Source organism: Pseudomonas sp. BN505 (assembly GCF_029873175.1).
In the GTDB taxonomy this organism is placed as follows: domain Bacteria; phylum Pseudomonadota; class Gammaproteobacteria; order Pseudomonadales; family Pseudomonadaceae; genus Aquipseudomonas; species Aquipseudomonas putida.
The window spans coordinates 57,672-114,100 of the sequence record NZ_SSOI01000065.1 but is presented as its reverse complement, the minus strand read 5'-3'; the positions used below and the strand labels follow the sequence as shown (position 1 = coordinate 114,100).

General features: G+C 63.7%; 50 protein-coding genes (1 of these 50 only partly in view). 25 read left to right on the top strand and 25 right to left on the bottom strand.

What is annotated here, in order from left to right:
• From E8E78_RS21075 to E8E78_RS21055, 5 genes are all read right to left on the bottom strand, one after another.
• Positions 1–787: the 5' portion of an ABC transporter ATP-binding protein gene (locus E8E78_RS21075; RefSeq protein WP_059395325.1), read on the bottom strand. 203 nt of this gene lie to the left of the window's left edge; the window shows 787 of its 990 coding nt (coding positions 1–787); the start codon lies at positions 785–787; its stop codon lies off the left edge, out of view.
• Position 788: 1 nt separating this feature from the next.
• The gene (locus E8E78_RS21070; protein ID WP_061203663.1) at positions 789–1,583 is read right to left on the bottom strand and encodes an ABC transporter permease; all 795 of its coding nucleotides are present in this window, start codon (positions 1,581–1,583) and stop codon (positions 789–791) included.
• The gene (locus tag E8E78_RS21065) at positions 1,573–2,424 is read right to left on the bottom strand and encodes an ABC transporter permease subunit (RefSeq protein ID WP_061203664.1); all 852 of its coding nucleotides are present in this window, start codon (positions 2,422–2,424) and stop codon (positions 1,573–1,575) included. The genes E8E78_RS21070 and E8E78_RS21065 overlap by 11 nt, the downstream gene beginning before the upstream one ends.
• Positions 2,421–3,227, bottom strand: coding sequence for an alkaline phosphatase family protein (locus E8E78_RS21060; RefSeq protein WP_016501056.1), 807 nt, complete (start codon positions 3,225–3,227; stop codon positions 2,421–2,423). Before E8E78_RS21060 ends, E8E78_RS21065 begins: the two co-directional genes overlap by 4 nt.
• Positions 3,228–3,356: 129 nt before the next feature.
• Positions 3,357–4,415 carry an extracellular solute-binding protein gene (locus tag E8E78_RS21055; protein ID WP_016501055.1) on the bottom strand — a complete coding sequence of 353 codons (1,059 nt, stop codon included), beginning with the start codon at positions 4,413–4,415 and terminating at the stop codon, positions 3,357–3,359.
• A gap of 328 nt (positions 4,416–4,743) precedes the next feature.
• On the opposite strand from E8E78_RS21055, the gene E8E78_RS21050 reads away from it, so the two are divergent.
• Positions 4,744–5,457 (top strand): UTRA domain-containing protein, encoded by a 714-nt coding sequence (locus E8E78_RS21050; RefSeq protein WP_232893659.1) that lies wholly within the window; start codon positions 4,744–4,746, stop codon positions 5,455–5,457.
• Between the two features lie 117 nt (positions 5,458–5,574).
• Here the strand turns inward: E8E78_RS21050 and E8E78_RS21045 are convergent, their stop codons facing one another.
• The 7 genes from E8E78_RS21045 to minC all read right to left on the bottom strand — a co-directional run bounded on the left by E8E78_RS21045 (position 5,575) and on the right by minC (position 12,246).
• A complete protein-coding gene (locus E8E78_RS21045) occupies positions 5,575–7,728 on the bottom strand; it encodes a mechanosensitive ion channel family protein (RefSeq protein ID WP_280314998.1) in 2,154 nt (717 codons plus the stop codon).
• Positions 7,729–7,772: 44 nt separating this feature from the next.
• The gene (locus tag E8E78_RS21040) at positions 7,773–7,940 is read right to left on the bottom strand and encodes a hypothetical protein (protein WP_016501052.1); all 168 of its coding nucleotides are present in this window, start codon (positions 7,938–7,940) and stop codon (positions 7,773–7,775) included.
• Positions 7,941–8,066: 126 nt separating this feature from the next.
• Complete coding sequence (locus E8E78_RS21035) at positions 8,067–9,356, bottom strand: M18 family aminopeptidase (RefSeq protein ID WP_084967327.1); 1,290 nt, start codon at positions 9,354–9,356, stop codon at positions 8,067–8,069.
• A gap of 169 nt (positions 9,357–9,525) precedes the next feature.
• Complete coding sequence (locus E8E78_RS21030) at positions 9,526–10,161, bottom strand: RluA family pseudouridine synthase (RefSeq protein ID WP_016501050.1); 636 nt, start codon at positions 10,159–10,161, stop codon at positions 9,526–9,528.
• A gap of 151 nt (positions 10,162–10,312) precedes the next feature.
• Positions 10,313–10,567, bottom strand: coding sequence for a cell division topological specificity factor MinE (gene minE, locus E8E78_RS21025; protein WP_003252572.1), 255 nt, complete (start codon positions 10,565–10,567; stop codon positions 10,313–10,315).
• Positions 10,568–10,570: 3 nt separating this feature from the next.
• Positions 10,571–11,383 (bottom strand): septum site-determining protein MinD, encoded by an 813-nt coding sequence (gene minD, locus E8E78_RS21020; RefSeq protein WP_016501049.1) that lies wholly within the window; start codon positions 11,381–11,383, stop codon positions 10,571–10,573.
• A gap of 101 nt (positions 11,384–11,484) precedes the next feature.
• Complete coding sequence (minC, locus tag E8E78_RS21015; protein ID WP_016501048.1) at positions 11,485–12,246, bottom strand: septum site-determining protein MinC; 762 nt, start codon at positions 12,244–12,246, stop codon at positions 11,485–11,487.
• Positions 12,247–12,357: 111 nt separating this feature from the next.
• Here minC and E8E78_RS21010 point away from each other — a divergent pair, with 111 nt between their 5' ends.
• Together E8E78_RS21010 and E8E78_RS21005 are read left to right on the top strand one after the other, a co-directional pair.
• The gene (locus tag E8E78_RS21010) at positions 12,358–13,293 is read left to right on the top strand and encodes a lipid A biosynthesis lauroyl acyltransferase (protein ID WP_016501047.1); all 936 of its coding nucleotides are present in this window, start codon (positions 12,358–12,360) and stop codon (positions 13,291–13,293) included.
• Between the two features lie 143 nt (positions 13,294–13,436).
• Positions 13,437–14,585: a patatin-like phospholipase family protein gene (locus E8E78_RS21005; protein ID WP_059395319.1), complete on the top strand. Its 1,149-nt coding sequence runs from the start codon at positions 13,437–13,439 to the stop codon at positions 14,583–14,585.
• 114 nt (positions 14,586–14,699) lie between these two features.
• Here E8E78_RS21005 and E8E78_RS21000 read toward each other — a convergent pair whose 3' ends face one another.
• Positions 14,700–15,527: a VacJ family lipoprotein gene (locus E8E78_RS21000; RefSeq protein WP_016501045.1), complete on the bottom strand. Its 828-nt coding sequence runs from the start codon at positions 15,525–15,527 to the stop codon at positions 14,700–14,702.
• Entirely contained in the window at positions 15,520–16,818 is a 1,299-nt protein-coding gene (locus tag E8E78_RS20995) for a serine/threonine protein kinase (protein ID WP_059395318.1), read from the bottom strand. Before E8E78_RS20995 ends, E8E78_RS21000 begins: the two co-directional genes overlap by 8 nt.
• Before the next feature lie 190 nt (positions 16,819–17,008).
• Here E8E78_RS20995 and E8E78_RS20990 point away from each other — a divergent pair, with 190 nt between their 5' ends.
• Positions 17,009–17,377, top strand: a complete 369-nt coding sequence (locus E8E78_RS20990; protein WP_059395317.1) for a hypothetical protein — start codon at positions 17,009–17,011, stop codon at positions 17,375–17,377.
• Positions 17,378–17,403: 26 nt separating this feature from the next.
• Here E8E78_RS20990 and E8E78_RS20985 read toward each other — a convergent pair whose 3' ends face one another.
• Positions 17,404–18,969, bottom strand: a complete 1,566-nt coding sequence (locus E8E78_RS20985) for a hypothetical protein (RefSeq protein ID WP_059395316.1) — start codon at positions 18,967–18,969, stop codon at positions 17,404–17,406.
• Between the two features lie 197 nt (positions 18,970–19,166).
• Between E8E78_RS20985 and E8E78_RS20980 the strand changes: the two genes are divergently transcribed.
• From E8E78_RS20980 to E8E78_RS20935, 10 genes are all read left to right on the top strand, one after another.
• Entirely contained in the window at positions 19,167–20,027 is an 861-nt protein-coding gene (locus E8E78_RS20980; protein ID WP_016501041.1) for a glycine betaine ABC transporter substrate-binding protein, read from the top strand.
• Positions 20,028–20,268: 241 nt separating this feature from the next.
• Positions 20,269–20,580, top strand: a complete 312-nt coding sequence (locus E8E78_RS20975; protein ID WP_016501040.1) for a DUF485 domain-containing protein — start codon at positions 20,269–20,271, stop codon at positions 20,578–20,580.
• Positions 20,577–22,241, top strand: a complete 1,665-nt coding sequence (locus E8E78_RS20970; RefSeq protein ID WP_016485333.1) for a cation acetate symporter — start codon at positions 20,577–20,579, stop codon at positions 22,239–22,241. The genes E8E78_RS20975 and E8E78_RS20970 overlap by 4 nt, the downstream gene beginning before the upstream one ends.
• 221 nt (positions 22,242–22,462) lie before the next feature.
• Positions 22,463–22,942 carry a CS1 type fimbrial major subunit gene (locus E8E78_RS20965; RefSeq protein ID WP_016501039.1) on the top strand — a complete coding sequence of 160 codons (480 nt, stop codon included), beginning with the start codon at positions 22,463–22,465 and terminating at the stop codon, positions 22,940–22,942.
• 90 nt (positions 22,943–23,032) lie between these two features.
• Positions 23,033–25,543, top strand: coding sequence for a CS1-pili formation C-terminal domain-containing protein (locus E8E78_RS20960; RefSeq protein WP_059395315.1), 2,511 nt, complete (start codon positions 23,033–23,035; stop codon positions 25,541–25,543).
• A 116-nt stretch (positions 25,544–25,659) separates the two neighbouring features.
• The gene (locus tag E8E78_RS20955; protein ID WP_059395314.1) at positions 25,660–26,394 is read left to right on the top strand and encodes a molecular chaperone; all 735 of its coding nucleotides are present in this window, start codon (positions 25,660–25,662) and stop codon (positions 26,392–26,394) included.
• On the top strand, positions 26,391–27,587 hold the full coding sequence (locus E8E78_RS20950; protein WP_059395313.1) for a hypothetical protein: 1,197 nt from the start codon (positions 26,391–26,393) through the stop codon (positions 27,585–27,587). Before E8E78_RS20955 ends, E8E78_RS20950 begins: the two co-directional genes overlap by 4 nt.
• Positions 27,588–27,616: 29 nt before the next feature.
• Positions 27,617–28,243: a response regulator transcription factor gene (locus E8E78_RS20945; protein WP_059395312.1), complete on the top strand. Its 627-nt coding sequence runs from the start codon at positions 27,617–27,619 to the stop codon at positions 28,241–28,243.
• Positions 28,244–28,252: 9 nt separating this feature from the next.
• Entirely contained in the window at positions 28,253–31,495 is a 3,243-nt protein-coding gene (locus tag E8E78_RS20940) for a transporter substrate-binding domain-containing protein (protein WP_280314985.1), read from the top strand.
• Positions 31,496–31,564: 69 nt separating this feature from the next.
• Entirely contained in the window at positions 31,565–32,374 is an 810-nt protein-coding gene (locus E8E78_RS20935; protein WP_016501033.1) for an SDR family oxidoreductase, read from the top strand.
• A 155-nt stretch (positions 32,375–32,529) separates the two neighbouring features.
• On the opposite strand, the gene E8E78_RS20930 is transcribed toward E8E78_RS20935, so the two are convergent.
• Complete coding sequence (locus tag E8E78_RS20930) at positions 32,530–32,682, bottom strand: DUF3309 family protein (RefSeq protein WP_003252624.1); 153 nt, start codon at positions 32,680–32,682, stop codon at positions 32,530–32,532.
• A 291-nt stretch (positions 32,683–32,973) separates the two neighbouring features.
• On the opposite strand from E8E78_RS20930, the gene csrA reads away from it, so the two are divergent.
• Positions 32,974–33,153, top strand: coding sequence for a carbon storage regulator CsrA (gene csrA, locus E8E78_RS20925; RefSeq protein WP_059395310.1), 180 nt, complete (start codon positions 32,974–32,976; stop codon positions 33,151–33,153).
• 52 nt (positions 33,154–33,205) lie between these two features.
• Here the strand turns inward: csrA and E8E78_RS20920 are convergent, their stop codons facing one another.
• The 5 genes from E8E78_RS20920 to mnmC form a co-directional block, all read right to left on the bottom strand.
• Positions 33,206–33,433 carry a YheU family protein gene (locus E8E78_RS20920; protein ID WP_059395309.1) on the bottom strand — a complete coding sequence of 76 codons (228 nt, stop codon included), beginning with the start codon at positions 33,431–33,433 and terminating at the stop codon, positions 33,206–33,208.
• A gap of 83 nt (positions 33,434–33,516) precedes the next feature.
• A complete protein-coding gene (locus E8E78_RS20915) occupies positions 33,517–34,701 on the bottom strand; it encodes an osmoprotectant NAGGN system M42 family peptidase (RefSeq protein ID WP_003252630.1) in 1,185 nt (394 codons plus the stop codon).
• Between the two features lie 124 nt (positions 34,702–34,825).
• A complete protein-coding gene (gene ngg / locus E8E78_RS20910; protein ID WP_059395308.1) occupies positions 34,826–36,571 on the bottom strand; it encodes an N-acetylglutaminylglutamine synthetase in 1,746 nt (581 codons plus the stop codon).
• A 3-nt stretch (positions 36,572–36,574) separates the two neighbouring features.
• A complete protein-coding gene (locus tag E8E78_RS20905) occupies positions 36,575–38,362 on the bottom strand; it encodes an N-acetylglutaminylglutamine amidotransferase (protein WP_016501029.1) in 1,788 nt (595 codons plus the stop codon).
• Between the two features lie 200 nt (positions 38,363–38,562).
• The gene (mnmC, locus tag E8E78_RS20900; RefSeq protein ID WP_280314980.1) at positions 38,563–40,527 is read right to left on the bottom strand and encodes a bifunctional tRNA (5-methylaminomethyl-2-thiouridine)(34)-methyltransferase MnmD/FAD-dependent 5-carboxymethylaminomethyl-2-thiouridine(34) oxidoreductase MnmC; all 1,965 of its coding nucleotides are present in this window, start codon (positions 40,525–40,527) and stop codon (positions 38,563–38,565) included.
• Between the two features lie 136 nt (positions 40,528–40,663).
• Here mnmC and pap point away from each other — a divergent pair, with 136 nt between their 5' ends.
• Both pap and E8E78_RS20890 read left to right on the top strand, forming a co-directional pair.
• A complete protein-coding gene (gene pap / locus E8E78_RS20895; RefSeq protein WP_059395306.1) occupies positions 40,664–42,157 on the top strand; it encodes a polyphosphate:AMP phosphotransferase in 1,494 nt (497 codons plus the stop codon).
• Between the two features lie 254 nt (positions 42,158–42,411).
• Positions 42,412–43,374, top strand: coding sequence for a DMT family transporter (locus E8E78_RS20890; protein ID WP_061203671.1), 963 nt, complete (start codon positions 42,412–42,414; stop codon positions 43,372–43,374).
• A gap of 122 nt (positions 43,375–43,496) precedes the next feature.
• Here the strand turns inward: E8E78_RS20890 and E8E78_RS20885 are convergent, their stop codons facing one another.
• The gene (locus tag E8E78_RS20885) at positions 43,497–44,891 is read right to left on the bottom strand and encodes a class II fumarate hydratase (RefSeq protein WP_016501025.1); all 1,395 of its coding nucleotides are present in this window, start codon (positions 44,889–44,891) and stop codon (positions 43,497–43,499) included.
• 154 nt (positions 44,892–45,045) lie between these two features.
• Here E8E78_RS20885 and E8E78_RS20880 point away from each other — a divergent pair, with 154 nt between their 5' ends.
• The 7 genes from E8E78_RS20880 to E8E78_RS20850 all read left to right on the top strand — a co-directional run bounded on the left by E8E78_RS20880 (position 45,046) and on the right by E8E78_RS20850 (position 52,918).
• Positions 45,046–45,570: a DUF2059 domain-containing protein gene (locus tag E8E78_RS20880; protein ID WP_019473006.1), complete on the top strand. Its 525-nt coding sequence runs from the start codon at positions 45,046–45,048 to the stop codon at positions 45,568–45,570.
• A gap of 10 nt (positions 45,571–45,580) precedes the next feature.
• Entirely contained in the window at positions 45,581–45,877 is a 297-nt protein-coding gene (locus E8E78_RS20875) for a BolA family protein (RefSeq protein ID WP_016501024.1), read from the top strand.
• Between the two features lie 220 nt (positions 45,878–46,097).
• Complete coding sequence (locus E8E78_RS20870) at positions 46,098–47,030, top strand: rhodanese-related sulfurtransferase (RefSeq protein ID WP_016501023.1); 933 nt, start codon at positions 46,098–46,100, stop codon at positions 47,028–47,030.
• A 3-nt stretch (positions 47,031–47,033) separates the two neighbouring features.
• Positions 47,034–47,666 (top strand): DsbA family protein, encoded by a 633-nt coding sequence (locus E8E78_RS20865; protein WP_016501022.1) that lies wholly within the window; start codon positions 47,034–47,036, stop codon positions 47,664–47,666.
• On the top strand, positions 47,659–49,491 hold the full coding sequence (locus E8E78_RS20860; protein WP_016501021.1) for an ABC transporter ATP-binding protein: 1,833 nt from the start codon (positions 47,659–47,661) through the stop codon (positions 49,489–49,491). The genes E8E78_RS20865 and E8E78_RS20860 overlap by 8 nt, the downstream gene beginning before the upstream one ends.
• A 154-nt stretch (positions 49,492–49,645) precedes the next feature.
• Positions 49,646–52,102: an EAL domain-containing protein gene (locus E8E78_RS20855; RefSeq protein WP_059395301.1), complete on the top strand. Its 2,457-nt coding sequence runs from the start codon at positions 49,646–49,648 to the stop codon at positions 52,100–52,102.
• 30 nt (positions 52,103–52,132) lie between these two features.
• Positions 52,133–52,918: an iron-containing redox enzyme family protein gene (locus tag E8E78_RS20850; protein WP_059395300.1), complete on the top strand. Its 786-nt coding sequence runs from the start codon at positions 52,133–52,135 to the stop codon at positions 52,916–52,918.
• Between the two features lie 137 nt (positions 52,919–53,055).
• On the opposite strand, the gene E8E78_RS20845 is transcribed toward E8E78_RS20850, so the two are convergent.
• The 3 genes from E8E78_RS20845 to ubiG are packed head-to-tail and all read right to left on the bottom strand — an operon-like array spanning position 53,056 to position 55,190.
• Positions 53,056–53,796, bottom strand: coding sequence for a YciK family oxidoreductase (locus tag E8E78_RS20845; protein WP_059395299.1), 741 nt, complete (start codon positions 53,794–53,796; stop codon positions 53,056–53,058).
• Between the two features lie 21 nt (positions 53,797–53,817).
• Complete coding sequence (gene mupP, locus E8E78_RS20840) at positions 53,818–54,489, bottom strand: N-acetylmuramic acid 6-phosphate phosphatase MupP (RefSeq protein ID WP_084966318.1); 672 nt, start codon at positions 54,487–54,489, stop codon at positions 53,818–53,820.
• Between the two features lie 2 nt (positions 54,490–54,491).
• A complete protein-coding gene (gene ubiG / locus E8E78_RS20835; RefSeq protein WP_016501016.1) occupies positions 54,492–55,190 on the bottom strand; it encodes a bifunctional 2-polyprenyl-6-hydroxyphenol methylase/3-demethylubiquinol 3-O-methyltransferase UbiG in 699 nt (232 codons plus the stop codon).
• A 110-nt stretch (positions 55,191–55,300) separates the two neighbouring features.
• On the opposite strand from ubiG, the gene mtnA reads away from it, so the two are divergent.
• Positions 55,301–56,377 (top strand): S-methyl-5-thioribose-1-phosphate isomerase, encoded by a 1,077-nt coding sequence (gene mtnA, locus E8E78_RS20830; RefSeq protein ID WP_016501015.1) that lies wholly within the window; start codon positions 55,301–55,303, stop codon positions 56,375–56,377.
• The last annotated feature ends 52 nt before the right edge of the window (positions 56,378–56,429 follow it).

Here is a 56,429-nt window from a genome sequence, read left to right as displayed (position 1 = left end):
ACTCCGGGCGGATCGCCAGGCGGCTGGCCACCGGGCGTTGCAGCAGGCGGCTGGCGCTGTCGGCGTCGAGCAGGTTGTAGTTGCCGATAAAGCCGGCGGCAAACAGGTCCGCAGGCGCTGTGTAGAGGGTTTCGGCATCGCCGCTCTGCACGATACGCCCCTGGTTCATCAGGAAGATGCGGTCGGACAGGGTCAGCGCTTCTTCCTGGTCGTGGGTGACGAAGATGGTGGTCAGCCCAAGTTCACGCTGGATGGCACGAATCTGCTCGCGCAGGTGTTTGCGAATACGCGCATCCAGTGCCGACAATGGCTCGTCGAGCAGCAGCAGGCGAGGGCGGGTAACCAGCGAGCGGGCCAGGGCCACGCGCTGGCACTGGCCGCCAGACAGCTGGTGCGGGTAGCGCCCGGCAAAGTTGCCCAGCTCCACCAGCGCCAGCACCTCGCGCACCCGGGCCTGGCTTTCGTCGGCCTTGACCTTCTGCATGCGCAGGCCAAAAGCTACGTTCTGTTCCACAGTCATGTTGGGGAACAGCGCGTAGCTCTGGAACACCATGCCTATGCCACGCTTTTGCGGGCTGAGCGGCACGATGTCGTGGCCGTCGAGGAGTATCTGCCCGCTGTCTACCGGAGTAAGCCCGGCGATGCAGCGCAGCAGGGTGGACTTGCCGCAGCCGGACGGGCCTAGCAGGGTAACGAACTCGCCGCGTTCGATGTGGCAGTCGATGTTCTCGAATACCGGGCTGCCGGCGTAGCTTTTCTGCAGTTTCTGTACGCTGACGAAGCTCATGTCAGGTCTTGTCCTTGTTCAGGCGGTTGGCGACCCAGGTCAGTACCAGCACAAAGGCGAAGTACGAGATCACCAGTGCGCTGTTGAAGTGGCCGCTGCTGTTGCGCATGTTGTTCAGGTACACCTGCAGGGTCTCGTAGCGGGTGCCGACCAGCAGGTTGGCGAACACGAACTCGCCGAACAGGAACGAGAACGACAGCAGCAGCGCCACCATCAGGCCCTTGCGCAGGTTTGGCAGCACCACCAGCAGCGCGGCCTGCCAGGTGCTGGCGCCGAGCAACTGGGCGGCGTCCATCAGGTCGCGCAGGTTGATCGCCTGCAGGTTGTTGGTAATGGCCCGGTACATGAACGGCAGGGCGATGGTGAAGTAGCAGCCGATCAGGATCCAGGGCGTGCCGACCATGGCCATAGGCCCGCTGCCATACAGCTGCAGCAGCCCCACCGACGACACCACCGGCGGTACCGCGAACGGCAGCAGGATGAGGATGTTCATTAGCGCGTCGAGCTGCGGGAAGTGGTAGTGCACCACGAACAGTAGCGGCAGGATCAGCACCACCGACAGCAGCAGCGCGCCCAGGCACACCAGCAGCGACTGGCCGAAGGCGGCCAGGAAGCGCGGCTCGCTCCAGAGCGCCACGTACCATTTCAGGGTCAGGCCGCTGGGCAGCAGGCTGGCCGACCAGCTGGTGGCCAGCGAGTAGAGCAGGGTGCCGGCCAGTGGCAACAGCAGGATCAGGAACAGCAGGTAGACCACGATGCGGTGGTACCAGCCGCCGGAACGGGTGTCAGCGCGCATGGTAGCTCCGTTTCAGTAGCCATTGATGCACCACCGTGACCAGCGTCATCAGCCCCACCAGCACCATCGCCAGGGCGCTGGCCAGGTTGGGGTCGAGGCTGATGTCGCCGGCCACCAGGCCAGCGATGCGGATCGGCAGTACGTTGAAATTGCCGGTGGTCAACGCATACACGGTGGCGTAGGCGCCCAGGGCATTGGCCAGCAGGATGACGAACGTGCCCAGCAGTGCCGGGGTCAGCACCGGCAAGCCGATATGCCGCCAGTATTGCCAGTGATTGGCACCGAGCAGCGCGGCCGACTCGCGCCAGTCTTCACGCAGGGCGTCGAAGGCGGGGTAGAGCAGCAACACGCCCAGCGGGATCTGGAAGTAGGTATACACCAGGATCAGCCCGCTTTTGGAGTAGATGCTGAAGTCTTCCAGCAGGCCGATCTGCTTCAGCAGCAGCGTCAGCGCGCCGTTGAAACCGAGCAGGATGATGAAGGCGAAGGCCAGCGGCACTCCGGCAAAGTTGCTGGTCATGTTGGCGAAGGCGCTGACGAAGTCGCGCAGTTTCGAGTCCACCTGGCGCAGCGAATAAGCGCCAAGGGTGGCGATGACGATGCCGAACAGGCTCGACCAGAAGCTGATTTCCAGGCTGCGTTGCAGGGCCTGCAGGTAGAACTTCGAGCTGAATACCTTGCTGAAATTTTCGACGCCCCAGCCCGCTTCCGATTGCACGCTGTTGATCGCTACCCAAGCCAGCGGGGCAATCTGGAAGACGACAAAGAACACGGCAAACGGCAGCAGGCAGAGCAGGGCCAGGTAGCGGCCACGGGCGCCGCTGCGCTTGGGTGCAGTCACTTCAGCAGCTCCCGGCACACGGTCTTGTCGTGGGCAGCGCCAAGCAGCTCGCACATGGTGCCGCACAGCTCGGTCTGCAACGGCTTGGCCGCGGGGTCCAGGCTGAACGCGTCGCCGAAGACGAATAATGGCACTTCGCGCTCCTCGGCCAGCAAACCGTTGTGCGAGCGGTCGTTGTTCATGCCGTGGTCGGCGGTGACCAGCACCTGATAGCCCTCTTCGAGCCAACCGGGCAGGTAGTCGGCCAGCAGGATGTCGACGCTGCGGGCGGCGTTGCGGTACTGGCTGCTATCCAGGCCGTGGCGGTGGCCGATATCGTCGATGCTCATCGGGTGAACCAGCAGGAAGTTGGGGGCATGGCGGCGGCGCAGGTATTCGCCATCGGCCAGCAGGTGCGAATCGGGGTAACGGTCGTCCCAGTAGAACAGCCCGTGCTGGATCGGCAACTTTGGCGCGTGGGTGTGGCGGTCGCGCTGCGGGTCGAAAGGCGAGCGGTTGTACAGCTCACTCATCCAGTGATAGGCCGCCGCTGCGGTGCCCAGGTTGGCTTCGCGGGCGTAGTGAAACACGCTGCGCTGGTTGGACAGGCGGTTGACGTTGTTGTGCACGATGCCGCTGTCGATCGGCGGCACGCCGGTGAGGATGCATTCGTACAGCGGCCGTGACAGCGACGGCAGCTCGCATTCCACGCGGTACAGCGCGGCGCGGTCGGCCTCGACATAGGCATGCAGGTGGCCCATGGCGTGGTGGGCGACCTGATAGTTCAGGCCGTCTAGCAGGACCAGGATGACGTTGTGTTGCATGGTGGCTCCAGTCATAAACCGCGTTGGCTTCTTCGCGGGCATGCCCGCTCCCACAGGGTTTTGCACGGTGGTTGTGGGAGCGGGCGTGCCCGCGAAGGGGCCGGGTCAGGCACTAGGCAAGCTAGCCCTTTACTCCATCTCGATGATCACTTGCTCCTGCCACATCTGCGGCAGTTTCTTCGAGGTGGCTTCCCAGGCTTCGGCATTCTTGATCGGCTGGGCGGCACCGTACTGCTCGTTAGGCAGCAACTTGGCCTGCACATCTGCCGGCAGCTTCAGGTGCTCGGCACGGATCGGCCGGGCATGCCCCTTGGCCAGGTTGATCTGCCCGGCATCGCTGAAGATGTATTCACGGGTCAGTTTGGCCGCGTTGGGGTGCTTGGCGTACTTGTTGATGACCGTGGTATAGCCGGAGATCACCGAGCCATCCGACGGGATCAGCACTTCAAAGCGCTTGGGGTCGATCTGTTCACGGTAGCTCAGGCCGTTGAAATCCCACACCACGCCGACTTCCACCTCGCCTTTCTCCAGGGTCTGGATGGTCGGGTTGGCCAGCGACAGGCGCTTATCCTTGGCCAGTTTGGTGAACAGTTGCAGGCCCGGCGCCACGTTGCTTTCGTCGCCTTTGTAGGCGATGGCGGCGGCGAGCACCCCGTTGGCGGCCTGGGCGGCAGTGCCGACGTCGCCGATGGCGACCTTGTACTTGCCTTTTTCCAGGTCATGCCAGGTTTTCGGCCGTTCCTCTTCCTTGACCAGGTCCTTGTTGATGATGAAGGCGATGGTACCGGTATAGGCCAGCGCCCAGTGGCCGTCCTTGTCCTTGGCCCACTCCGGCACCTGGTCCCAGGTGCTTGGTTTGTACGGCTGGCTCACGCCCTTGGTCACGGCGATGGGGCCGAAGGCGGCACCCACGTCACCGATGTCGGCGCTGGCGTTGTCCTTCTCGGCTTCGAACTTGGCGATTTCCTGGGCCGAGCTCATGTCGGTGTCGCTGTGCTTGAGGCCGTACTTGCTGGCCAGGTCTTCCCAGGTGCCTTTCCAGTTGGCCCAGGCATCGGGCATGCCCACGCTGTTGACGGTGCCTTCCTTGCGGGCGGCATCTTCCAGGGCCTTGAGGTCCTCGGCCATGGCCGAGGTACAGAACGCGATGGCCGAACCGAGCAGTGACGCCATGAACAACTTTTTCATCCGTAGCTCCTTGGGTGGGTGCCTTTAACCGATCGTTGTTATGAGTGAAGCCGTTGCCTGGAACCTTTGGTCTAGGTCAGCAAACCTTGAGCCAAGGTAGGCCGCTTGCGTGACAATTTGATGTAGGGAGGGGGCCGTGCAGGTGGCTATGGGCCCCTGGCAATACAGCGTAGACCATGGTTAACCCCCGGTTTTGCGGGGCTGGCCCGATTCTGGCAGTGCCTTCTCGGCAGCCTTGTCACAGGATGTTCATCAGCCCTGCCTAGGCTTGCACTAATCTCCAAGTGCCCTGTTCTGGGGCTGGACTAGTCCAGATAGGTAACCTTTGATGCAGCCGATGCCACCGCGTGCGGTAACAGCCATCTGCCATGCCTTGCAGGAGCAGATAGAGCACGGCCTGCTGGCGCCGGGCGGCAAGCTGCCGGCCGAGCGCAAGCTTAGCGAGGTGTTCGACACCACGCGCATCACCCTGCGCGAGGCGCTGGCGCAGCTGGAGGCCCGAGGCCTGATCTACCGCGAAGAGCGCCGCGGCTGGTTCGTCGCGCCCCAGCGGCTGACCTACGACCTGATCGAGCGCAGTCACTTCCATGCCATGGTGCGTGACCAGGGGCGTGTGGCCACTACCGAACTGCTCTCGGCACGGCTGCAACCGGCCTCGGCGGCCATCTGTGCGCGCTTGCAGTTACCGGCGTTGTCCAGTGTGGTGCGTATCTGCCGGTTACGGCGGATTGACGGGCGGGCGGTGCTGTATGCCGAGCATTACCTCAACCCCCGGTACTTTCCGGACATACTCGAACACGACCTGGCGGAGTCGCTGACCGAGATTTATGGACGGGTGTATGGCATCCGGTATGGGCAGGTGTGCTTCGAAATCCTGCCGACGGCGTTGCCGGTGGAGGCCGCGGCGGCATTGAAGGTGTCGGTGGGCAGCCCGGGGTTGCACATCACCCGGGTCAACAGCGACCAGCATGGGCACCTGATCGACTGCGACCTGGAGTATTGGCGGCACGATGCCATCCGCATCCGTGCACAGGCCGGTTGATCCTCGATTCTGGGGCTGCTTTGCAGCCCATCGCCGGCAAGCCAGTTACCACCTTGATTGCATTGGCTTCAGGCCCTGTGCAGTACCTGCGGGAGCTGGCTTGCTGTCGACAGGGACCTAACTGGAGGAACCGGATTCCGCTATACCACCTCCACCAGCAGTCACCACCTGTACCGACAACCGCGGCGTTGCCAGGTCCAGGCCTGCTTCATCAAGTTGCCGCTTCAATGCCAGGTTGAACGCCCGCGACACTTCCCACTGCTTGATCGGCGCGGTCTTGAACCGGGCCCGCAAGATCGCCGACCCCGACTCGAAACTCTCCACCCCCTGCAGCTCCAGCGGTGACCAGATGTTGCGGCGCATCAATGGGTCATTACGCAGCTTCTGCCCCACCTCGCGAACCAGCGTGATCGCCTGGTCGATGTTCATGTTGTGCGGGACGGCCACACGGAAGATGGCGTAGCCGAACTCCCGCGAGTAGTTCTTGATGCTCTTGATCTCGCTGAACGGGATGGTGTGCACGATGCCGTCGATGTCCCGCAGGCGTACGGTACGGATGGTCAGCCCCTCCACCGTGCCCAGGTGCCCGCCCACATCCACGTAGTCGTCGATGGCCAGCGAGTCTTCGATGATGATGAACAACCCGGTGATCAGGTCGGCCACCAGCGATTGCGCGCCAAAGCCGATGGCCAGGCCGATCACACCGGCACCGGCCAGCAGCGGGGTGACGTTCATGCCCATGTTGGCCAGGGCGACGATCACCGCAATGATGAAGATCACCACGAACAGCACGTTGCGGATCAACGGCATCATGGTTTGTGCGCGGGCGTTGGCCAGGCCCCGGCGCGAGCGCACCAGGGCGTGGTGCACGGCGGTGTCGGCAAGGATCCACACCAGCCAGGCGACGATCAGCGTGCCGGCCAGGCCCATCAGGCGCAGGCTGACTTCGTGGCCGTCGCCCTCGGCGAAGCTGATCATCGACAGGCCCCACACCCGCAGGCCCAGTTCGATGAACACCAGCCAGATGAACAGGTGCACCAGCAGGTAGCCGAAGTTGCGCAGGCGTTCGGCGTACACGGCCTGCCGCTTGTTGGCGCGTTTGGGGTTGGCGGCGTGGCGGCGTACCAGCCCGTTGAGCACCATGCACACCACCACCAGCACGGTACACATCAGCGACTGACGCAGGGCGGTGCTGGTGTCGCCGGCCGAGACGAAGGTGGCGAACAGCGAAATGGCCACCAGGATCAACGCCGGGATGAACCAGAAGCTGCCGAGGATCTCGATGGTGTCGCTGAGGGTGCGGCGGGTCAGGCGTCGCGCCAGCGGCTGGTTGCGGATCAGGTGGGCGATCGGGCGGCGGAAGCGCAGAATGAACAGCCCGGTGCACAGCGCGGCGATGACGTTGGCCAGGGTCGCCAAGGCATGGGCCAGGTGGGTCCCCAGTGCGACCAGCATGCGCGGGTCGCTCATGGCCTCGCCAAACGCTGCGAAGCTGCCGATCAGCCACAGCGGGCGGAATGCCTGGTGCCGCAAAATGTGCAGGGCGCGGTGGCGGTGCGGGCCGTCGAGCAGCGAGAAGGCGATTACGCAGATGGCCGAGAAGCAGGTGCCGACGACCAGCGCGTAGGCCAGCACCATGGCCAGCGACTTACCCAGCGACGGCGGCAGCACAAAGCTCAGGTACACGGTGAACACCAGCGCCACCAACCACGGGCCAAGCTTGCGCAGGGCAAAGCGCACCAGGTCCCAGGTACGCGGGTGTTGGGGCAGTTCTTCGCTCAGGCCAAAGCGCATGCGTATCCGGTGGCCGACCCAGTTGAAGGCGTACGCCAGCACGCTCCACACGGCAATGACGGCGGCAAAGCCGAACAGGATCGCCGGCCACTGGTGCACCGGCACCACCAGTTCGGTCAGTTCGGCCTGGGCTTGTTCGATTTCCGTAGACCAGCGGTGGAAAGGGCTGGCCTCGCCGCTGAACTGTTTTTCGAAGTCGTGCAGGGCGCCGCCGATCAGGCCGAGCACACCCTGTTCCACGCTGGGTTGTGATTGCTTGGTGGCGTCGCGCAGCTTTTTCAGGTCGGCCAGCAGCTTGGCCCGCTGCTGGTCGTTTTCCAGGTTCTTGATCACTTCGTCCAGCGACTTGCCCAGTGGCTCGGTGGCCTCCGGTTGCGCGGGCGCACTGCCGCCCAGCAGGCCGGGCAGGCCCGCTGCCTGTACCGGAGTGATGAACAGCAGCAAGAGAAGGAACAGGTAACGCAGGAGGGCAGGCACGGGTAAATCTACCTCAGGTCAAACGATTGACCGAGTGTAGAGGTTTATGTCGGCAGTTTCTCGAGGATCTTCCAGCAGGTGAGGCCGAAGATGCCCAAGGTGCCGATCCACATCATCAGCACACCGATATTGCGCTCGCGCATGCTGAAGCCGATGGTCAGCAGCATCAGGAACAGGAACACCGGCACGAACAGTGACAGAAACGGGGACATGGACAGCAATCCTTTTGCAGTGGGGCCATGTAACAAGCATAGCGCTTGGCAAGCGAAGCGGGATTGACCTTGAGCAGGCCCGGCCTCTTCGCGGGCAAGCCCGCGAAGAGGCCGGGCCTGCTTACATCAAGGCAGCTCGCGGCTACGGTAGAAGGCAGTCAGCACCTTCACCAGGTGCGCAAGGTCGTGGCTGCCGCACAGCTCGCGAATGGAGTGCATGGCAAAGGTCGGCAAGCCGATATCCACCGTGCGCACCCCCAGGTGGCTGGCGGTAATCGGGCCGATGGTCGAGCCACAGCCCATGTCGCTGCGTACCACAAAGCTTTGCACCGGCACTTCCTCGGCCATGCACAGGTGGCGGAAGAAACCGGCGGTTTCGCTGTTGGTGGCGTAGCGCTGGTTGTTGTTCACCTTGATCACCGGCCCGGCGTTAAGCTTGGGCCCGTGGTTGCCGTCGTGCTTGTCGGCGTAGTTGGGGTGCACACCGTGGGCATTGTCGGCCGACACCATCAGCGAGCGCTGGATGGTGCGCACGTAAGCGTCGCCATTGGGCAGCAGGCGCTGCAGGGTTTGCTCCAGCATTGGGCCGTCGGCGCCGCAGGCGGAGCTGCTGCCGACTTCCTCGTGGTCGTTGCACACCAGCACGCTGGTTTCGTCGCTGTCGGCGGCCAGCAGGGCTTGCAGGCCGGCGTAGCACGACAGCAGGTTGTCCAGGCGGGCCCCGGCGATAAAGTCGCCGTTCAGGCCGACCAGCGCGGCGCCTTGGGTATCGTAGAAGCTCAGTTCGTAATCCAGCACCACGTCGGCGATCAGCTCATGCTCGCGGGCCAGCTGCTCGGTAAGCAGGGCGCGGAAGTCGATGCGATCGTCACCCGCGACTTGGGCCAGGATGGGCGGCAGCTCGTTCTGCGGGTTGATCGCCCAGCCTTCATTGGCGGTGCGGTTCAGGTGGATGGCCAGGTTGGGAATGATCGCGATCGGCAGTTTGAAGTCGATCAGCTGGCTTTCTACCTTGCCGTCACGGCGATAGGTAACGCGGCCGGCCAGGGACAGGTCGCGGTCGAACCAGGGCGCCAGCAGGGCGCCGCCATACACTTCCACACCTAGTTGCAGGAAGCCGTGGCGCTGCAGCTCGGGCTGCGGCTTGACCCGCAGGCACGGGCTGTCGGTATGGGCACCGACCATGCGGATACCGTTCAGCAACGGTTCCTGCTTGCCCAGTTTGATGGCGATGATCGACGAGTCGTTGCGGGTGACGTAGTAGCGGCCGCCCAGCGCAGTGGTCCAGCTGTCACGCTCGTCCAGGCGCTGGTAGCCGGCAGCTTCCAGGCGCTGGGCCAGGCTGGCGGTGGCATGGAAGGGCGTGGGGGAGGCCTTGAGGAAATCGATAAGGCCGGAATTCAGTTCGTCGCGCATAGCTCACTCCAGACAGCAGTGGCGCGAGTTTAACGCACAATGTCGACAATTTGTGTCTGCCTCTTCGCGGGCTTGCCCGCTCCCACAGGTACCGCACACATTTCCAGTGCAGTGTCATCCCTGTGGGAGCGGGCGAGCCCGCGAAGAGGCCGGGGCAGCCAGCCGAAAATCAGAAGGGCGCAGGGCACTCGAACTTCAACCGCTCCCCGGACACCGGGTGGGTAAAGCTCAGCATGGATGCATGCAGGCAAAGCCGCTCGTGCGCCGCCAGCGCTTCGGGGTTGGCATACAGCCGGTCACCCAGCAGCGGGTGGCCGATCGACAGCATGTGCACGCGCAACTGGTGCGAGCGCCCGGTGATGGGCGTCAGTTCTACCCGGCAGTGGTCGCCGCAGCGCTCGACGATGCGCCAGAACGTCAGCGCATGCTTGCCCTGCTCGTGGTCCACCACATGGCGTGGCTTGGTTGGCGGGTCGTAGCGCAGCGGCAGGTCGATGCTGCCGCTGTCCAGTGCCGGTTGGCCCCAGCACAGTGCTGTGTAGGCCTTTTCGGTTTCGCGGTCGTGGAACTGGCGCGACAGCTCGCGGTGGCTGTCGGCATCGCGGGCCAGCAGGATGATGCCGGAGGTTTCCCAGTCCAGACGGTGCACGATCAGCGCGTCAGGGTAGCCGTTTTCCTGCAGGCGGGTGATCAGGCAGTCCTTGTTGTCCTCGGCGCGTCCAGGCACCGACAGCAGCAGGGTCGGTTTGTTGATCACCAGGATGGCGGCGTCTTCGTGCAGGATCTGGATTTTGGACAGCGGCATTGCGTGTTCTCTGTTAAATCGGGAGAAAAAAGCGGGGCCGCTCTGCGGCCCATTCGCGGCACAAGGCCGCTCCTACAGGGGAACGCGATCCCTTGCAGGAGCGGCCTTGTGCCGCGAATGGGCTGCAAAGCAGCCCCGGCTTTCAGCCAGATCAGCGATCCGGCAGGGTAATGTTCAGCTCCAGAATCGAGCAGCTGCCCTGGTTTTCCAGCTCGATATGCACGTCATCGTTGCCGATGTTCACATACTTGCGGATCACTTCCAGCAGTTCTTTCTGCAGCGCCGGCAGGTAGTCCGGCTCGCTGCGTTGGCCGCGCTCGTGCGCCACGATGATCTGTAGACGCTCTTTCGCTACCGACGCGCTGGTCTGTTTTTGTCTGCCACGAAAGAAGTCAAAAAGGTTCATGGTTTACTTGCCTCCAAACAGGCGCGCGAAGAATCCTTGCTTCGGCACTTCAACAAAACGCAGGGGTTTGTCTTTCCCCAGCAGGCGGTCGACGGTGTCGCTGTACGCCTGGCCAGCATCGCTCTGGTCGTCGAGGATGACCGGGATACCTTGGTTGGAGGCCTTGAGCACAGCCTGGGACTCAGGGATTACACCCTTGAGCTTGATCGCCAGGATGTCGGTGACGTCGTCGATGCTCAGCATCTCGCCGTTGACGACGCGCTCTGGGTTGTAGCGAGTGATCAGCAGGTGTTCCTTGATCGGCTCCTCGCCGTTTTCGGAGCGGCGCGATTTGCTCGACAGAATGCCCAGCATGCGGTCCGAGTCACGTACCGACGAAACCTCAGGGTTGGTTACCACGATGGCTTCGTCGGCGAAGTACATCGCCAGGTGCGCACCTTTTTCGATACCGGCCGGGGAGTCGCAGATGACGTATTCGAAATCTTCTTTCAACGCCATCAGCACCTTCTCGACGCCTTCCAGGGTCAGCGCGTCTTTATCGCGGGTCTGGCTGGCGGCAAGTACATACAGGTTCTCAAGGCGCTTGTCCTTGATCAGGGCCTGCTGCAGGTTGGCTTCTTCGTTGACCACGTTGACGAAGTCGTACACCACGCGGCGCTCGCAGCCCATGATCAGGTCGAGGTTACGCAGGCCCACGTCGAAGTCGACGATGACGGTCTTGTGGCCACGCAGTGCGAGGCCGGTACCAATGGCGGCGCTGGTGGTGGTCTTGCCCACACCCCCCTTGCCGGAAGTAACCACGAGAATCTTGGCCAAGGTGTTTCACCCCTAAAATAAGTCGGAACACGTGTCCCGGCAAAAAGCAAATAAACGGCAACAGTTAAAAAAGTTGCTCTGAAAATGACGGCAAGTATCCGTTAAAGACGGGTGATGTTCAACACATCACCGGACAGGCTGACTTGCACACCTGTGCCCCACAGGGGGTCGCGGCGCAGGTCTTCGCAAACCTTGTACTGGCCGGCGATGGAGACCATTTCGGCGGTCATCTGCTGGCAGAAGATCCGCGCCTTGGTATTGCCTTTGATGCCGGCCAGGGCCCGGCCGCGCATGGCGCCGTACACATGGATGTTGCCATCGGCCAGAAGTTCCGCGCCCGGGCTGACCGAGGCGGTAACGATCAGATCGCCACCCTGAGCATAGATCTGCTGGCCGCCGCGCACCGGCGCAGTAATGATCCGGGTCGGCCGCACCTCGGGCTCGGGGGCCGGTGGTGGGGCGGGCGCCGGCTCGGGCTTTCTGACTACCTCGGGCTCGGGCTCCAGCGGCCGCTCGCGGGCGCCGGACGGCGGTAGCACCGGCAGGTCGATGGCGATGGCGGCGGCGATGTCCTCGATGCGGTTGGCGCGGATGGCCAGGGTACGCAGGCCATGGTGGCGGCAGATGCGCATCAAGCCTGGCAGGTCGATTGCCCCTTCGCCGGCCGGTAGTTTGTCCAGCGCCAGCACCAGTGGCGTATTGCTGAAGAAGTTCGGTGCCTGGGCAACTTTGGCCGCCAGCTGGCGGTCGAGGGCTTCAAGGTCATTGCGCGCCAGCTCCAGCACTGTGATGGCGAGCATGCTGCCCTTGAGCTGGAACACGGAGGCGGTGTCGGATGTGTGGTTTGGGCTCATGGTCTGCATAGACGGCTTGTTGCGAAAAAAGTGCCCTGATTTATAACGAGAACACCGGTTGCCCGCAACATACGCTGATCCGTTGTAGAATGCGCAGCCTTTGTCTTTCCGGAAGCTTCAATGGAACGCCCGCGTTTTCGTCCCTATTTCCTTCACCCAAAGTTCTGGGGCCTGTGGCTGGGCCTGGGCCTGCTGTGGCTGGTGGTCCAGTTGCCGTACCGGGCCCTGTTGAAAACCGGTGCCGCGCTGGGAGCCGTGATGTATTGCTTTGCCGGCGAACGTCGGCGCATCGCCGCGCGCAACCTTGAGCTGTGCTTCCCGGAGCTGTCGGTCGACGAACGGCGGCGTTTGCTCAAGGCCAACTTCGCCTCCACCGGTATCGCCTTCTTCGAAATGGCCATGAGCTGGTGGTGGCCCAAGGCCAGGTTGGCGCGCCTGGCCCATATCGAGGGGCTGGAGCATCTGCAGGCCGCCCAGCAGGCGGGGCAGGGCGCCATCCTCATGGCTGTGCACTTTACCACCCTGGAAATCGGCGCCGCCCTGCTGGGCCAGCAGCACACCATCGACGGCATGTACCGCGAGCACGGCAACGCGCTGTTCGACTTCATCCAGCGCAGCGGCCGCGAGCGGCATAACCTCGACTCGCTGGCGGTGGAGCGCGAGGATGTGCGTGGCATGCTCAAGCTGCTGCGTTCGGGCCGGGCGATCTGGTATGCACCGGACCAGGACTACGGCGCCAAGCAGAGCATTTTCGTGCCGCTGTTCGGCATACCGGCCGCGACGGTAACCGCCACCACCAAGTTCGCCCGGCTGGGCAAGGCACAGGTGATTCCGTTCACCCAGAAGCGCCTGGAGGATGGCAGCGGCTATCGTCTGGTCATCCACCCGCCGTTGGCGGACTTCCCCGGCGAAAGCGAAGAGGCCGACTGCCTGCGCATCAACCAGTGGGTCGAGAGTGTGTTGCGCGAGTGCCCCGAGCAGTACCTGTGGGCGCACCGCCGGTTCAAGTCGCGGCCCGAGGGTGCGCCGCGGCTGTACGACAAGAAAAAGCGCTGAACTGACTTTACCTGTGCCGGCCCTTTCGCGGGCTTGCCCGCGCCCACAGGCTCGCTACAGGCCTTGGCAGAGTGCGGACCTGTGGGAGCGGGCAAGCCCGCGAAGAGGCCGGGCCTGAAAACAGCTGATCCAGGAAGGAAGCGATGGCCCCACTCCCGGTAACCGGTCTTATCCTTTCTGGCGGCGGCGCCCGCGCCGCCTATCAGGTCGGCGTATTGGCCGGCATCGCCGAGCTGCTGCCCGCCGGCGCACACAATCCGTTCCCGGTCATCGTCGGCACCTCTGCCGGTGCCATCAACGCCGTCACCCTCGCCAGCGGCGCCACCCACTTCAACGATGCGGTTCAGCGGCTTACCGCCTTCTGGCAGAACTTTCGCAGCCACCTGGTCATCCGCAGTGACTGGCCCGGCGTCGTCCGCCAGGCCAGCCGTTTCGTCGGCCACAGCCTGTTGGGATTAGGTGGCCAGGCACCGGTGGCGCTGCTGGACAGCAGCCCGTTGCGCAGCCTGCTGGAGGCACACCTGAACCTGGATGGCATCGGCCATTCCCTGGCAGCCGAGCAGTTGCGCGCGGTGGCAGTCACCGCCTTTGGCTACGAGTCCGGCCAGGCGGTCACCTTTTACCAAGGGCGCGGCACCATCGAAGCCTGGCTGCGCCACCGCCGCATCGGCGTGCCCACGCCATTGACCATCGACCATCTGCTGGCCAGTGCGGCCATCCCGCTGCTGTTTGCCCCGGTGCAGCTGGGTGACGAATTTTACGGCGATGGCGCGGTGCGCCAGTCGGCGCCGATCAGTCCGGCGTTGCACCTGGGTGCCAGCCGGGTGCTGGTGGTCGGGGTCAGCGGCAACCCGCAGCGGCCAGCGCCGCCGTTGCCCACTCAGCGTGTGTTCAGCGGGCAGCAGCCGAGCCTGGCGCAGATCGGTGGGCACATGCTCAACAGCACGTTCATCGATAGCCTGGAAGACGACATCGAACTGCTGCAGCGGCTCAACCACTTGAGCCGGCTGTTGCCGGCGCACCTGGATGCCCGCCGCCTGGGGTTGGCGCCGATCGAGGTACTGGTGGTAGCGCCCAGCCAGCCGTTGGACGAGATCGCCGCCCGGCACCGGCGCGAGCTGCCGGCGGCGTTGCGCCTGTTCCTGCGCGGGCCGGGGGCGACGCGCACCAGCGGGGCGGGGGTATTGAGCTATCTGCTGTTCGAGGCCAGTTATTGCAGTGAACTGATCGAACTGGGGCGCAAGGATGCCCTGGCCAAGAAGCGGGAGCTGTGCCAGTTCCTGGGAATTTGATGTTGCCTGTACCAGCCTCATCGCCGGCAAGCCAGCTCCCACAGGATTACCACAACCTTGGGCATTGTGCGGACCTGTGGGAGCCGGCTTGCCGGCGATTGGGCCGAAGCAGGTTTACTCAGCTATCTGCAACTTGCGCGCCTGGGTATACACGTACCGCACCTTCTCGTACTCGAACGGTGAGTTCAGCTGGCCATAGCGGAAGTTGGTGGTATAGCGCTTGTCCACCACGCGCAGGGCGAAGATTTCCGGGTGGTCGGTGCTGGTTTCGGCCACGTTCAGGTAATTGATTGCCTGCTCGCCCGCATAGTCCACCACCAGCCCGGTGGTGTCGCGCAGGTTCGAAGGCCCCAACACCGGCAGCATCAGGTACGGCCCCTCCGGTACGCCATAGAAGCCCAGGGTCTGGCCAAAGTCTTCGCTCTGGCGCGGCAGGCCCATGCTGGTCGCCGGGTCCCATAGCCCACCCACCCCGATCAGGGTGTTGAACATCAGACGCGCCGTGATCTCGGCTGAACGCTTGGCCTTGAGCTGCAGCACGCTGTTGAACAGGTTTGGCACATCGCCCAGGTTGTTGAAGAAGTTGCTTACCCCCGTGCGCACGAAGCGCGGGGTTACATACTGGTAACCACTCACCAGCGGCAGCAGCACCCATTGGTCCAGCCGGTAGTTGAAGTGATAGACGCGCCGGTTTATCGACTCCAGCGGGTCGTACACGTTCAGCGCTTCCAGGGTTGAGCGCTCGAACTCGCGCTGGTCCAGCCCCGGGTTGAATTTCAGCTCGCGCAGCGGGTCGATGAAGCCATCGGATTCAGGCACCAGCGGCGCGGTACCGATCACTTGCGGGTCGGCCTCGATCACGCTGGCCCGGGGGGCGGTTTCGGCGGCCATGGTGTGGCCGGCGGCAAGCAGGGCAGTGGCGAAGAGGAGTTTGTTAACCACGGAAGAACTCCAGCATGGCGTCACTGTTGACGCGGTAGTTGAGGTTGCCGCAATGGCCGCCATGGGGGTAGAGGGTCAGCCGGTCACCAAATACCTTGCGCAGGAAGCCGATGTCGCCCGGGCCGAGAATGACGTCGTCGGCGTTGTGCATCACCGCGATCTTGTCACTGCCGCGCAGGTAGTCTTCCAGGGCGTACAGGCTCACCTGATTGACCAGCTGCAGAATGCTGTTGCCGTCGGTGCGGGCGCGCCACATCGGGATCACCTGTTCGGTCATGTAGCAGTCGAAATCACACTGCAGGGCACGCTTGAAGAACGGCGTGAGGCTGCTGCCCTCGGTAATCGGAAACTTCGGCGGGATGATCAGGCCGCGGCGGTTGATCAGGTCGGAAGTGAAGGCAATGTCGGCTGCCGAGAAACGGAACGAGGTGCCGATCAGCATGGCCATCTGTTCGTTGGACAGGTGCTGTTTAGACTGCTGGAAGTCATACAGAAGGGCGTCGTTGAGGTCGATGTACCCCTTGTCCTGGAAGTAGCGGGTCAGCTTGGTCAGCATCAGCTCGTAGAACGTAGTGCTGCGGTCGATGCCCTTGACCTGGGTTTGCACCAGTTTGTCCAGGTTGTTGATCGACGTGTACAGGTTGACCGGTGGGTTCAGCAGCAGCACACGCTTGAAGTTGAAGCTGCGGCGGGTTTCGTCCAGGTGGCTGACGAAAGCAGCGTCCAGCGCACCCAGGCTGTAGCCGGTGAGGTAGAACTCACTGACTGGCAGGCGCGGGTGCTGGGCACGCACGGCCTGCATCACCCGGTACATGTCTTCGGCGTCTTCCTGGCTGACGCCGGGGGTGGCAAAGCGCGAGGCGGCACTGATGAAGTCGTAGCTGGTGGGCGATGACAGTTGCACCACGTGGAAGCCGCCCTGGTAGAACAGTTTCTTCAGGTATTCATTGATGCTGCTGCTGTACGGTGCACCGGTGCCGGCGATGATGAAGATCAGCGGCGCTTCGTGATCCTGGCGGGCCAGGCGGTACTTGAGCTTTTTCACCGCCCAGAAATTGTCGGGCAAGGTGAACTCACGCTCCGGGCGCAGGTTGAGGCTGTAGTCCGATTGGTCGATGTCATCGTCGCTGGGCAGGGTCGGGCGCTGGTCCGGCGGCGTGGTGGCGATGGTCGCCTCGAACGGGTTGGTCAAGGGGTAGCCGTAGCTGGCAGCGTCGATATCCCGCGCTGAAGCGGCCACCGCCATGAGCAGGCTACCGAGCACGGCAGCGAGGCGCAAAGATCGAAGCATGTAATCCCCCAAAAGAACGCAAGGTCGAGCAGTGTGCAGGCTAGGACCACAGCCAACCGGGCAAAGTTGCCAGTCGCGGTGGCCTTTGGTGTGCTTGTTATCTGCAACATAGCTGCAGGGTTGGGATTTTGCCTTACAACCGGGCATAAGCGATCATGGATGCTTTCGATTACCGCTATTGGAGAACAGGATGTCTCGTTCGCTGCCGGCTGCGCTGCTGGTGCTGTTTCTGGGGCTGTGGCTCGCTGCCAGCTATGGCGTGCGCTATGGGCTGATGGAGGATGGCCAGTGGGTTGGGCTGTGCACGGTGCCTGCGGCGTATTGGCAGTGTGAGGTGCGGTCATTGCTGGGGCTGGGCATTCACCACCAGGTGCTGGCCTGGAGCGGGCTGGGCCTGGCGCTGCTGGCGCAGTTCGTGCCCGCGCGCGCGGGCTGGTGGCTGGCGGTGTTGGCATTGGTGTTCGCTCTGCCGGCGCTGGTGTTGTATACCGCCAGCATTGCCGTGTTTGCGCTGGTGCTGGCGGGGGTGCGCCTGGTCAGGAGACGGCGGCAAGGCTGACAGGGGCGCGAAGCGGCCCTCGGGCATCAAGCCTGGCGGACCCGCAAGCTGCGCCACAATGCGGCTGTCATCAGCACACTCACCACCGCCCAACCCCAGGCCTGCTGGTTTTCCAGCCCTTCAACGAACAACTGCGGCGCCACCCCGGCTCCGACAATGAACGCCAGCAACGCCACCTCCGCCCGCCGTGCCCGCACCGGCCACAGCACATACACCAGCGCCGGCAAGGCCAGCGCGGCGCTGGGGAAGCTGCGGTAGCGCGGGTCGAACACCATCGCCAGCATGCTCACCGCCGCGGCAAAGCCCGCCGCCAGCAACAGCCAGCCCGCCCGCGCTTGCAGCCAGGCGAACAAGCGCTCGCGCCAGCCGGCCCGCTGCGCCAACGCCAGCAGCGCATGGGCCAGCACCAGCAGGTTCAGCCCGGCCAGCGCAACGGCCCACAGCCACTCCCCGGCAAAGCGTGCATGAGTGCGCATCAGTTCGCCCCACAACCCCAGGCAACCTGCGCCAAACGCCGCCAGCAATGGCAACAGCAAGGCCGCCATCGGCGTAGCAGGGCGCCCAGCCAGCAACAACATGGCCGCCATCAGCAGTGCACTGGCCAGCAGCCATTGCGGCCAGTCATGCAGGTTGCTCACCGGCCCTTCCAGCACGCCCTTGTCCTGCCGGTCGGCATCGTAAAGCCCCCAGTAACCGCCTACTGCCCCTTCATTGGCGCGCTTCCACGGCTGGTCGAACGCTTCGATCAGGTTGTAGTGCCAGCCGTTGCTTTCGGCCATGGCCACGAAACCGCGAATAAAGCGTGCCTCGTTGACCCGGCTGGGTATTGCGGTTTCGCGTTGGCGGCCTTCGCTGGGCCAGCCGGTTTCGCCAATCAGGATGTCCTTGGGCGCAAAGCGTGTGCCGAACACCCGGCGCACATCGGCCACGTGGGCCAGCGCATCGTCGATGCCGCGCGGATCGTCTTCCCAATAGGGCAGCAGGTGGATGGTCAAAAAGTCCACCGCGGGTGCTACCTGCGGGTGCTGCAGCCAGAATTCCCACACATCCGCGTAGGTCACCGGCACCTTCACCTGGCTTTTCACCCGGGCGATCAGCTTGGCCAGCTGCGCGCCTGTGACTTCCTTGCGCAGCAACGTTTCGTTGCCCACGATCACCGCGCTGACCACATCGGGGTTGGCGTTGGCGGTGGCGATCAGCAGGTCGATTTCCTTGTCGGTGTCGGCCGCGTGAGCGTTGACCCAGGCGCCCAGCATCACTTTTAGCCCATGCTTGCGCGCCAGCGCCGGGATTGCCTCAAGGCCGGTCACGGAATAGGTGCGGATGCACTGGAAACGCTCAGCCAGGAAGGCCAGGTCGGCGTCCATGCGTGCCGGGCGCAGGCGAAATGGTTGGTCGTAGGGCGACTGGTCCTTGTCGAACGGCGTGTAGGACGCGCATTGCAACTTGTGCGTCGGGCTGGCCGCATCGGGCAGGTGCACCGGCTTGCCAAGCCCGTACCAGAGCCCGGCGAGCCCGAGCAGGGCCAACAGGCAGGCAAGCAGGTACAGCGGCAGCAACAGGCGGGCAGAACTGGGCATCGGGCGGTCCATCGTCAGGCGCAAAAGGGTAGATAGTAGCCCGGCGCCAAAGCTTTGGCATGCAAGGATCGCGCAGGCAGGTGTAGGCCGATGACGCTAATGGCACAGTGCTGTCGCATATGGGGCGGGTGCAGGTCGCAGCTGGATCAGGTCGACCTGTGTTGCAGGAAGATGATGCAATCTCCAAGACCTGACGAGGGGATGCTTTGATGGCAACTTTGAAAAAAATGCGACGTTTACTGGGTGTGGGCACCGCCCTGGTAATGGCCATGAGCGCTGCACAGGCAATGGCCAAAGAAGTAAGCATAGGTTACGTGGATGGTTGGGCCGACAGTGTGGCCACCACCAACGTGGCCGCCGAAGTGATCAAGCAAAAGCTCGGCTACGACGTGAAGTTGCAGGCTGTGGCCACGGGGATCATGTGGCAGGGTGTGGCAACCGGCAAGCTCGATGCCATGTTGTCGGCCTGGTTGCCGGTGACCCATGGTGAGTACTGGGCCAAGAACAAGGACAACGTGGTCGACTACGGTGCCAACTTCAAGGACGCCAAGATCGGCCTGATCGTCCCCGAGTACGTCAAGGCGGCGAGCATCGCCGACCTCAAGACCGATAGTAGCTTCAAGCAGAAGATTGTCGGCATCGACGCGGGCTCCGGGGTGATGCTCAAGACCGACCAGGCGATCAAGGACTACGACCTGACCGGTTACAAGCTGCAGGCGAGCTCGGGCGCGGCGATGACGGCGGAACTGGGCCGTGCCTATGCCAAGCAACAGTCGATTGCAGTGACTGGCTGGGTACCGCACTGGATGTTCGCCAAGTGGAAGCTGAAGTTCCTCGAAGACCCGAAAGGCGTGTATGGCGCGGCGGAAACCGTGAACAGCATCGGCAGCAAGGAACTGGCCACCAAGGCACCGGAAGTGGCGGAGTTCCTGAAGAAATTCAGCTGGCAGTCCAAGGACGAGATTGGCGAGGTGATGCTGGCGATCCAGGAAGGGGCCAAGCCTGAAGCGGCGGCCAAGGATTGGGTTGCCAAGCACCCTGATCGCGTGAAGGAGTGGACTGGCAAGTAATCACTCTCAAGGGCCAGTTCAGCTTCTTCGCGGGCTCGCCCGCTCCCACAGGGATATCACTGCCCTCAGGCCTTGTGATGCCCCTGTGGGAGCGGGCGAGCCCGCGAATGGGCCCTAACTTTGTTACGCATTCGGTAAAACACCGTTGCATCTAAGACTAAGGTCGTCTGGTTGCCGTCCAACAGCCGCATAAAGTAAGGGCGTGGGTTTCACCCCTACCTGTGCTGCTAGGACAAAAACAATGAACGACAGCATTTACCTCTCGATACAAAACAGCCCCCGTTTCAAGGAGCTGGTCACCAAACGCGAACGGTTCGCCTGGATTCTCTCGGCGATCATGCTCGGCCTGTACTGCGCTTTCATCCTCCTGATCGCCTACGGTCCTCATCTGCTGGGCGCCAAGCTCAGCCCTGAGTCGTCGATTACCTGGGGCATTCCCCTGGGCGTCGGCCTGATCGTTTCGGCATTCGTCCTGACCGCCATCTACGTACGCCGCGCCAACGGCGAATTCGATGAGCTGAACAAGGCCATCCTCAAGGAGGCGCAACAATGATTCGCCACGCCAAAGCCCTGGCTGTACTGGCCTGCGGAGCCTTCGCACCCGCCGTGTGGGCAGCCGATGCCCTGACCGGCGAGGTGCAGAAACAGCCGCTGAACGTTGCCGCGATCGCCATGTTCGTGGCTTTTGTCGCCTTCACCCTCGGTATCACCTACTGGGCCTCCAAACGCAACAAGTCGGCGGCGGACTACTACGCTGCCGGTGGCAAGATCACCGGCTTCCAGAATGGCCTGGCGATCGCTGGCGACTACATGTCGGCTGCCTCCTTCCTGGGTATTTCCGCACTGGTGTTCACCTCTGGCTACGACGGCCTGATCTACTCGATCGGCTTTTTGGTCGGCTGGCCGATCATCCTCTTCCTGATCGCCGAACGCCTGCGCAACCTGGGCAAGTACACCTTTGCCGATGTGGCCTCGTACCGCCTCGGGCAGAAGGAAATCCGTACCCTGTCGGCCTCCGGCTCGCTGGTGGTGGTGGCGTTCTACCTGATCGCGCAGATGGTTGGTGCCGGCAAGCTGATCGAACTGCTGTTCGGCCTGGACTACCACGTTGCGGTGATCCTGGTGGGTATCCTGATGTGCCTGTATGTGCTGTTCGGCGGCATGTTGGCCACCACCTGGGTACAGATCATCAAGGCCGTGCTGCTGCTGTCCGGTGCCAGCTTCATGGCGCTGATGGTGATGAAGCACGTAGGCTTCGATTTCAACACCCTGTTCTCCGAAGCGATCAAGGTGCACAGCAAGGGCGAGGCGATCATGAGCCCGGGCGGCCTGGTCAAGGACCCGATCTCGGCCTTCTCGCTGGGCCTGGCACTGATGTTCGGTACCGCCGGTCTGCCACACATCCTGATGCGCTTCTTCACCGTCAGTGATGCCAAGGAAGCGCGCAAGAGCGTGCTCTACGCCACCGGCTTCATCGGTTACTTCTACATCCTGACTTTCATCATCGGCTTCGGCGCAATCCTGCTGGTCAGCACCAACCCGGACTTCAAGGACGCCGCCGGCGCCCTGTTGGGCGGCAACAACATGGCAGCGGTGCACCTGGCCGATGCCGTGGGTGGCAGCATCTTCCTCGGCTTCATTTCGGCAGTGGCATTCGCCACCATCCTGGCAGTGGTTGCCGGCCTGACCCTGGCCGGTGCCTCGGCGGTGTCCCACGACCTGTACGCCAGCGTATGGCGCAAGGGCAAGGCCAACGACAAGGACGAGATCCGCGTGTCGAAGATCACCACCATCGCCCTGGGCGTGCTGGCGATCGGCCTGGGTATCCTGTTCGAGAAGCAGAACATTGCCTTCATGGTCGGCCTGGCGTTCTCCATCGCTGCCAGCTGCAACTTCCCGGTGCTGCTGCTTTCCATGTACTGGAAGAAACTGACCACCCGGGGCGCCATGATTGGCGGCTGGCTGGGCCTGGTAAGTGCGGTAACGCTGATGATCCTCGGCCCGACCATCTGGGTGCAGATCCTCGGCCACGAGAAGCCGATCTACCCGTACGAGTACCCGGCGCTGTTCTCCATGGCCATCGCCTTCGTCAGCATCTGGTTCTTCTCGGTCACCGACAAGTCCAAGGCTGCCGACGACGAGCGTGCACTGTTCTACCCGCAGTTCGTGCGTTCGCAGACTGGCCTGGGTGCCAGCGGGGCGGTTTCCCACTGATGCAGTAGCAATAACGCGCTGAAATGCATAACGCCCCGCTAGCCGGGGCGTTATGCATTCTGGGGTTGCTCCCGGCAATACTGGCAAACTGCATCCCTTGGGAAATTTCCTAAATCCGCTCGGAACGGTCCTAACTTCCAATCGCCAGCGTTCACGAATAATCGCCACCACTGATCGGGCAGTCGCCCGTCAGCCAGTGATTCCCTCAAGGAGATTTGATCGTGAAACGTATGCTGCTTGCCCTCCCTCTGGCCATGCTGTTTGCCGGTGCCGCCCACGCCTTGGACCCGATCGAAAAGCAAGTGCAAGTCACTGCCCAGGTGCCGACCGATGCGTTCTTTGTCGAGCCTGTCGGCGGCAACTGGATGAACGACCCGCAAGAACTGGGCTGGAACCCCAATCAGGCCAAGCTCGACCCGGTCCGCAAGGAGCTGCAGGTCAAGAGCACCGTTGGTGCTATCAACGCTTACCTGGTTTCGCCCGCAGTCATTGCCAGCGGTTCCCACAACATTGGCCTGGATGTGAAGGTTGGCGGCACCGTGTTGCAGACCACCCCAGCCGAAGTGGTCAGCGCCACCCAAGCCGCACCGGGGGCGATCATCGGCTTCGAAATTGCAGCCCACCCAGCCCCCGCGGCGGGTTATGAGCCAGGCAACTACCAAGGCCTGGTGAGCATGATCTTCGAAACTGGCACGCCTTGATTCACCCCCCCCATCGTTCATCCGCTGTTGCCTGTTCCTGCCCTCGGCGCTTGCCGCGGGGCGGGCAGGTATTGCCCGCAAGCGACGACAATGACCCTACAAATCCCCCTTTCCGCGCTGTACCTGAGCTTGCCGTTGGCAGCCTGCCTGGCCGCAGTGCCAGTTACGGGCCACGCTGCGACCGCGGCGCTGGGTGGCATCGAAGGCCTGCCCAGTGAGTTCGAAGCGCACTTCTATGAAGTGCCGTTGGCCGTGAGGGTAGACCTGGACGGCCGCTATCTGGGTGATGCCATGGTCGTGCTCAGCCGGGATCAGCGCGTGCAACTGCTGGAATTCACCGAAACCGTCGACAGCCGAGAGCCAGAAAGCCTGAGGCGGCGCTGGCGCGAACGCCTGGTCGAAGGGCGCCCGCTGGGTGATTGCCAGGCTGACTGCCCAGATGGCCTGCGCGCAGTGCACTACAGCTTGGCCAATTCGCAATTGTCACTGCTTACCGACCAGGCCGAAGCGTCAACGGCAGACGAGCGTTATCACCGGCTTCCCGAACAGGGCAGCTATGGCCTGCTGGTGCGTAACCAACTCAACCTGGTCAATGATGGCCGGGTCACCAGCGGCCGCTATGCATTGCAAGGGCAGGGCAGCCTGGGTAACTGGACGACCCTGGCCGATGGCCAGCTTGACCGTGGCAGCGACAGCCAACAGGGCACGCGCTACCGGGTTGATCAGTTGTACGGTGAGCGACTGGTGCAGGACCACTTTTATCGCCTGGGCTATTTCACCCCCAGTGCCCAAGGCCTGACCCGCCAGCCACGGCTGATGGGTGCCAGCCCCGATACCACCCTGGGCCTGATGTTCGGCAGCAGCGACAGCCTGGCCACCGACAATGGCGCGCCCAGCGCGACGCCCATCTATGTCACGCCCAACCGCCCCGCCGTGGCGGAAATCTACCGCAACGGCGTACTGATCAATAGCCAGCCGGTGCAGCCCGGCCTGCAGACGCTGGACAGCAAAGTGTTGCCCGGTGGCATTTACGAAGTGGAAATCCGCCTGGTCGAGGACGGCCAGGTGACCTCGCGCAGCCAGGCATTCATCTACAAACCCGGCAACTGGCGCAGCACCGATGCCCCTTGGCGCTACAACCTGTACCTGGGGCGGCAGAGCAGCCTGTTGAGCAACTGGCAGCGTGACGCAGATGACAGCCTGGCGGCAGGCGTGCTGGCCAATTACCTGGTGCACCCACGGGCTATCCTCGGCGTCTCGGCGCAGCGCATCGACCAAACCCTGCAATACGGCACGTCGCTGGACTGGGATGTGCGCGACCGTTTCAAACTTTACGGCAACCTGTTCCGGGCCCAGGGCTACGGCAACGGCTATGACCTGCAAATGATCCACGCTGGTGAAAACAGCTCATTGGTGGCCAGCCAGAGCAGCACCTGGCAGACCCGCCCCGAGTCACTGCGTGATGACCGTCAGCCGAGCCGCTGGCAGGCGCGGCAAACCCAGACGTCGGTGTCTTACAACCATCGCCTCGACCCGCGCAATACCGCCAGCGTGCGTGTGTCGCACAGCAGTGGGGCCAGCGCCGGTACGGGGGTGGATTTGGGCTGGTCGTACTTCGGCCAGTTACTGGGGTCGCAGGCCAACTGGCGCCTGTCGCTGTTCGACCGGCCGGGCAACGCGGGTACCGGTGAGGCCCGCAGCCGCGGCGTCAACCTGAGCCTGAGCATGAGCCTGGGTGGCACGAGTGGGCGGCGCCTGTCGGCCAGCGTCGGCAGCCGTACAGCACGCGATGGCGGGCGTGACCTCAATGCCGCGGTGGCCTATCAGCAGGACGTCGACCTGGGCCCGTTGCGCAGCGTTGGCCTGACCGCCAGCGCCGACCGCTATGGCGCCGGCCTGGGTGGCGACACGCAGTTCGAGAGCCAGCAGCTGCACGGCGATGCCTATTTCCAGCGGTCTTCCTACAACGGTGAGTTCAGCGGCGGCCTCAACCTGGAAAGCATGCTGGCTGTCGGGGCTGGCAAGGCGGCGGTGAGCGGCCAGTACCTGCCGCACCAGGCTGGGCTTATCGTCGATGTCGAAACCGATATCCAAGGTTTGAAACTACGCGCTGACGACCGCCATGGCGGTACTGCCAATCTGCGGCCTGGGCGCAACCTGGTCCCGGTGGCCGCCTACAAGGCCGGACATGTGCAATTCGACCTTGAAGGCGCGCAAGCCACCGCCGCGGTGATTCAGCCTTCCAGTGTGGACTACCACCTCAACCGTGGCGGCATTGGCTACCGGCAGCTGCGGGTATTGCGCACGCTGACCGTCATCGGCCGCCTGCTCGACAGCCAGGGTCGTCCGCTGCGGGGCGCGCAGGTGATCAACCACGCCAGTCGCAGTGTCAGTGAGGCTGATGGGTTCTTCGCGGTGGAAATGAGCGAGTCCACACCCAGCCTGGAGGTGCGTCAGCAAGGGCAGGTCGTATGCCTGTTGACGCTGAATCTTACGCAGCTGGTACGTGAAGACGATGTGCTGTTGGCCGGCGACCAGCGTTGCACGCCGGCAAGTCTGGCCAAAGCCGCTGATAACGGGGGTGAGCCTGTTGAGAGCTAGCTCAGGGTCAGTAACAGAGCCGCCTTACCGTCGTTGCAGACGGCTCCTACATATCCTGCGATTGCTCCCGGTTTACGGTATGCCAATCGCTGCACTTATCCAAGGAACCTTCAAACGTGAATATCCATCGTCTGCTTGCCCTGGCCTTTCTGGTTACCCCGCTGGCAGCCATTGGGGCGCCCGAGCTTAACGTCGGCGCGTTGTACGATTACCTGGATTCCGGCAAAAGCACCTTGCTCAAGCGGGTGCGCAATAGCGGTGATACCACGGCGTTCGTCAAGGTAAGTGTCGCTGAGCTGGTGTACGACAGCGATGGCAATGCCCGCGAGGTTGACACCGAAGGCCTGCCGTTGGAGCAGCGCGGCCTGGTGGCCAGCCCGGCGCGGCTGATCGTGCCGGCGCAGGGCATGCAGGCGGTGCGCCTGGTGTACCGGGGGCAGCGCGATACAGAGCGCTATTTCCGCTTGCGCTTCGTCCCGGTACTGCCCGAGCTGGGTGATGGGTTCGCCGTGGACGAGGGAGAGGCCGAGCGTTACCGCAGTAGCCTGAAGGCTGGGGTCAATTTGCTGGCCGGCTATGGCACGTTGCTGTTCGTTCGGCCTGGCGAAACCCGGTTCCAGACGCCAGTGCAGCGCAAGGGCGGTAGCCTTACGGTCAGCAACGAGGGCAATGCCACTGTCGTGCTGGATCAGTTCCGGCAGTGCCAGGCGGCTGGCGTGGCCTGCGAGACTGCCACCAAACATCATGTGTTGCCGGGGCGGACACGGCAATTCGAAGGGCAGGCGGCCAAGGTTCATCAGTTTGAGTTGCATGAAGGCGAAGCGCGCAAGCGCATGGTGGTGGAAGGATGAGCAGCAGCACAGGGCGCTTGGCCCGCATCCGTCACTTGCGCGCCGGGCTGGTCGCAGGTTTGCTGGCATTCGCTCCCTTGGCCAGCGCGCTGGAGGTGACGCTCTCGGCGCAATACCGTGGGGGTGGGTCGGGGCGCTTCGAAAACACCACGCCGCCTGCTGATTTTTGCAGGGTCTGGGCTGGCCTGTGCGCCAGTACTGGCACCGTGAGCCTGCCAATTACCTACCAGAAGACAAGCATCAACCGTGCCCCTGACCTGCGTGATCGATATTTCGTGAAACTGCCGGGGCGTCGTGAAGTGGAGGTACGCCACCAACAGACGGGTGAGCCCAGGCAGATGACCTTCGAGGTCCGCTCCATCAGCCAGGAAGCTGTGCTGGGTGGCCCTTATAACCCCCTTAACGGCAGCTCCTCCGGCGGTTGTCGTGGCATGAACTCCGTCGGCAACCAAAGCCGCTTCAGATACCACACCTCGTTGGTCAACCCGCAAAGTCCGACCCCTTGTTTGATCAGCTACTCATGGGCGCCGGATGATCAGGTAGATACCACCACGGTACTGGACACGGGCATTTCCTTCGAGCTGGACATCCCCCCGCCGTATCGCCTGCGCGCCGGTATGTACCGCGGCAGCCTCACTTACACCATAGGCCCTGGGGGCGACTTTGATTTCGGCAACAACGTCACCGGCCTGAGCGGCGATACGTTGGTGATCAACTTCGAACTGGATGTGCAGCACGCTTTCATCTTCGAGTTCCCGCCTGGCTCGGAGCGCGCCGTGCTTGAGCCCAAGGGTGGCTGGCAGGCCTGGCTGGGCGGTGGCCAGCCCCCCGGGCTCATCTACCGTGACCTGCCGTTCCGGCTATGGTCCACCGGCCCGTTCAAAGCCTACAAGTTGTGCCAGCACTACACGGCAGGTACGTGCGGTATCCGTAACGACGCCAGCCACGAGGTGCCTGTGACCGTGGCCATTACCTTGCCCGGAGGTATCGAGCACCAGGGCCGGCCGGTTCAGCAACTGGCGTTGCCTAGCGGGCAGGCGGGTGCGTTGGCGTTCGAATCGGCGATGCCCACGCTCAATCGCCCTGGCCAGTTGCGTTTCCAGGTGGAGCGCAACGACGTGCAGGCCATGCTCCGATACCCTGGCGCCACCTATGCCGGCCAGGTAACCGTCGTTTTCGACGCTGAGCTTTAGCCCACCGCCATGATGCGCGAGGTTAACCTATGTACAAAGTCGTGGTGGTTGACGACCATCCGTTCATCCGGGCCACCGTGTGCATGCTGCTGCGCAAGGAACGGCTCGATGTCGTCGGCCAGGCAGACAATGGTATTGACGCGGTGCGGCTGGCGCGTGAGTTGGCGCCGGACCTGGTCATCCTCGATATCGCCATGCCCGGGCTCGATGGCCTTGAGGTAATCGCCCGTATCAAGGCCATGACGCAGCCGCCCAAGGTTCTGGTGCTAACGTCGCAATTGCCTGAAGCCTATTCGCTACGCTGCATGCAGGCCGGTGCAATGGGTTTCGTGGCCAAGACCGATGAGCTGGACGAACTTGGCAAGGCGGTGCGCGCCACGTTGTCGGGTTATACGTACTTCCCTGAAGTGGTGCTGAGTTCGGTGCACAAGCAGGACCTCAAGTTCACAGACGCGCAATGCATCGCCTCACTGACCGACCGTGAGCTGATGATCTTGCAGCAGCTCGCCCGCGGGCTGAGCAACAAGGCGATCGGCGAAGCCATGCTGCTGAGCAACAAGACCATCAGCACCTACAAAACCCGGCTGATGGAAAAACTGCGGGTCAACTCTTTGATCGACCTGGCGGACTTCGCCCGTCGCAATGCGCTCATCTAGTCGCTACCCGTGCCAATCCGCGTCCTGCTGCTGTGGCTGCTGTATTGCCTGAACCCGCTACCCGCTTTCTGCGCACCGCAGCTCTACACCCGGGGCGTGGAAACGGGCCCTGCGCTGGCGCTGGCCCCCGCCGACTTGCGCTGGCTGTGGGAGAAGCGCCATCTGACCCTGGGGGTAGTCGGCCGCGACAACCCGCCCTTCGACATGCTCGGCACCGGCCACGCCTACGAAGGCATCAGCGCCGAGTACGCCAGTGTGCTGGCCGAGAAGCTAGGCCTGGAAGTACGCCTGCGGCTGTTCGAGACCTACGACGCTGCCTTCGGGGCCCTGCGCAAGGGTAGTGTCGACCTGGTCAGCTCGGTAACAGCACAGCAGGCGCAGGAAGCCAAGCTGCGCCTGTCCAGCCCCTACATCGTTGACCAGCCATTGCTGCTGGCCAGTGAGCGGTTCGTCAGTGGTAACAGCGCAAGCCCGCGGCTGATAGCGGTTGAGGGGTATCGACCGTTGGCCCTGCTTCAGCACAACTATCCCAACGCACGGATCCAGCTGCACCCCACCCCCTACAGCGCCTTGGCGGCGTTACAGCTTGGCGAAGCCGAGTTGTTTCTAGGCAATGCCCTGAGCAGCCGCTATCTATTGGCCCGAGGGCAACTGCCAGGCCTGGAATGGGTCGACCAGCCCGATTTTGCAGCCCAGCCCATGGGATTTGCCATGCTCGGGGACCGCGGCCCATTACCCAGGTTGGTCGATGCCGTGCTGCAAGGCCTGACCGAACAGCAACATGCCCGCATTCGCGGACACTGGAGCCCACAGCCTGCCAGCCCGGTCAAACCCGGCCTGGTTGAACTCAGCGAAGCCCAGCAGCGCTGGATAGCGGAAAACCCCGTGGTCAAGGTGTTGCTCGGTGAGCACCAACTCCCGTTGAGCTACCGCGATGAGCATGGCCAGTTGCGCGGCTTGAGCATGGACTTGCTGCAACGCATCAGCCGCCTCACTGGCTTGCACTTCGAAGTGCACGGGGGCACAGACACACAGCACATGATCGAGCAAGTGCGCCAGGGCCAGGCCGACCTGATTGCCGGGCTTGGGTACAGCCCGGCACACGCCAGGCAACTGCGTTTCAGCCGCAGTTTTCTAAGCTTGCCGCTGGTGCTGGTAACGCGTAACGAGACGGTGGCCCCCAGCAGCCTGGCGCAGCTCGGCAGGCGGTCGCTGGCGCTGGTACGTGGCAGCGCCCAGGCGCAGACGCTGGCCAAGTCATACCCGGGTATCCGTCAGCGGCTCGTGCCTCATCCATTAGCTGCGCTGCAGGCGCTGGAGCAAGGCAAGGCAGGCGCCGCCGTGCTGCCACTGGACCAGGCATGCTCGCTGGTTGCACGTCACTTCCCCGGCAGGCTGCGTATCGCTGCCAGCTTGGCGTTGCCACCGGTGCACTTCGCCTTTGCCAGTAGCCATGCCGACGAAGAGCTGCTGGGTATTCTCGACAAAGCCTTGCTCGCGCTGCCCCCGGCAGAAATGGAGAGCATGCTGCGACGCTGGTGTAACCCGATGATCGTTGGCGACGGGCTATGGCGCCGTTATGGCGGGCGCATGCTGGCGGGCATCGCCTTGGCATGCAGCCTTCTGTTGCTGGCCCTGCTGTGGGTTCGCTACCTGCGGCGGATGCAGGTGCAATTGCATCGTGCAAAGCGCGAGGCCGAGGCGGCCAACCAGGCCAAGACGCAGTTTCTCGCGGCCATGAGCCATGAAATCCGCACGCCACTGCATGCCGTGCTGGGCATGCTGGAGCTTGCCCGACGCAAGGCAGGGCAGGGCGAACTGGACCATCTGGCCATCGAAGTAGCGGCGGATGCCGCTATCGGGCTGCAGGAGTTGATCGGCGATGTACTCGACATCACACGCATCGAAACCGGCCAGTTGCAGCTGGCACTGGTGCCGGTGAGCCTGCGCGAGCAAGTCGCCCGGGTGGTTCAGTTGTTCGAGCAACAGGCACGCGGCAAGGGGCTGGCCCTGGACATGGTGTGCAAGGGGGCGGTGGAAAACTGGGTGATGCTGGACCCGGTGCGTTTCAAGCAGGTCCTGGCCAACCTGGTCAGCAATGCAATCAAGTTCACCGCGCAGGGCAAGGTCCTGATCAGCCTGAATATGCAGGCTGCAGCCGGGCGGGCCAGTGTATTGCTCGAAGTCGCAGACACTGGCATAGGCATTGCCCAGGCCGAGCTGGAAAGCCTCGGGCAGCCTTTTCGCCAGGCCAGCAATCAGCGCCAGTCGCCACGCAGCAGTGCCGGGCTGGGGCTGGGGATCAGCCGCAGCTTGTGTGAAATGCTTGGCGGGCAATTAAGCTTGCACAGCGTGCTGGGCCAAGGGACGCGGATTGAAATCCGCCTGGACCTTGCGCTGGCAGCCCGGCCGGTGCAGGCCAAGCCGGCAACGCCGCAGGGGGATCCTGCCAGGCTGGCTGCCCTGCGCGTGCTGGTGGTCGATGACTACCCGGCCAACCGCTTGCTACTCGCGCACCAGTTGGCGTTTCTCGGTCACCAGGTACAGGTTGCCGAAGATGGCGATCAAGCCTTGCGCCTCTGGTTGCAGCAAACGTTCGATGTCGTCATCAGCGATTGCAACATGCCCAGGCTTGGCGGTTTTGCCTTGGCCCGGGCAATCCGCGAACACGAACGGCGCCGGGCCAGGCCGCGCTGTCGCGTGGTGGGGCTCACCGCCAGTGCCCTGCAAGAGGAGCGCCGTCGCGCGAGGCTTGCGGGTATGGACCACTGCCTGTTCAAGCCGCTGAACCTGGATACCCTCATGCAAACGTTGCAAGCTTTCCAGTACGTCACCCGCGAGCCAAACGAGCATTTGCCTGCCGTTGATCTGGCCCATTTGCGTAAGCTGGTATGCGATGACCGGGCTGTGCTGGTGGCACTGCTGGCCGATCTGGCCAGCAGTAACCTGGCGGATCTGGCGCAGCTCAGATACTCCAGCGACAACCCCTCGGCGCTCGTTGAAGTGGCGCACAGGGTGAAAGGCGGCGCACGCATTGTGCGGGCACAAGCGTTGGTCGCGTCATGTGAACGGCTTGAGGCCCAGTGTATGCAACGGCCGGCGGATGCGTTACAGGTGCGCCAGGCAGCCAGAGCGCTGGAGGAGACCATGCTGCGCCTGGACCGCTGGCTTGCCAGCTACCTCGCGGAGCATGCCCCGCTGCGCGAAGGCGGTACCGACCACACAGTCATGTCTGCCCATTCACTACCCTGATGAACCCTGCCAGCCCCCCAGGCCTTGATTAGACTCGCTGCACTACCTGCCAGAACAAGGCCAGCCACCATGCATAACCGCATCATGATCACCGGCGCCGGGTCCGGCCTCGGTCGCGAGATCGCCCTGCGCTGGGCGCGCGAGGGCTGGCGCCTGGCGCTGGCCGATGTCAACGAAAACGGCCTGCGCGAAACCCTGGAACTGGCCCGTGCCGCCGGCGGCGAAGGCTTCATCCAGCGCTGCGATGTGCGTGATTACAGCCAGCTCACTGCCCTGGCCCAGGCATGCACCGAGCAGTTCGGGGGCATCGACGTGATCGTCAACAACGCTGGCGTTGCGTCTGGCGGATTTTTTGCTGAACTGTCCCTGGAAGACTGGGACTGGCAGATCGCGGTCAACCTGATGGGCGTGGTCAAGGGCTGCAAGGCCTTTTTGCCGCTGCTGGAGCGTAGCAAGGGCCGAATCATCAACGTTGCATCGATGGCCGCACTGATGCAGGGCCCTGGCATGAGCAACTACAACGTCGCCAAGGCTGGCGTGCTGGCGCTTTCGGAAAGCCTGCTGGTGGAGTTACGCCAGCTGGAGGTGTCGGTGCACGTAGTGTGCCCGTCGTTCTTCCAGACCAACCTGCTGGACTCGTTTCGCGGGCCGAACCCGGCGATGAAGGCGCAGGTGGGCAAGCTGCTGGAGGGGTCGCCGATCAGCGCCGCCGACATTGCCGGGTACATTCACCAGCAGGTCGCCGCAGGCGAGTTCCTGATTCTGCCCCACGAGGCCGGGCGCCAGGCCTGGCAGCTGAAATGCCAGGCGCCTGAGCGGCTGTATGACGAGATGGCCGATATGGCGGTGAAAATGCGCGCAAAGGCCCCTTCGCGATGAAGGGGCTGTAGAAGCACTGACGGTGGCAGGGTGGTACAAGCCTGCGCCCGACAACACCCAGGCCGCTGATGCGCTAAACCGCAGCACTCAAGAACGCCCCGATTGTCGGGGCGTTTTCATTTCAGCGGTCGCCTGAAGTGGCTGTCAGCATCGGGTCATATCATCCCGAGCAACAGTAAGACCAGCAGAATCACCAATACCACGCCGATAATGCCGGACGGGCCATAGCCCCAGCTACGCGAGTGGGGGAAGACCGGTAAGCCACCGATCAGCAGCAGAATCAGGATGATGATAAGGATCGTGGTCATGGTGGAGTCCTTGCGTGGTTGAAGGGCAAGGGCCTCGAACTGCAGGCCTCTTGTTAAATCGGACCGGCGCCGCTTGCGAAAGATTCCATCGGTGTACCGCTTGTTCCGGCCGCTTCGCAGCACAATGCCGATAGGCCGGTGAAAGTGCGCGCCAAGTCCTGTTCGCGAGGAATAGTCTGTAGGGGAAGTTACCGTGAAATGTAGGGCTCTTCTGAATTGCAGTGGAACTATTGAGTAGCCGAATGCCTGGCAGGCAGTCTCCGGTTTTCCCTTTGGCAAGAGGATCGGAATATGTTGGTAATCGGGCGTGAAGTGGGGGAAATCATCGTGATTGGCGATAACATCCGCATCATGGTGGTGGATGTCCGGGAGGGCGTGGTGCGTTTTGGCGTGGACGCCCCGCGCTCGGTGCCGGTGCACCGGGCCGAGGTGTACAAGCGCATCAAGGAGGCAAAGCAAGGCGAGGCCTGATGTTGCCTTCAGCATCCCTGCGCAGTCTTGCCCGCGAAGGGGGCAGGGCCTGCTAGTCGAGCAGCTCGCGGGGCACGTCATGCTTGGCGAGCAACTGGCACTGCTGGCTTTCCAGGTCGAACAGGATGAATGCCTGGCCCTTCGCCAACGCCTGGCGCACCCGCAGTACGCGCGTCTCCAGCGGGGTATCGTCGCCGTTGTCGGTGCCATCGCGGGTGACGAAGTCCTCGATCAGCAGGGTCAGGGTTTCGGCTTGCAGTTGGTCGTAGGGGATCAGCATGGTGGGTCGTTTCTGAAGTAAGTGTGGCAATGCTACGCGAAACGTTCGGGAATTGGGGGGCTGCCAAGCAGTCCCCAAGGCCATCAGCCTTTATTGCCGACCAGGCTGTCCACCGCAGGCACCCGCGTGTCGCTTTCCATCTGTGCATCGTGCTCCAGCTGGTGGCTGAACCTTTCCAGCGAGGCATTGGCCGGCTGCGAGTCGCTGGCAAACACTGGCGGGCTCAACAAGTACGCCGACAGCAACCGGCTCAACGCCGCAAGGCTGTCGATGTGCGTGCGTTCGTAACCATGGGTGGCGTCGCAACCAAATGCCACTAGTGCGGTGCGGATGTCATGCCCCGCCGTCACCGCCGAATGGGCATCGCTGAAGTAATAGCGGAACAGGTCACGGCGCACCGGCAAGTCGTGGTCGCCGGCCAGCTTCAGCAAATGCCGGGACAGGTGGTAGTCGTAAGGCCCGGACGAGTCCTGCATGGCCACGCTTACCGCATGCTCGCTGGACGCCTGGCCAGGTGCCACTGGGGCGATGTCGATGCCGACGAACTCGCTGACATCCCAAGGCAGGGCGCCGGCTGCGCCCGAGCCGGTTTCCTCGGTGATGGTGAACAGCGGGTGGCAGTCGATCAGCGGCTGGCGACCGCTTTCCACCACAGCCTTCAGTGCCGCCAGCAATGCCGCTACACCGGCCTTGTCGTCCAGGTGACGGGCGCTGATATGGCCGCTTTCGGTAAACTCTGGCAATGGGTCGAAGGCGACGAAGTCACCAATGCTGATCCCCAGTGCCTCACAGTCGGCGCGGGTGGCGCAGTAGGCATCCAGACGCACTTCCACATGCTCCCAGCTCACCGGCATCTGATCGATGGCGGTATTGAAGGCATGCCCGCTGGCCATCAGCGGTAGCACGCTGCCACGGAACACGCCGGTATCGGTGAATACACTGACACGGCTACCTTCGGCAAAGCGGCTGGACCAGCAACCCACCGGTGCCAGCGCCAGGCGGCCGTTGTCCTGCAACTGGCGCACGCTGGCGCCGATGGTGTCCAGGTGGGCCGACACGGCGCGGTCGGGGGATGTCTGGCGGCCCTTGAGGGTGGCGCGAATGGTGCCGCGGCGGGTCAGCTCGAAGGGTATGCCCAACTCGTCCAGGCGTTCGGCCACGTAGCGCACGATGGTGTCGGTGAAACCGGTGGGGCTGGGGATTGCCAGCATCTCCAGCAGCACACGTTTGAGGTAGTCGAGATCGGGTTCGGGGAGTCGTTCGGACATGAGTACTCCTTAGAGTTGCGTTGACTTCTTCGCGGGCACGCCCGCTCCCACAGGGACCCCACAGGCCTCAGGAACTGTGGCGGGCCTGTGGGAGCGGGCGTGCCCGCGAAGAGGCCATCAGCGGTTACGCCAACGGCCGGCTATGCGGAAACAGCAGGTCGATAAAGCGCTCGGCCGTTGGCTGAGGTTCATGGTTGGCCAGGCCGGCACGTTCGTTAGCTTCGATGATCACGTACTCCGGCTGCCCGGCATCGCGCACCATGAAGTCCAGCCCGACCACAGGAATTTCCAGCGCCCGTGCAGCGCGCACGGCAGCGTCCGCCAGCACCGGGTGCAGGCGTTCGGTCACATCCTCCAGGGTGCCACCGGTGTGCAGGTTGGCGGTGCGTCGCACGGCCAGGCGCTGGCTGGCAGGCAACACATCGTCATAGCCAAACCCCGCGGCGCGCAGGGTGCGCTCGGTTTCGTCGTCCAGCGGAATGCGGCTTTCGCCGCCGGTGGCAGCCTGGCGCCGACGGCTCTGGGCTTCGATCAACTGGCGCACGCTGTGTTTGCCATCGCCCAGCACCTGTGCCGGGTGGCGGATGGCAGCGGCTACCACTTCGTAGCCGATCACCACGATGCGCAGGTCCAGCCCGGCATGGAAGCTTTCCAGCAGCACGCGGCTGTCGAACTGGCGAGCGTGCGCCACTGCGCGAGTGATGTCGTCGATGCAGGTCAGGTTAACCGCCACGCCCTGGCCTTGCTCGCCGTCGACCGGCTTGACCACCACCGCGCCATGTTCGTCGAGAAACGCCAGGTTGTCGTCGGCATTACCCGCCAGCTGCTGCGCCGGCACCTGCAGCCCGGCATTGCCCAGTGCGTGCTGGGTCAGGCGCTTGTCCTGGCACAAGGTCATGGTCACGGCACTGGTCAGGTCGCTGAGCGATTCACGGCAGCGAATACGCCGCCCGCCCAGGCTTAAGGTGAACAGACCGCCAGCGGCGTCATCCACCTGCACCTCGATACCGCGGCGCCGGGCCTCATCGACAATGATGCGGGCGTAGGGGTTGAGGTCCGCTTGCGGCCCGGGGCCAAGAAACAACTGCTCGTTGATGCCGTTCTTGCGCTTGACCGCAAAGGTGGGCAGGTTGCGAAAACCCAGCTTTTCATACAGGCGCTTGGCCTGGCGGTTGTCGTGCAGCACCGACAGGTCGAGGTAAGCCAGGCCACGGCTCATGAAGTGCTCGATCAGGTGGCGCACCAGCACCTCACCCACGCCGGGGCGGGTGCAGTGCGGGTCGACTGCCAGGCACCACAGGCTGCTGCCATGTTCCGGGTCGTCGAACGCCTTGGCATGGTTCAGGCCCATGACGCTGCCGATCACCGCGCCGCTGTCTTCGTCCTCGGCCAGCCAGTACACCGGTCCGCCCAAGTGCCGGGGCGTAAGCAGCTCGGCGTCGACCGGCAGCATGCCGCGCGCCTGGTACAGGGTGTTGATCGCTTGCCAGTCGGCGGGGTTCTGCGCCCGGCGCACGCGGAAACCGCGGAACACCCGCTGCGCTGGCCGGTAGTCGGTAAACCACAGGCGCAGGGTGTCGGACGGGTCGAGGAACAGTTGCTGCGGGGCCTGGGCCAACAACTGCTGCGGCGCGGCCACGTACAGGGCGATGTCGCGCTCGCCGGGGCTTTCGTCCAGCAGCGCCTCGGCCAGGCTGGCCGGGTCGGGGTAGGTATGGCCGATCAGCAGCCGGCCCCAGCCGCAGTGCACGGCACGCGGCTGGTCGTGGGGCAGGCTGCCGTCGCCGGCCAGGCGCGCCTGCAGGCGCTCGTAGGACGGCGCCTGGCCGCGCAGCAGGCGCTGACCGTATGCGATTTCATGGGCTTTCATCGGTCAGATTCCTTGTTCGCTCAGCCACAGGTTCAGCGCCGCCAGCTGCCACAGCTTGGAGCCGCGCAGCGGGGTGAGCTGGCCGTGCGGGTTGCTCAGCAGGCGGTCGAGCATGGCCGGGTTGAACAGCCCACGGTCCTGGCTGGGGTCGGTCAGCAGCTCACGCACCCAGCCCAGGGTGGCGCCTTCAAGGTGCTTGAGGCCCGGCACCGGGAAGTAGCCCTTCTTGCGGTCGATCACCTCATGCGGGATCACCCGTCGCGCCGCCTGCTTGAGCACCTGCTTGCCGCCATCGGGCAGCTTGAAGCGCGCCGGAATACGCGCCGACAGCTCCACCAGGCGGTAATCGAGGAATGGCGTACGTGCCTCCAGGCCCCAGGCCATGGTCATGTTGTCCACTCGCTTGACCGGGTCATCAACCAACATCACCGTGCTGTCCAGGCGCAGGGCTTTGTCCACCGCATCGCGGGCACCGGGGCGGGCGAAGTGCTCGCGCACGAAGTCGCCGGCCGCGTCGGTTTCAAGCGCCCAGGGCGCCTGCACGGTGTCGCGGTATTCGGCGTGGCTGCGGTCGAAGAATGCATCGCGGTAAGCCGCAAAGGCGTCATCGGCGCCGTCCACCTGCGGGTACCAGTGATAACCGGCGAACAGCTCGTCGGCGCCCTGGCCGCTTTGCACGCCCTTGCAGTGCTTGGCCACTTCCCGCGACAACAGGTAGAAGGCGATACAGTCGTGGCTGACCATCGGCTCGCTCATGGCGCGGAATGCCGCTGGCAGCTGGTCGATGATCTCGTGTTCGGCGATGCGCAGTTGGTGGTGGCGGGTGCCGTAGTGCTTGGCGATCAGGTCGGAATACTGGAACTCGTCGCCACGTTCGCCCCCGGCATCCTCAAAACCGATGGAGAACGTCGACAGGTCGTCCACGCCCGCTTCGCGCAGCAGACCGACCAGAAGGCTGGAGTCGACACCACCGGACAGCAGCACGCCGACGTCGACGGCCGCGCGTTGGCGGATGGCCACGGCGTCGCGGGTGGCGTCGAGCACGCGGGTGGTCCAGCCTTCCAGGTCCAGCTCACGCTCATCCGGGTTGGCACCGTATTTCAGCTGCCACCAGGTCTGGCGCTCGACCTCGCCATGGCGGTCGATGCGCATCCAGGTGCCGGGCTCCAGCTTTTGCACGTTGGCCAGCAGGGTACGTGGTGCCGGCACCACGGCATGGAAGTTCAGGTAATGGTTGAGCGCCACCGGGTCGAGCATCGGGTCGATGTCGCCGCCCTTGAGCAGCGCTGGCAGGGTCGAGGCAAAACGCAGGCGCTCGCTGTTGCGCGACAGGTACAGGGGCTTTACGCCCAGGCGGTCGCGGGCCAGGAACAGGCGCTGGTTGTCGCGCTCCCAGATGGCCAGGGCGAACATGCCGTTGAGCTTGGGCAGCAAGGCCGCGCCCCAGGCGTGGTAGCCCTTGAGCAGCACCTCGGTGTCGCCGTCGGACCAGAAGCTGTAGCCCAGGTCTTGCAGCTCCTGGCGCAGTTCGGGGAAGTTGTAGATGGCACCGTTGAACGCCAGTGACAGGCCCAAGGTGTTGTCGACCATCGGCTGCGCCGAGCCGTCGGACAAGTCCATGATTTTCAGGCGCCGGTGGCCGAGGGCAATAGGGCCTTGGCTATGGAAGCCCCACGCATCCGGGCCGCGAGGCGCGAGGTGATGCGTTATGCGCTCTACCGCAGCCAGGTCGGCTGGGCGAGGGGCCTGGTCGATGGGGGTGAAACGCAACTCTCCTGCTAATCCGCACATAAGTCCTTACCGGTTTTTCCGTTGGGGAGGGGGTGCCCAGGATTAGGGCACCTTAAGGAACTGACCGATGTGCTTTTTGAGAGTTTTAGAACGATTTGTTATATGCGGCCGCTGGGCAATGTCCGGAGGCAAAGCCCGACTCGTGCTATGCCTGTGGGAGCGGGCGAGCCCGCGAAGGGCCGCACAGCGGCCCCGATTTCTTACTTCCCCCGAATCAGCTTACGCAAGGCGAACCGGTTCGGATGACACGCCTCTGCCACTGCCCGGGGCAACGGCAGCGGTTCACCACACACCCAGGCCGCCACCAGCTCGCCACTGAGCGGCGCCGTGATCAACCCGCGCGACCCATGCCCGCTGTTCACATACAACCCATCCAGCCAAGGGCAGGCTACATCCGGCACTTGCCGCGCATCCCGGCCCAACACCGCATAGGCCTCGGCAAACGCCTGCACATCAGCTACCGGCCCCACGATCGGCAGGTAATCCGGGCTGGTGCAACGGAATGCCGCGCGCCCCTGCAACTTCTCAGGGGCTAACTCGGCCGTGCCCAATCGCTGGGCCAGATCGACGGAAATCTCGTCCAGCAACGCTAGGTTGCCCTGGTGCTCGGCCAGCGTCGGCGCCAAGTCTTCGCTGTGGAAATCAAAGCTTGCGCCCAGGGTATGTTCATCACCGCGCGGCGGCGCCACGTAGCCCTCTGCACACACCACGGTGCGCAGCGCCCGGCTGCTGGCGGTGGCGGGCAAGCGGGTAATCTGCCCCCGGATACGCTTGAGCGGCAGTTGCGCGCAAGGCTCGAAGCGCCTTACTTCGGCGGCACCGGCCAGAATCACCACGGGCGCGCTGGCAATCAGGCAGTCACCCGCCCAGGCCTGCCACTGCTGGTCGACCTTGCGCAGCTCCAGCACTTCCTGGTGGGTGACCAGCCGAATCCCTGGGTGCTGCAGCTGTTGCTGGCACAACGCAGGTGGGTGCACCCAGCCGCCTTCGGGGTAGAACAACCCGCCGGCCGGCAAGGCCACCCCGGCGACGGCTTCAGCTTCTGTACGTTCCAACGCGTGCAGCAGGTTGTAGTCGAAAGCGGCGGCCAGCTTGCCTTGGCGCTCAGCTTCCTTGTTGTCGAAGGCCAGTTGCAGCACGCCGCAGGCATCCCAGTCGCGGCCACGCTGCAGGCGTTCAAGCTGGCGCCGGGTGTAGCCGAAACCGGACAGGATCATCTGTGAAAGTGCGGTGCCATGGGCGGACAGCTTGAGGTACAGCACCCCCTGCGGATTGCCCGAAGCCTCCTGGGCCGGCGCTTCGTGGCGCTCCAGCACGGTGACCTGCCAGCCACGCCGGGCCAGGCTGGCAGCGGTTGTGCTGCCGGCCAGCCCGGCACCGATCACCAGTGCCTCGCGGGGCCCCTGTGAAGGGGCGGGGCGCGCGTACCAAGGTGCGCCTGGGGCTGGCAGGGGGCCGACGTAGGCGCCGCTCATCACCTCCCACTTCTTGCCGATGCCTGGCACCTTCTTCATGGCGAAACCGGCTTCGACCAGGCTGCGGCGCACCCAGCCGGTGGTGGTGAAGGTGCCCAGCACAGTGCCCGGGTGCGATAAGCGCGCCAGCTGCGCGAACAGCTCTGGTGTCCACATGTCGGGGTTCTTGGCGGGGGCGAAGCCATCGAGGAACCACACATCAATCTGCGCATCGAGCTGTGGCAGCTGCTCGAGCACGTCGCCGATCAGCAGGGTCAGGGTGACCCGGCCATTGGCGAAGGTGAATTGCTGAAAGCCCGGGTGCACCGCCACATATTGTTCCAGCAGGGGCTCGGTGTAGGCGGCAAGTTCAGGCCACAGGCGCACGGCGCGGGCCATGTCGTCGTGGCCGAGGGGGTATTTCTCGACACTCACGAAGTGCAGGCGTGCGTCGCTGTGGGCGTGCTGGTCAAACAGTTGCCAGGCGCAGAAAAAATTCATGCCGGTGCCAAAGCCGGTTTCGCCAATCACCATGCAGCTGTGCGGCGTCAGGTTGGCAAAGCGCTCGGCCAGGCGGGTCTGGCCGAGGAATACGTGTTTGGTTTCTTCGATGCCTTCGTTGACCGCGAAATAGACGTCGTCATATTGCCGCGAGTGGGGGCGGCCCTGGTCGTCCCAGTCGATCTGGGCGTGCTGGAGGAGGGTGGACATGGTTGGCTCGGTTGCAGCGGATGGCGGGATTTTATGCCATCCGGGTTACCTGTGGGAGCGCGTTCACTCGCGAACAGGTCAGTACAGGCATAAATGAAATCCGCTAGTCTTGCTTATCCATTGAAGGAGCCAGTGCATGTTCGAATCCGCCGAAATCGGCCACAGCATCGACAAGGAGGCTTACGACGCCGAGGTGCCCGCTTTGCGCGAGGCCCTGCTCGAAGCCCAGTACGAACTCAAGCAGCAGGCGCGCTTCCCGGTGATCGTGCTGATCAACGGCATCGAAGGCGCTGGCAAGGGTGAGACGGTAAAGCTGCTCAACGAGTGGATGGACCCGCGCATGATCGATGTGCTCACCTTCGACCAGCAGACCGACGAAGAGCTGGCACGGCCGCCCGCCTGGCGTTACTGGCGGGCTTTGCCACCCAAGGGGCGAATGGGCGTGTTCTTTGGCAACTGGTACAGCCAGATGCTGCAGGGGCGGGTGCACGGGGTGTTCAAGGATGCCGTGCTCGATCAGGCCATCATGGGCGCCGAGCGCCTGGAGCAGATGCTGTGCGATGAAGGTGCGCTGATCATCAAGTTCTGGTTCCACCTGTCCAAGAAGCAGATGAAGGCACGGCTGAAATCGCTCAAGGACGACCCGCTGCACAGCTGGAAGATCAGCCCGCTGGACTGGCAGCAGTCGCAAACCTACGACCGCTTCGTGCGCTTTGGCGAGCGCGTGCTGCGCCGCACCAGCCGCGACTATGCGCCGTGGCATATCGTCGAAGGGGTAGACCCGAACTACCGTAGCCTGGCGGTGGGGCGCATCCTGCTGGACAGCCTGCAAGCCGCGCTGGCCAACAACCCCAAGGGCAAGCATCAGGGCAATGTCGCCCCGCTGGGCCGCAGCATCGACGACCGCAGCCTGCTCGGCGCCCTGGACATGACGTTGCGCCTGGACAAGGCTGACTATCAGGAGCAGTTGGTCACCGAACAGGCCCGCCTGGCCGGCCTGCTGCGCGACAAGCGCATGCGTCGACACGCCTTGGTGGCGGTGTTCGAAGGCAACGATGCTGCCGGCAAGGGCAGTGCCATCCGCCGCGTGGCGGCAGCGCTGGACCCGCGCCAGTACCGCATCGTGCCGATTGCCGCGCCCACTGAAGAAGAGCGGGCGCAGCCCTACCTGTGGCGGTTCTGGCGGCATATTCCGGCACGCGGCAAGTTCACCATCTTCGACCGTTCCTGGTATGGCCGGGTGCTGGTGGAACGGGTTGAGGGATTTTGCAGCCCGGCCGACTGGATGCGTGCCTACAGCGAGATCAACGACTTTGAGGAGCAGTTGGTGAACGCCGGCGTGGTGGTGGTGAAGTTCTGGCTGGCGATCGACCAGCAGACCCAGCTGGAGCGTTTTCAGGAGCGTGAGCAGATCCCGTTCAAGCGCTACAAGATCACCGAGGACGACTGGCGCAACCGCGACAAGTGGGACGAGTATGCCCAGGCGGTGGGCGACATGGTCGACCGCACCAGCAGCGAGATTGCACCCTGGACGCTGGTGGAGGCCAACGACAAGCGCTGGGCGCGGGTCAAGGTGCTGCGCACCATCAACCAGGCGCTTGAAGCGGCGTTTGCCAAGGACAAGAAATAGCCAGGGCTCTTGATTGCCTGTTCTGGCCTCTTCGCGGGTGAACCCGCTCCCACAGGATGATCACAGGATTGGCCATTGTGCAGTCCCTGTGGGAGCGGGTTCACCCGCGAAGAGGCCAGAACAGGCTGCACACCTGCCAAGCCATGCCACACAAGAATGACCTGATGAATTCTTTTCTCGGCACGCTTCCCCGTCACTGCCCTCCAAGCCCGTAGAATCCACCAACCCCCACCACGGGCTTGAACGAGGACGCTATGCACACCACTTCCGGCCGCTGGAGCTATGGCCTGTTCCTGGCACTTCTGACTGCCTTGCTCTGGGGCATCTTGCCGATCAAGCTCAAGCAGGTACTGCAAGTGGTCGACCCGATCACCGTCACCTGGTACCGCCTGCTGGTTTCCGGTGGCCTGCTGTTCGCCTGGCTGGCAGCCAGGCGGCGCTTGCCGTCGTTCACCCGGCTGGCGCCGAAGGGCAAGGGCCTGGTCGTAGTGGCGGTGCTTGGCCTGATGGGCAACTACGTGCTGTACCTGATCGGCCTCAACCTGCTTAGCCCCGGCACGGCGCAACTGGTGGTACAGGTCGGCCCGGTGCTGTTGCTGGTGGCCAGCGTGTTCGTGTTCCGCGAGCGCTTCAGCCTGGGGCAGGGCGTGGGCCTGGTGATTCTGCTGGCGGGTTTTGGCCTGTTCTTCAACCAGCGCCTCGAAGAGCTGCTGACTTCATTGGGCGCCTACACCACAGGCGTGCTGACCATTCTGCTGGCCACCAGCATCTGGGTGTTCTACGCCCTCAGCCAGAAGCAACTGCTGACCGTGTGGCATTCACAGCAGGTGATGATGGTGATCTACCTCAGTTGTGCTGCGCTGCTCACGCCTTGGGTACACCCGCTGGAGGCGTTGCAACTGACCCCGGTGCAGGGCTGGCTGCTGCTGGCCTGCTGCCTGAATACCCTGGTGGCTTACGGCGCTTTTGCCGAGGCGCTGGCGCACTGGGAGGCGTCGCGGGTGAGTGCCACCCTGGCGTTGACACCGCTGGTGACCTTTGTTGCGGTGGCACTCGCGGCACTGGTGTGGCCGGAGTATGTGCACGCCGAGGACATCAATGCCCTGGGCTATGTAGGGGCGGTGACCGTGGTGTCCGGCTCGGCGCTGGTAGCGCTGGGACCATCGCTGGTGGCCAGTTGGCGGGCGAGGCGTGCGCGGTTGGCCCAGGCTCAGTGATCGCTTGCTCCGGCCCTATCGCCGGCAAGCCAGCTCCCACAGGATCACCACAGGCCTGAATGTTGTGCGGTCCTGTGGGAGCTGGCTTGCCGGCGATAGGGCCGGGGCAGGCAATAAAGAGCTCAGCCCTTGCCACCCGGTGCCAGCATGTTCTCCGGCCGCACCCACTGGTCGAACTGCTCATTGGTCAGGTACTTCAACTCCAGCGCAGCCTCGCGCAAGGTCTTGCCTTCGCTGTAAGCCTTCTTGGCAATTTCCGCCGCCTTGTCATAGCCGATATGCGGGTTCAACGCCGTCACCAGCATCAAGCCCCGCTCCAGGTGCGCGGCCATTTGCTCGGCATCGGGCTCGATGCCCGCCACGCAGTGCAACTGGAAGTTGCGGCAGCCATCGGCCAGCAGTTCGATCGACTGCAACAGGTTGTGGATGATCACCGGCTTGAACACGTTCAGTTGCAGATGCCCCTGGCTAGCGGCAAAACCGATGGCGGCATCGTTGCCCAGCACCTGGCAAGCCAGCATCGACAGCGCTTCGCACTGGGTAGGGTTAACCTTGCCGGGCATGATCGAACTGCCCGGTTCGTTGGCCGGCAGGCGCACTTCGGCAAAGCCTGCGCGTGGGCCGGAGCCCAGCAGGCGCAAGTCGTTGGCGATTTTCATCAGCGCCACTGCCAGGGTTTTCAAGGCGCCTGCCAGGCTGGTCAGCGGTTCATGGCCGGCCAGCGCCGCGAACTTGTTTGGCGCCGTTACAAACGGCAGGCCGGACTCCGCCGCCAACTCGGCAGCGATGGCTTCGGCAAAGCCATGCGGGGCATTGAGCCCGGTGCCAACCGCGGTGCCGCCCTGGGCCAGTTCGCATACCGCCGGCAGGGTGGCTCGGATGGCGCGCTGGGCATAGTCGAGCTGGGCGACGAAGGCGGACACCTCCTGGCCGAAAGTGATCGGCGTGGCGTCCATCATGTGCGTGCGGCCGGTCTTCACCAGCTTTTGGTGGCGGGCCGACAGCTCGGCAAGCCCCGACGACAGTTCGGCGACTGCCGGCAGCAGCTGCTCGTGCACCGCCTGCGCCGCAGCGATGTGCATGGCTGTGGGGAAGCAGTCGTTGGAGCTCTGCGAGCGGTTGACGTGGTCGTTGGGGTGCACTGGCGCTTTGCCGCCACGGCCTTTGCCGGCCAGTTCGTTGGCGCGCCCGGCGATCACTTCGTTGACGTTCATGTTGCTTTGCGTGCCGCTGCCGGTCTGCCACACGACCAACGGGAACTGGTCGTCGTGTTGGCCATCAAGCACTTCGTCGGCGGCTTGTTCGATCAGCCGAGCGATGTCGGCCGGCAGGTCGCCGTTGCGGTCGTTGACGCGTGCCGCGGCTTTCTTGATCAGCGCCAGGGCGTGCAGCACCGCGAGGGGCATGCGTTCCTTGCCAATGGCGAAGTTGATCAGCGAACGCTGGGTTTGCGCACCCCAGTAGGCGCCATCAGGAACTTCGACCGGGCCCAGGCTGTCTGTCTCGATACGGCTCATTCTGTACTCACTCCTGTGTGGTTCGAAATCGCAGTTTAGGCCCTGATTCGACCGAGCGGTTCCGTCGCTCGTCGTGCCACTTGAGCACATCGCCACCACGGCGCAGAATGCTCTACTCTGAGGTACCCGCCTCCCTCTCCTTGAAGGAAATGCAATGACCCGTCTCCGTGTCCTTTGTGCCGCCGTTGCCCTGGCTTGCGCCAGCGGCCAGGTGCTCGCTGCCACCGCCAGCCACAACGCTGCTGCCGAGAAATTCCTGACCCTGGCCAACGCCGACAAGCTGGGCACCCCGGTGTACATGCAGGTCCAACAGATGTTCGCCCAGCGCTTCGCTCAAACCAAAGCCCCGGCCGCCAAACAGCCAGTGCTGGCAAGCTACCAGGCCAAAGCCAACGCCGCGCTGGACAGCGCCATCGGCTGGAACAAGCTGAAGCCCAAGATGGTCGACCTGTACACCCAGACCTTCACCGAGCAAGAGCTGAAAGACCTGGTCAAGTTCTATGAATCGCCGCTGGGTAAGAAAGTGCTGCGTGAAATGCCCAAGGTTACCCAGCAGTCGGCCCAGCTGACCCAGCAGAGCCTGGAACCAGCGGTGCCGGTGGTGAACAAGCTGCTGGAAGACATGACCAAGGAACTGGACCCTAACGCTGGCAAGGCCGCCGTCCCTGCCAAGAAGTGAGCACGCCGCGATGACCATGCAACAGCGCATTGAACAACAGCTGGGCGCCTTGGCGCCGCAGCACCTGCAAGTGCTCGACGAAAGTCACATGCACAGTCGTGGTCAGGAGACCCACTACAAGGCAGTGATCGTCAGCGAGCAGTTTGCCGGGTTGAACAGCGTCAAGCGCCACCAGAAGGTGTATGCCACCATGGGTGAGCTGATGGGCCAGATCCATGCCCTGGCCATTCATACCTACACCGCCGAAGAGTGGGCCAAGGTCGGCGTGGCGCCGGCCTCGCCGGTGTGCGCCGGCGGCGGGCACTGAAACCTTTTTGTTGTTCTGGTAGAATCCGTACCATCCAAGGGGGCCGCTGTGCGGCCCATTCGCGGCACAAGGCCGCTCCTACAGGGATTGCACCGCCCGTTGGGTTGTGTATTTCCCTGTAGGAGCGGCCTTGTGCCGCGAATGGGGCGCAAAGCGCCCCCTGCTTTTTGTCAAACCCGGTCCGCCCCTTACGAGGGCAACCACCTGGAGAACCCGCTTCATGTCACAACCTATCGTCGTCGCGGCGCTGTACAAGTTCGTCACCCTGCAAGACTACGTCGAGCTGCGCGAGCCGCTGCTCAAGGCCATGCTCGACAATGACGTCAAAGGCACCCTGCTGCTGGCCCACGAAGGCATCAACGGCACCGTGTCGGCCACCCGCGAAGGCATCGACGGCCTGCTGGCCTGGCTGCGCAACGACCCGCGCCTGGCTGATGTCGATCATAAAGAGTCGTACTGCGACGAGCAGCCGTTCTACCGCACGAAGGTCAAGCTCAAGAAAGAGATCGTCACCCTCGGCGTGCCGGGCGTGGATCCGAACCAGGCGGTCGGCACCTATGTCGAGCCCAAGGACTGGAACGCGCTGATCAGCGACCCGGAAGTGCTGCTGATCGATACCCGCAATGACTACGAAGTGGCGATCGGCACCTTCAAGGGCGCGATGGACCCAAAGACCGAAACCTTCCGCGAGTTCCCGGAGTACATCAAGGCCAACTTCGACCCCAGCAAGCACAAGAAAGTGGCCATGTTCTGCACCGGCGGCATTCGTTGCGAAAAAGCCTCCAGCTACATGCTCGGTGAAGGCTTCGAGGCGGTCTATCATCTTAAGGGTGGCGTGCTGAAGTACTTCGAGGAAGTGCCTCAGGAAGAAAGCCTGTGGGACGGCGACTGCTTCGTCTTCGACAACCGCGTCACGGTGCGCCATGACCTGAGCGAAGGCGAGTACGACCAGTGCCACGCCTGCCGCCACCCGATCAATGCAGAGGAGCGCGCGTCCGAGCACTATTCGCCAGGTGTCAGCTGCCCGCATTGCTGGGACACCCTGAGCGAGAAAACCCGGCGCAGTGCCATCGACCGGCAGAAGCAGATCGAGCTGGCCAAGGCCCGCAACCTGCCGCACCCGATCGGTTACAACTACAAAGCCGAGGCCTGATGCATGTCTGCACGCCTGATTTATGTGATGGACCCGATGTGCTCCTGGTGCTGGGGTTTCGCGCCGGTAGCCGCCGCCCTGATCGCCCAGGCGCGTGAGGCGGGCGTTGTCACCCGCGTGGTGCCGGGCGGGCTGCGCACCGGCGGCAGCGCCCTGGACAGCTCCACCCGCAAGTACATCCTCGAACACTGGCAGGCGGTGGCCGACGCCACCGGCCAGCCATTTCGTTTCGAAGGGGCCATGCCTGAGGGCTTCGTCTACGACACCGAGCCGGCCTGCCGCGCCCTGGTCACTGCCCGTGAGCTGGACGCCGAACGCGTCTGGCCGCTGCTGGCGCTGATCCAGCGTTCGTTCTACGAGCAGGGCGTGGACGTGACCACGGCGCCGCAGCTGGTCGAGCTGGCCTCGCAGTGCGGCTTCGACCGCACCGTGTTTGCCGAAACCTTCGCCCGCGCCGATACCCGCGCCGCCACCGCAGCCGATTTCAGCTGGGCCCAGGACCTGGGTATTGCCGGCTTTCCGACCCTGCTGGCCGAGCGCAATGGCCAACTGGCCCTGCTGACCAACGGCTACCAGCCGCTGGATCGCCTGCAACCCTTGCTCGGCCGCTGGCTGCAGCAGGCCGCCTGTGCTTGATGTGCCTGGGTCACCCGACCCGGTGCCGGGCAAGCCTCACGCTGCGGGCGATCGACTGAGCTGGGCGGAAATCCGCCGCCTGGCCCTGCATCACAAGAAGAACCTCTGGTCTGCCAACTGCATCGCCGTGCTGGCGGCTTGCTGCAGCGTGCCCATTCCGTTGCTGCTGCCCCTGTTGGTGGACGAAGTACTGCTCGGTCATGGTGATGCTGCGCTGAAGTGGATGAACCACCTGCTGCCCTCCAACTGGCAGGTGGCAGCCGGCTATATCGGGCTGATGCTGGCGCTTACCCTGTGCCTGCGCCTGGCTGCCCTGGCGTTCAACGTGATCCAGGCCAAGCTGTTTGCCGGGTTGGCCAAGGATATCGTCTACCGCCTGCGTATCCGCCTGATCGAGCGGCTCAAGCGCATTTCGCTGAAGGAATACGAAAGCCTGGGCAGTGGCACGGTAACCACCCACCTGGTCACCGACCTGGACACCCTCGACAAGTTCGTGGGCGAAACCCTCAGCCGCTTCCTGGTGGCCATGCTGACCCTGACCGGCACAGCGGCGATCCTGATCTGGATGCACTGGCAGCTGGCCTTGCTGATCTTGCTGTTCAACCCGCTGGTGATCTATTTCACCGTGCAGCTGGGCAAACGCGTCAAACACCTGAAAAAGCTTGAGAACGACAGCACCGCGCGCTTTACCCAGGCGCTGACGGAAACCCTCGATGCCATCCAGGAAATCCGTGCCAGCAACCGCCAGGGCTACTTCCTTGGCCGTTTGGGCCTGCGCGCCCGCGAAGTGCGTGACTACGCCGTTGATTCGCAGTGGAAGAGCGACGCCAGTGGCCGTGCCAGTGGCTTGTTGTTCCAGTTCGGCATCGATATCTTCCGCGCCGCAGCCATGCTGACCGTACTGTTCTCCGATTTGTCGATCGGCCAGATGCTGGCGGTGTTCAGCTACCTGTGGTTCATGATCGGGCCTGTGGAGCAACTGCTCAACCTGCAATATGCCTACTACGCCGCCGGCGGTGCGCTGAGCCGCCTCAACGAGCTGCTGGCGCGCGATGACGAACCGCAGTACCCGGCCGCCAGTGACCCGTTCGCCGGCCGTGAGACGGTGGGCATCGAAGTGCGCGACTTGCGCTTTGCCTATGCCGACGAGCCGGTGCTGGAAAACCTCGACCTGTCTATCGCTCCGGGCGAAAAGGTGGCGATTGTCGGCGCCAGTGGTGGCGGCAAGAGCACCTTGGTGCAACTGCTGCTGGGCCTTTACAGCGCCCAGGCCGGGACCATCCGCTTTGGCGGTGCCAGCCTGCAGGAAATCGGCCTGGAAACCCTGCGCGAAAACGTCGCGGTGGTGCTGCAGCACCCGTCGCTGTTCAATGACACCGTACGTGCCAACCTGACCATGGGCCGCGACAGCAGTGACGACGCTTGCTGGCAGGCGCTGCGCATCGCCCAGCTGGACGCCACCATCGCCGCCTTGCCGCAGGGCCTGGACAGTGTGGTGGGGCGCTCCGGCGTGCGCTTGTCTGGCGGGCAGCGGCAGCGCCTGGCCATCGCCCGCATGGTGCTGGCCGAGCCCAAGGTGGTCATCCTCGACGAAGCCACCTCGGCGTTGGACGCCGCCACCGAGTACAACCTGCACCTGGCCCTGGCGCGCTTCCTCAGCGGCCGCACCACGCTGATCATCGCCCACCGGCTGTCGGCGGTGAAGCAGGCCGACCGGGTGCTGGTGTTCGATGGCGGGCATGTAGCCGAAGATGGCGACCACCAGCAGCTGATTGCCGAGGGTGGGTTGTACGCCAAGCTTTATGGGCACTTGCAGCAAAGCTGACGTTCAGGCTTGATCGTGTGTTGGCGCTCGATCCAACAGGCGCCACCTGCCTCAAGCCAGCCCCTAAAAAAACCCCGTCACGTTGATGGCAGATGGCCTACGCTGTGCTTGTCTGGGTCGATTTGCGCCTTATCTGCTCTGTGACAGGGACTCCATGAAGGGACATCGCACACTCGAAGCGCCGAAGTTGATCGGCATCACCTGGCCCTTCATCGCCGTTGTGGTCTTTCAGGTGGCGCTGGGCAGCCTCAGCCTTTATACGCTCTCGGCCGTGCGCGCCTATGTCGCGGGCGAAAGCCTGTGGTCGAAGGCGCAGAAAGACGCCATCTATTACCTGAACCTGTACGCCGACACCCGCGACGAGAGTACCTATCAGCGCTATCGCCAGGCCATTACCGTGCCCCAGGGCGACCACCAGCTGCGCGAGGTGCTCGACCAGCCCAGCCCCGACCTGGCGGCGGCTCGCCAGGCCGTTCTGCAAGGCGGTAACCACCCCGACGATGTCGAGCGGATCATCTGGTTCTACCGTAACTTCCGCAACATCAGCTACATGCAGACAGCCATCGACTACTGGGATATCGGCGACGACTACCTGGCCAAGCTGGATGTGCTCGCCGGCGAGATGCGCCAGAGCTTTGCCAGTGGGCCGGTCGACGCCCAGGCCGTCAATGCCTGGAAGGCGCGCATCGTCACCATCAACGAAGGGGTCACGCCCGCTGCCAAAGCGTTCAGCGATGCGTTGGGCGAAGGCTCGCGCATGTTGCTGCGGGTGCTGCTGATCACCAACCTGCTGACAGCGATGTTCCTCATTACCATTGCCTGGCGCCGCTCCAGCAAGCTGCTGGCCCAGCGTCAGGCCTTCGCCACCGCCCTGCAGGCAGAGAAAGAACGGGCACAGACCACCTTGCAGGCCATTGGCGATGCGGTCATTACTGCCGACGTGGATGGCTGCATCGGCTACATGAACCCGGCCGCCGAGCAGCTCACCCACTGGCAGTCTGGCCAGGCCCAGGGCCTGCCGCTGTCGGCGCTGTTCAGCCTGGTGGACGAGCAGGCCGAGGAAGATGGCCGCAGCCTGGTCGAGCAGGTGCTTAGCGGCAGCCTCAAGGGCGGTGCCGAGCATGCCCGGCTGATCCAGCGGCTTGACGGCAGCACCGTGTCGATCAACCTGGTGGGCTCGCCGATCGTCAGTGACGGCCAGCTCAGTGGCATCGTGCTTGTGCTACATGACATGACCCAGGAGCGTCAGTACATCGCCAACCTGTCCTGGCAGGCCACCCATGACGCCCTGACCGGCCTGGCCAACCGCCGTGAGTTCGAATACCGCCTGGAGCAGGCGCTGAATGGCCTTGCGCGCCAGGCCGGGCGGCATTCGTTGATGTTCCTGGACCTCGACCAGTTCAAGCTGGTGAACGACACCTGCGGCCATGCCGCGGGTGACGAATTGCTGCGGCACATCTGCGCCGTGCTGCAATCTGGCCTGCGCGAAGGTGACACGCTGGCCCGGCTGGGTGGCGACGAGTTTGGCGTGCTGCTGGAAAGCTGCCCGCCAGACCAGGCCGAGCGCATCGCCGAGCAATTGCGCCAGATGGTGCAGAGCCTGCACTTCGTGTGGAAGGGGCGGCCGTTCGTCACCACGGTCAGTATCGGCCTGGTGCACATCGCCCAAACCCCGGGCACCCTGGAAACCTCGCTGCGTGCTGCCGACATGGCCTGCTACATGGCCAAGGAGAAGGGGCGCAACCGCGTGCAGGTGTACCACGCCGACGACAGCGAGCTGTCCATGCGTTTTGGCGAAATGGCCTGGATCCAGCGCTTGCATGTGGCGCTGGAAGAAAACCGCTTCTGCCTGTACGCACAGGAAATTGCCCCGCTGAAGACCTTCGAAGGCCCAGGCCACATCGAAATCCTGCTGCGCCTGCACGACGAAAGTGGCCGCACCATCCTGCCCAGCAGCTTCATCCCCGCGGCCGAGCGCTACGGCCTGATGACTGCGCTGGACCGCTGGGTGGTGCGCAATGTGTTCCAGGTTGTGCGCCAATGCCTGGACGAAGGCCGCGAAGGGCCCCTGTCGATCTGCGCGATCAACCTGTCGGGGTCGAGCATCGGCGATGACAAGTTCCTCGATTACCTGCAGCGGTTGTTTGTCGAGTACGCCATTCCGCCGCGGATGATCTGTTTCGAAATTACCGAAACCAGCGCGATTGCCAACCTGGGCAGTGCCATTCGCTTCATCAACGAGCTGAAGGGGCTGGGCTGTCGCTTCTCGCTCGATGATTTCTGCGCCGGCATGTCGTCGTTCGCCTACCTCAAGCATTTACCCGTGGATTACCTGAAGATCGACGGCAGTTTCGTCAAGGACATGCTCGATGACCCGGTCAACCGGGCCATGGTAGAGGTCATCAACCACATCGGCCATGTCATGGGCAAACGCACCATAGCCGAGTTCGTCGAAACACCCTTGATCGAGCAGGCCCTGCAGGAAATCGGCGTGGATTACGCCCAGGGTTACCTGATCGAACGCCCCCAGGTGTTCACCTGTGACAGTCTGCAGCGCCAACGGATCGCCGCCCGGCCTCTGTTGCAGCGGGCACCTGGCACGTTTCGCTAGCGAGAAATCACAAGGATCAAGGAGCTGAAAGTGATTGATGCATTCGTTCGTATCGGGCCTTTGATGGACCCCGCCAGCTATCCCCAATGGGCCCAGCAACTGATTGAAGACTGCCGCGAGAGCAAGCGCCGGGTGGTGGAGCATGAGTTCTACGCGCGCCTGCGCGACGGCCAGCTCAAGCAGTCTACCATTCGTCAGTACCTGATCGGCGGCTGGCCGGTGGTGGAGCAGTTCTCGCTGTACATGGCACACAACCTGACCAAGACCCGCTATGGCCGCCATCAGGGCGAAGACATGGCGCGGCGCTGGCTGATGCGCAATATCCGGGTTGAGCTCAACCATGCCGACTACTGGGTGAACTGGTGCCAGGCCCATGGTGTGCACCTGCATGAGCTGCAGGCCCAGGAAGTGCCCCCCGAGTTGAACGGCCTGAACGACTGGTGCTGGCGCGTGTGTGCCACCGAGAACCTGGCCATTTCCATGGCGGCGACCAACTACGCCATCGAAGGTGCGACCGGGGAATGGTCAGCGGTGGTGTGCTCGACCGATACCTACGCCCAGGGCTTCCCGGAGGACCAGCGCAAGCGGGCGATGAAATGGCTGAAGATGCATGCCCAGTATGACGATGCGCACCCGTGGGAGGCGCTGGAAATCATCTGTACCCTGGCCGGCGAGAACCCGACCCTTGGGCTGCGTACCGAGTTGCGCAGGGCTATTTGCAAGAGTTATGACTGCATGTACCTGTTCCTGGAGCGGTGCATGCAGCTGGAAGGGCGCCAGCAAGGCCGTTTGCGCCCGGCGTTGGCGGCGGGCTGATCACCCGCCTGTACCGGCCCATTCGCGGCACAAGGCCGCTCCTACAGGGATAGCGTTCCCGGCGGGTTGTACATTCCCCTGTAGGAGCGGCCTTGTGCCGCGAACGGGCTGCAAAGCAGCCCTGGCAATCTCAAGCCTTACTGGGCGTTGAGCGCCTGCCCGTTCACTGCCTTGCTGTCGGGCCCCATCAGGTACAGGTACACCGGCATGATCTCTTCAGGCAGCGGGTTGTTCTGCGGGTTTTCGCTGGGGTAGGCCTGGGCCCGCATCGCCGTGCGCGTGGCGCCCGGGTTGATGCTGTTGGAGCGCACGGGTGCCACGCCTTCCAGTTCGTCGGCCAGGGTCTGCATCAGGCCCTCGGTGGCGAACTTCGACACGCCATAAGCGCCCCAGTAAGCCCGGCCTTTGCGCCCGACGCTGCTGCTGGTGAACACCACCGAGGCGTCCTCCGACAGTTTCAGCAGTGGCAGCAGGGTGCTGGTGAGCATGAAGGTGGCATCGACGTTGATGTGCATCACGCGCATGAAGTTGTCGCCCGACAACTGCTCCAGGGGCGTGCGCGGGCCAATGATCGAGGCGTTGTTCAGCAGGCCGTCCAGGCGGCCGAACTGGTCTTCGATCATCACGGCCAGCTCGTCGTACTGGTGGGGCAGGGCGGTTTCCAGGTTGAACGGGATGACCACCGGTTGGGGGTGCCCGGCGGCTTCGATCTCGTCGTAGACCTCGTTCAGGTTGGCTTCGGTCTTGCCCAGCAGTAGCACGGTGGCGCCCACTGCCGCGTAAGCCTTGGCGGCCGCAGCACCGATGCCGCGGCCTGCGCCGGTAACCAGGATGACCCGGCCTTGCAGCAGGTCGGGACGGGCGGTGTAGTCGAACATTGTGTATTCCCTGTCTCTAGTTCAGCAGCCACACAGCGCGCTGTCGATCACTTTGCGCAGTTCCAGCGGGTGGTCCACCACCGCGTCGGCACCCCAGTTGTTGGGGTTGTCCTCTGGATGAATATAGCCGTAGCGCACCGCTGCCGTGCGGGTGCCGGCGTCGCGGCCAGACTCGATGTCGCGCAGATCGTCGCCGACGAACAGCACAGTGGCAGGGTCCAGGCCCAGCGTCGTGCAGGCCAGGGTCAGTGGCTCGGGGTCAGGCTTGCTGTTTTTCACGTGGTCCGGGCAGATCAGCAGTGCCGAGCGCTCGGCCAGGCCCAGCCGCTGCATGATCGGCTCGGCGAAGCGCACCGGCTTGTTGGTGACCACGCCCCACAGCAGGTTGCCTTTCTCGATGTCGGCCAGCAGCTCGGCCATGCCGTCGAACAGCTTGCTGTGTACCGCGCAGTCGCGCTGGTAACGCTCCAGAAACTCCAGGCGCAGGGCCTCGAAGCCTTCGGCTTCCGGGTCCATGGCAAACGTGGTGGCAACCATGGCGCGGGCGCCACCAGAGATCACGCCACGGATCAGGTTGTCGTCAATGGCCGGCAGGCCGCGCTCGGCGAGCATGGCCTGGCAGATGGCGATAAAGTCCGGCGCCGTGTCGAGCAAGGTGCCGTCCATGTCGAAGAGTACTGCTCGCAAACGCATGCTCATTCCTCGCGCAGGGTCTGGATCATGTAGTTGACGTCGACGTCGCTGTTGAGCTTGTAGTGCTTGGTCAGCGGGTTGTAGGTGAGGCCGATGATGTCCTTCACCTGCAGGCCGGCATCGCGGCTCCAGGCGCCCAGTTCGGACGGGCGGATGAACTTCTTGAAGTCATGGGTGCCGCGCGGCAGCATCTTCAGGATGTACTCGGCGCCGACGATGGCCAGCAGGTAGGCCTTGGGGTTGCGGTTGATGGTGGAGAAGAACACCTGGCCGCCAGGCTTGACCATGCGGTAGCAGGCGCGAATCACCGAGGATGGGTCGGGCACGTGCTCGAGCATTTCCAGGCAGGTGACCACGTCGAACTGTTCAGGCATTTCTTCGGCCAGGGCTTCGGCGGTGATCTGCCGGTATTCCACCTGTACGCCCGACTCCAGCTGGTGCAGCTGGGCCACGGCCAGGGGGGCCTCGCCCATGTCGATACCGGTGACCGTGGCGCCGCGCAGGGCCATGGCTTCGCTGAGGATGCCGCCGCCGCAGCCTACGTCCAGCACTTTCTTGCCGGCCAGGTTGGCCCGCTCGTCGATCCAGTTGACGCGCAGCGGGTTGATTTCGTGCAGCGGCTTGAACTCGCTTTCGCGGTCCCACCAGCGGTGGGCCAGCGCTTCGAACTTGGCGATTTCGGCGCGGTCGACGTTGCTCATTGAACAGTCCTCTGAAACTTCGCAAAATTGCGCCGGAGTATACCCGAGCGCTCGGCCCCCAGGCTCGCTATAATCGCCGGCTTTTGACATGCGAACCACGGGGAGAGGCGATGCGCGAGCGACTTTTGGCGGCTGAGAAGGTGACCGGGATCCGCTGGCAGGGCGGCATCTTGCACCTGCTCGACCAGCGCCTGCTGCCGTCGGAAGAACGCTGGCTGGCCTGCGACAATGTCGCGCAGGTGGCGGCGGCAATCCGCGACATGGCAGTGCGCGGCGCCTCGGCCATCGGCATTGCTGCCGCCTACGGCCTGGTACTGGCCCTGGAAGAGCGGCTGGCAGAGGGTGGCGACTGGGAAATGGACCTTGAAGAGGACTTTCTCACCCTTGCCGAAGCACGCCCCACGGCGGCCAACCTGTTCTGGGCGCTGAACCGCATGCGTGAGCGCCTGCTGCGTCTGCGCCCGGATGAAGACGTGCTGGCAGCGCTGGAGGCAGAAGCAGTGGCCGTCCACGAAAGCGACCGTGAAGCCAACCTGACCATGGCCCAGCAAGGCATCGAGCTGATCCGCCGTCATCAGGGCAATGCCCAGACGCTGCTTACCTACGGCAATGCCGGTGCCCTGGCCAGTGGCGGTTTCGGCACTGCGCTGGGGGTTATCCGCGCCGGCTACCTGGAGGGCATGGTGGAGCGGGTGTATGCCGGCGAAACTCGCCCTTGGCTGCAAGGCTCGCGCCTGACGGCCTGGGAGCTGGCCAACGAGGGAATTCCGGTGACCCTGTGCGCCGATTCGGCGCTGGCGCATCTGATGAAGACCAAGGGCATCACCTGGGTGGTGGTGGGCGCGGACTGCATCGCTGCCAATGGCGACGTGGCCAGCAAGATCGGCACCTACCAGTTGGCGGTAAGCGCCATGCACCATGGTGTGCGCTTCATGGTGGTGGCGCCGAGTACCAGCATCGACCTGAACCTGGCCACCGGCGAGGATATCCCGCTGGAAGAGCGTGACGCCGACGAGTGGCTGGACTTTGGCGGTGCCCCGGCGGTACGGGATGTGCAGGTATTCAACCCGGTGTTCGACGTGACCCCGGCCGACCTGATTGACGTTATCGTGACCGAGCGGGGTGTTGTCGAGCGCCCGGATACCGCCAAACTGGCCCAGTTGATTTGCCGCAAGCGCCTGCACTGATACCTCGGTCGAGCGCGTACTTTGTGGGAGCGGCCTTGCGTCGCGATAGGGC

Excerpts from the sequence above, each read along its gene's own strand:
- E8E78_RS21070 (WP_061203663.1), bottom strand. The coding sequence starts at position 1,583 with ATGCGCGCTGACACCCGTTCCGGCGGCTGGTACCACCGCATCGTGGTC.
- E8E78_RS21060 (WP_016501056.1), bottom strand. The coding sequence starts at position 3,227 with ATGCAACACAACGTCATCCTGGTCCTGCTAGACGGCCTGAACTATCAG.
- E8E78_RS21055 (WP_016501055.1), bottom strand. The coding sequence starts at position 4,415 with ATGAAAAAGTTGTTCATGGCGTCACTGCTCGGTTCGGCCATCGCGTTC.
- E8E78_RS21050 (WP_232893659.1), top strand. The coding sequence starts at position 4,744 with ATGCAGCCGATGCCACCGCGTGCGGTAACAGCCATCTGCCATGCCTTG.
- E8E78_RS21040 (WP_016501052.1), bottom strand. The coding sequence starts at position 7,940 with ATGTCCCCGTTTCTGTCACTGTTCGTGCCGGTGTTCCTGTTCCTGATG.
- E8E78_RS21035 (WP_084967327.1), bottom strand. The coding sequence starts at position 9,356 with ATGCGCGACGAACTGAATTCCGGCCTTATCGATTTCCTCAAGGCCTCC.
- E8E78_RS21030 (WP_016501050.1), bottom strand. The coding sequence starts at position 10,161 with ATGCCGCTGTCCAAAATCCAGATCCTGCACGAAGACGCCGCCATCCTG.
- minE (WP_003252572.1), bottom strand. The coding sequence starts at position 10,567 with ATGAACCTTTTTGACTTCTTTCGTGGCAGACAAAAACAGACCAGCGCG.
- minC (WP_016501048.1), bottom strand. The coding sequence starts at position 12,246 with ATGCAGACCATGAGCCCAAACCACACATCCGACACCGCCTCCGTGTTC.
- E8E78_RS21010 (WP_016501047.1), top strand. The coding sequence starts at position 12,358 with ATGGAACGCCCGCGTTTTCGTCCCTATTTCCTTCACCCAAAGTTCTGG.
- E8E78_RS21005 (WP_059395319.1), top strand. The coding sequence starts at position 13,437 with ATGGCCCCACTCCCGGTAACCGGTCTTATCCTTTCTGGCGGCGGCGCC.
- E8E78_RS20995 (WP_059395318.1), bottom strand. The coding sequence starts at position 16,818 with ATGCTTCGATCTTTGCGCCTCGCTGCCGTGCTCGGTAGCCTGCTCATG.
- E8E78_RS20990 (WP_059395317.1), top strand. The coding sequence starts at position 17,009 with ATGTCTCGTTCGCTGCCGGCTGCGCTGCTGGTGCTGTTTCTGGGGCTG.
- E8E78_RS20985 (WP_059395316.1), bottom strand. The coding sequence starts at position 18,969 with ATGGACCGCCCGATGCCCAGTTCTGCCCGCCTGTTGCTGCCGCTGTAC.
- E8E78_RS20980 (WP_016501041.1), top strand. The coding sequence starts at position 19,167 with ATGGCAACTTTGAAAAAAATGCGACGTTTACTGGGTGTGGGCACCGCC.
- E8E78_RS20975 (WP_016501040.1), top strand. The coding sequence starts at position 20,269 with ATGAACGACAGCATTTACCTCTCGATACAAAACAGCCCCCGTTTCAAG.
- E8E78_RS20970 (WP_016485333.1), top strand. The coding sequence starts at position 20,577 with ATGATTCGCCACGCCAAAGCCCTGGCTGTACTGGCCTGCGGAGCCTTC.
- E8E78_RS20960 (WP_059395315.1), top strand. The coding sequence starts at position 23,033 with ATGACCCTACAAATCCCCCTTTCCGCGCTGTACCTGAGCTTGCCGTTG.
- E8E78_RS20950 (WP_059395313.1), top strand. The coding sequence starts at position 26,391 with ATGAGCAGCAGCACAGGGCGCTTGGCCCGCATCCGTCACTTGCGCGCC.
- E8E78_RS20945 (WP_059395312.1), top strand. The coding sequence starts at position 27,617 with ATGTACAAAGTCGTGGTGGTTGACGACCATCCGTTCATCCGGGCCACC.
- E8E78_RS20935 (WP_016501033.1), top strand. The coding sequence starts at position 31,565 with ATGCATAACCGCATCATGATCACCGGCGCCGGGTCCGGCCTCGGTCGC.
- E8E78_RS20930 (WP_003252624.1), bottom strand. The coding sequence starts at position 32,682 with ATGACCACGATCCTTATCATCATCCTGATTCTGCTGCTGATCGGTGGC.
- csrA (WP_059395310.1), top strand. The coding sequence starts at position 32,974 with ATGTTGGTAATCGGGCGTGAAGTGGGGGAAATCATCGTGATTGGCGAT.
- E8E78_RS20920 (WP_059395309.1), bottom strand. The coding sequence starts at position 33,433 with ATGCTGATCCCCTACGACCAACTGCAAGCCGAAACCCTGACCCTGCTG.
- E8E78_RS20915 (WP_003252630.1), bottom strand. The coding sequence starts at position 34,701 with ATGTCCGAACGACTCCCCGAACCCGATCTCGACTACCTCAAACGTGTG.
- ngg (WP_059395308.1), bottom strand. The coding sequence starts at position 36,571 with ATGAAAGCCCATGAAATCGCATACGGTCAGCGCCTGCTGCGCGGCCAG.
- E8E78_RS20905 (WP_016501029.1), bottom strand. The coding sequence starts at position 38,362 with ATGTGCGGATTAGCAGGAGAGTTGCGTTTCACCCCCATCGACCAGGCC.
- mnmC (WP_280314980.1), bottom strand. The coding sequence starts at position 40,527 with ATGTCCACCCTCCTCCAGCACGCCCAGATCGACTGGGACGACCAGGGC.
- pap (WP_059395306.1), top strand. The coding sequence starts at position 40,664 with ATGTTCGAATCCGCCGAAATCGGCCACAGCATCGACAAGGAGGCTTAC.
- E8E78_RS20890 (WP_061203671.1), top strand. The coding sequence starts at position 42,412 with ATGCACACCACTTCCGGCCGCTGGAGCTATGGCCTGTTCCTGGCACTT.
- E8E78_RS20885 (WP_016501025.1), bottom strand. The coding sequence starts at position 44,891 with ATGAGCCGTATCGAGACAGACAGCCTGGGCCCGGTCGAAGTTCCTGAT.
- E8E78_RS20880 (WP_019473006.1), top strand. The coding sequence starts at position 45,046 with ATGACCCGTCTCCGTGTCCTTTGTGCCGCCGTTGCCCTGGCTTGCGCC.
- E8E78_RS20875 (WP_016501024.1), top strand. The coding sequence starts at position 45,581 with ATGACCATGCAACAGCGCATTGAACAACAGCTGGGCGCCTTGGCGCCG.
- E8E78_RS20870 (WP_016501023.1), top strand. The coding sequence starts at position 46,098 with ATGTCACAACCTATCGTCGTCGCGGCGCTGTACAAGTTCGTCACCCTG.
- E8E78_RS20865 (WP_016501022.1), top strand. The coding sequence starts at position 47,034 with ATGTCTGCACGCCTGATTTATGTGATGGACCCGATGTGCTCCTGGTGC.
- E8E78_RS20855 (WP_059395301.1), top strand. The coding sequence starts at position 49,646 with ATGAAGGGACATCGCACACTCGAAGCGCCGAAGTTGATCGGCATCACC.
- E8E78_RS20845 (WP_059395299.1), bottom strand. The coding sequence starts at position 53,796 with ATGTTCGACTACACCGCCCGTCCCGACCTGCTGCAAGGCCGGGTCATC.
- mupP (WP_084966318.1), bottom strand. The coding sequence starts at position 54,489 with ATGCGTTTGCGAGCAGTACTCTTCGACATGGACGGCACCTTGCTCGAC.
- ubiG (WP_016501016.1), bottom strand. The coding sequence starts at position 55,190 with ATGAGCAACGTCGACCGCGCCGAAATCGCCAAGTTCGAAGCGCTGGCC.
- mtnA (WP_016501015.1), top strand. The coding sequence starts at position 55,301 with ATGCGCGAGCGACTTTTGGCGGCTGAGAAGGTGACCGGGATCCGCTGG.